The sequence below is a fragment of the Micromonospora sp. NPDC049374 genome (genome assembly GCF_040677165.1).
Classification (GTDB): Bacteria; Actinomycetota; Actinomycetes; order Mycobacteriales; family Micromonosporaceae; genus Micromonospora.
The window spans coordinates 168173-225843 of sequence record NZ_JBFAQH010000001.1; the positions used below are offsets into that span (position 1 = coordinate 168173).

Sequence of the window (57671 nt, forward strand, 5' to 3'; positions counted from 1 at the left end):
CCGATCAGCCCGTCAGGGAGCCCCGCAACAGGCTGTCGCCGGAGTGGGCGGTGTCGTTGTCGAACTCCTCGGCCGAGACGTCGACGATCGAGTACTGCCCCAGGTCGACGTTCGGCGGCAACGGCAGCAACACGTCGGAGTTGTCGCCGAGCACACCTACCGAGAACATCTCCATGTTTCGCGGGTTGATGAGCCAGACCTCGTAGTACCCCGGTACGGCCGGGAGATTCGCCACGTGCAGGTGCAACTCGCCGGTGCCCAGCACCCGGGCGTCGCCCTGGGCCGCCGGTGGGGTCGACCCGTACGCCGCCAGTGGTGCGCTGGCCACCACCGTCGGCTCGGCGGGCGTACCGTCGCGCAGCACGGCGGCGGTGCCGACCACACCGACGGTGGCGGCGGCGACCGCCGTGACCGCCGTCGTGGCGAGCCGTGACCAGCGCCCGCTCCGCGATCGGCGCGGCCCGGGCGGGGCGTCGGTGGTGACCGGGCCGGCCGGGTCCGGCCGCTGCCGGTCGGCGGCGAGCCGGGGCAGTTCCTTCGCCTCCGTGATTTCGGCCATGATGCCCTGCCAGACGTGTTCCGGCGGGTCGGGCAGCTCGCGCAGCTCCTGACTGGCGGCGCCGAGGCCGGCGACGTGGCGCAGGCCCTCCAACTCCGCCTGGCAGTGCGGGCAGGCGTCGAGGTGGGTGCGGTCGGAGGTGTCCGCCTCACTCTCACCGAGCGCCAGAAATACCAGCCGGTCGTGCTCCAGGTGCTGCACCGTCCACCTCCCATCTGCGCTTCAGACTTGCCATGCCCCGTCGGATGTGACTCTTGACCGTGCCGAGCGGCACTCCGGTCACCGTCGCGATCTGCTGGTGGGTCAGGTCGTCGAAGAAGGCCAATTCCAGCATGCGCCGCTGTTCGTCCGGCAGCCGCGCCAGCTCGTCGGCCACCACCAGCCGGTCGACCACGGTGTCCGGGTCGCTGCCGGCGGGTGCCGGCTCAGGAAGTTGGCGTACGGTCTCGACCACCCGGGTTTCCCGGGCGGCGGACCGCAGCCGGTCGATCACCTTGCGCCGGCCGATGCCCAGCAGCCAGCCGACAAGCGAGCCCTTCGCCGGATCGAAGGTCTCCCGGCCGAGCCAGGCGGCGACGAATGTGGCCTGGGTCGCGTCCTCCGCGTCGCTGCGGTTCACAAGCGTGCTGGTGGCCAGATGGAGAACGGCCCGACCGTACCGGTCGTACGCCTCGCGCAGCGCCAGCTCGTCGCCGGCACGGAAGCGGTCGGCCAGCTCGTCCTCAGGTGTGCCCGGTTGCTGCCGGATCCCGGTCACGGGACGGTTCGCCTGGTTGGGGGCATGCCCGACTGTAGCTCGCACCGGTGCCGTCCCCTCTGTCAGCCCAGCGTCTCCTCGGCCTCTCTTCGTCCGTCCGGTGCCTGACGGATGCGGTTGCGACCGGAAAAAGAAAGTCGCACCGGCCCGCATCCGGGCGGCGACGAGCCGGCGTAACTCGGGGTGCACAGCAAGCCTGACGAAATGGCATGAACCACCAGGAGGCAGACATGCAGTTCGCGTACCTTCGCCGCGTCGCCGCGGGTGGCGCGGTCGCCGCGCTGACCTTCGTCGGCGCCGGCCTCGCGACGGCGACCCCGGCTTACGCCGCCGACTCGAAGGTCTCCGTCGTGCACGGCATTCCGGACACCCCGGTCGACGTCTACGTCAACGGGGAGAAGACCCTGGAGAACTTCGAGCCGGGTGACGTGGCCGGGCCGCTGGACCTGCCCGAGGGGCAGTACGACCTGGCCCTGACCAGGCCGGGCGAGCCGATCGGGCAGGCCATCCTCACCGCCGACGACGCCGAGGTCCCCGGCGGGGCGAACATCAGCATCGCCGCCCACCTCGACGCCGACGGCCAGCCCACGATCACCCCCTTCGTCAACGACACCGCGAAGGTCGACGCCGGCAAGGCCCGGCTGATCGTCCGGCACACCGCCGCCGCGCCCGCCGTGGACGTGCGGGCCGGCGGCAGCCCGGTCTTCGAGGGCCTGACCAACCCGAACGAGGCCAAGGGCGACGTGGATGCCGGCAGCGTCTCGGCGGACGTGGTGCTCGCCGGCACCGACACCGTGGTGATCGGGCCGGCCGACCTCAACCTGGCTGAGGGCACGGCGACGATCGTCTACGCCATCGGCTCCGCCGAGGCGGAGAACCTGTCGATCGTGGCGCAGACCATCGACGGCCTGCACTCGGCGCCGTCCGGCGTCCCGAGCGGCACCGGCGGACAGGCCGGCACCGGCCTCGGCACCTGGTGGTACGCCCTGGCGGGTGCCGGGATCCTGCTGCTGGTCGCGGGCGGGGCGCGGGCGGCTGTCGTCCGGTCGGGTCGCCGGTGACCGTCGTCAACCGTGGGGCGCTGGCGGCGGTGGCCGCCGGCGCCGCCGCGCTCGCCGTCGCGGCGGTGGTGGCGGTCGTGTCCAGGCCGGCGGGAGACGTCGGCGCCGAGCAGGCCGCCGCCCTGGCCAACCCCACCCCGTCGACCACCGGCCCCACCGTGGCGGTGGCCCCGGGCGCGCTGCCCGACGACGCCGAACCGGTGCGCCCGGTCCGGCTGCGCATCCCCGCGATCGGGGTCACCGCGCGGGTCGACCCGGTCGGCGTCAACGAGCGAACGCGGGAGTTCGACGTGCCGCCAAGCGTCGACGAGATCGGCTGGTACCGCTACGGTCCCGGGCTGGAGGCCGAGTCCGGCTCGGTGGTCATCGCCGGGCACGTCGACAGCGCCGAACAGGGCAAGGGTGCCTTCTACCGGCTGCGGGAACTGGCACCGGGTGACACCGTGACGGCCACCGGCGACGACGGGACCGAGCGGACCTACCGGGTGGTGGCGCGGGAGGAGTACGACAAGACGAAGATTCCGCTGGAGCGCTACTTCGCCCGCGACGGGCGCCCTCGCCTGACGCTGATCACCTGTGGCGGGCCGTTCGACGCCGACGCCCGCCGTTACCGGGACAACGTTGTGGTGACCGCCGCACCGGTCTGACGTCCCGCCAGGCAATCCGGTCTGCGGTCGACACCGGATTGGTCGTTAGGCTGAACCGTGATGGCTTACCTGGATCATGCCGCGACCACTCCGATGCTCGACGAGGCACTGGAGGCGTACGTCGCGACCGCCCGCGAGGTCGGCAACGCGTCTTCCCTGCACGCGTCCGGCCGGCGCGCCCGTCGCCGGGTGGAGGAGTCGCGGGAGCGGGTGGCCGCCGCACTGGGTGCCCGGCCGTCCGAGGTGATCTTCACTGGTGGTGGCACCGAGAGTGACAACCTCGCGGTGAAGGGCATCTTCTGGGCGCGCCGGGCCGCCGACGCCGGGCGGCGCCGGGTGATCTCCAGCGCCGTCGAACACCACGCCGTCCTCGACGCGGTGGAGTGGCTGGACCGGCACGAGGGCGCCGAGGTGGGCTGGCTGCCCGTCGACGGGGCCGGGCGGTTGCACCCGGACGCGCTCCGCACGGAGCTGGCCGAACACGGCGACCGGGCGGCGCTGGTCACCGCCATGTGGGCCAACAACGAGGTCGGCACCGTCCAGCGGATCGGCGAGCTGGCCGCCGTGGCGGCCGAGTACGGCGTGCCGTTCCACACCGATGCCATCCAGGCGGTCGGTCAGGTGCCTGTCGACTTCGCCGGCAGCGGCGTCGCCGCGCTCACCGTGACCGGTCACAAGCTCGGTGGCCCGGTCGGGGTCGGCGCGTTGCTGCTCGGCCGGGACGTGACGGCGGTACCGCTGCTGCACGGCGGGGGACAGGAGCGGGACGTGCGTTCCGGCACCCTCGACGCGGCCGGCATCGTCGCCTTCGCGGTCGCCGTCGAAGCGGCCGTCAAGGGCCAGCAGGAGTACGCGGCCGGGCTGGCCGCGCTCCGTGACGACCTGGTGCGGCGGGTCCGCCAGGCGGTCCCCGAGGTGGTCTTCAACGGTGACCAGACCGATCGGCTGCCCGGCAACGCGCACTTCTCGTTCCCCGGTTGCGAGGGGGACGCGCTGCTGCTCCTGCTGGACGCCCAGGGCATCGCCTGCTCGACCGGCTCGGCCTGCTCGGCCGGGGTGGCACAGCCCTCCCACGTGCTGCTGGCGATGGGCGCGGACGACGACCGGGCCCGCTCGTCCCTGCGGTTCTCCCTCGGCCACACCAGCACCACCGACGACGTCGACGCGCTCATCGCCGCCCTTCCGGGGGCCGTGGAACGGGCCCGGCGGGCGGCGGGCCCGCGTACGCCCCGCTGAGCCGGTGCCGGGCGGGGATAGGCTCGGTGGGAAGGGAGAGTGGTCCGGGTGAGGGTGTTGGCGGCGATGTCCGGCGGCGTGGATTCCGCCGTGGCGGCGGCGCGGGCGGTGCAGGCCGGGCATGACGTGACCGGCGTGCACCTGGCGTTGGCACGCAACCCGCAGACCTACCGCACCGGAGCCCGGGGGTGCTGCACCCTGGAAGATTCGCGGGACGCCCGGAGGGCCGCCGACGTGCTCGGCATCCCGTTCTACGTCTGGGACATGGCCGACCGCTTCCACGCCGACGTGGTCGACGACTTCGTCGCCGAGTACGCGGCGGGGCGTACCCCCAACCCGTGCCTGCGCTGCAACGAGAAGATCAAGTTCGCCGCGGTGCTGGACCGGGCGGTGGCCCTGGGGTTCGACGCCGTGGTGACCGGGCATCACGCCCGGCTCGGTCCCGATGGCCTGCTGCGCCGCAGCGTCGACGCGGCCAAGGACCAGTCGTACGTGCTGGCCGTGCTCACCCGCGAGCAGTTGGACCGCTCGATCTTCCCGCTGGGGGACTCGACAAAGGCGCAGGTCCGGCAGGAGGCCGCCGAGCGTGGGCTCGCCGTCGCCGACAAGCCGGACTCGCACGACATCTGTTTCATCGCCGACGGTGACACCCGCGGCTTCCTGGCCCAGCGCCTCGGCGAGACGCCCGGCGACGTGGTCGACGCGACCACCGGTGCCGTGGTGGGGCAGCACGCCGGTGCGTACGCGTACACCGTCGGCCAGCGGCGCGGCCTGCACCTGGACCGGCCCGCCCCGGACGGCCGGCCCCGCTACGTGCTCTCGATCACGCCGAAGACGAACACCGTCACCGTCGGCCCCGCCGAGGCGCTTGAGGTCTCCGAGGTCACCGCCACCCGCCCGGTCTGGACCGGCGGGCCGCGACCCGACGGCCCGATCGAGTGCGAGGTGCAACTGCGCGCCCACGGCGTCGTGGTGCCCGCCGCCGTCACCGTCGACGGCGAGACCCTCCACGCCGACCTGCGCCACCCGGTGCGCGGCGTCGCCGCCGGCCAGGCCATCGTCGCCTACCGCCCCGACCCCGCCGGCGACATCGTCCTCGGTTCCGCCACCATCACCGACTGACAGCCCCGCCAACCGCTCGCCCTCCGCCTCGGCCCTCCGCCTCGGCCCACGAGTTGCGGTATGTCGGGCCTTCCCGCCGGCGTGACCGCCCGACATACCGCAAGCCGTGATCTCGCCGAGGGTCGGACTGCGGGAGGTACCCTGCGGCGGTGAGTGATCAGGGGCTGCCGTGGGGAGTGGGCGCGGCGACGGGGCTGGGGTCGTTGCCGGGGACCGACATCGCCGAGGCGCAGCGGATCGTTCTCGGTGAGCTGCCCGACCTGCCTCATCTGCCGGAGCTACCGGCCCGTGGCCCGGGCGCCGACGTGATCGGGCGTACCGGCGGTCTGCTGGTGGAGCTGCCGATCGAGCTGTACGCGGCGCGGTGGCGGGTGGCCCCGCGTCCCGGCCGCGACCTGCGCCGGGCCCGCGACCTGATGGAACGTGACCTGGACCAGCTCGCCGAGCAGGCCGAGGAGTACGCCGGCCCGCTGAAGATCCAGGCAGCCGGCCCGCTGACCCTGGCCGCCTCGATCGAGCTGCCGATCGGCGGTCGGATGCTGCGCGACCCCGGCGCGCTGCGGGACCTGGCCGGCTCGCTGGCCGAGGGGCTGCGCGGCCACGTCGAGGCGGTGACCCGCCGGTTGCCGCGCGCGTCGGTGCTGCTCCAACTGGACGAACCGTCCCTGCCGGCGGTGCTGGCCGGCCGGATCCCCACCGAGAGCGGCCTCGGTGCCTACCGGGCGGTGGAGACGGGCGACGCCCGTGGGTTGCTGGGCACGGTGGTCGAGGCGGTCAGGGTGCCGACCGTGGTGCACTGCTGCGCCCCGGACGTGCCGTTGGACCTGCTCCGCTCCACCGGAGCGATCGGCGTGGCGCTCGACCTGAGCCTGCTCACGGACCTCGACCCGCTCGGCGAGGCGCTCGACGCCGGGTTCGGGCTGCTGGCCGGTGTCGCGCCGACGACGCCGACCGGTCGCGCGCCGACCTCCGCCGACCTCGCCGACCGCGTACGCACGCTCTGGGACCGCCTCGGGTTTCCGCGCCGCCGGCTCGCCGAGCAGGTGGTGGTGACCCCCGCCTGCGGCCTGGCCGGTGCGGACGCGGCGTACGCCCGGGCGGTCCTCGCGGCCTGCCGGGACGCCGGGCGCCGGCTGTCCGAGGAGTGAGGTTTCTGGTCGTACCCACCGGGCACGATGCTCGCCATGATTGGACAGCTGCGTTCGACGGTGATCGACTGCCCCGACCCGCGGGGGCTGGCCGGCTTCTACTCGGAGCTGCTCGGCCTGCCGCTGATCGAGGACAACTCCGACGGTGACGACTGGGTGGTGCTCGGCGGGCCGCCTGGCCACCAGCCACGGCTGGCCTTCCAGCGGGCGCCTGAGCTGCGCCCGCCGGCCTGGCCCGATCCGGAGCGGCCCCAGCAGTTCCACCTCGACGTGACGGTGGACGACATCGAGGCGGCAGAACAGGCGGCCCTGGCCCTGGGCGCCCGGCGGCTACCCGGCGAGGGCGAAGGCTTCCGGGTCTACGCCGACCCGGCCGGCCACCCGTTCTGCCTCTGCTGGGACTGACCGTCGGGCCTGCCCGGCCGTCCAGCGTGTCCGGCCGTCCAGCGTGCTCGGTCGGCCGGTGGGCCTCGCCGGACGGCTGGGCGTCGACGGCTGGCCGCGAAGCGTCGAGAGCCGGCCACCGGCCGAACTCGGGCGGGCCGGCAGCCCGACGGTGGTGGTCCGATCGGACGCTGCGCGGCTTGCGGCCGGCGGGCATCATCGCCTTCATGATCAGTTCCGCTCCTCGGCGCGCCTCCGGTTCGCTCTTCGGTCTGGCTTACGGTGACTCGCTCGGCAAACCCACCGAGTTCCTCACCGTCGCCGAGATCGACCGGCGGTTCGGCCCGACCGGCCCCCGGGAGCTTGTCGGTGATCCGGCGCTTGTCACCGACGACACCCAGATGGCGTTGGCGGTTGGCTGGGCGCTGCACGACGCGCCGACGTACACCGCCGAGGCGGTGGAGCCGCTGCTGCGCCGTCGCTTCCTGGACTGGGCGGCCAGCCCGGACAACAACCGCGCGCCGGGGATGACCTGCCTGCGGGCCTGCGCCGAGCTGTCCCGGGGGTTGCCCTGGCAGCAGGCCACCGAGGCCGGGTCGAAGGGGTGCGGGGCGAACATGCGGGTCACCCCGGTCGGGTTGCTCGATGTCGACCTGGACACCCTCGCCGGGCTGGCCCAACTACAGGCCGGTCTCACCCACGGCCATCCGACCGGCCTGGCGGCGAGCGAGCTGACCGCGTACGCGGTCCGGCTGCTGGCCAGCGACGATGTCATGCTGACCGAACTGCCCGGCTTGCTCACCGCCCGGGCCGACGAGCAACGCACGGTCTACCGGGCCGACTGGCTCGGCGAGCTGTGGCGGCGCTCGGCGGCCGGTACCCCCGAGGAGTTCATCTCCCTGGGCTGGCACGAGTGCCGGCGGGCACTGGCCCGGCTCGACGCGGCACTTGCCGCACCCGACGACGGCGGTGACCCGTGCCGGTTCACCGGTGAGGGCTGGATCGCCGAGGAGGCCCTCGCGGCGGCCCTGTACTGCGCCGTCCGGCACGCCGACAGCCCGGTCGACGCGCTGACCCGAGGCGCCCGGACCGCCGGCGACTCCGACTCGATCGCGGCCCTCGCCGGAGCCTTCGTCGGCGCGGCCCACGGCATGTCCGGCTGGCCGACCGGGTGGGCGGACCGGATCGAGTACGCGGATCAACTCACCGCCCTGGCCGCACCGCACGACTGATCCGCTCCCACACCACCGAGCCCCCGCCGGTCGCGTACGACGGCGGTTGCCGGGCCGGATGCGCCCGCCGCAGCGCTTGCCGGTCGGGCGCACCCGCGCGCCGCAGCGTTTACCGGACCGGGTGCGCTCGTGCGCAGCAGCGGTTGCCGGTCGGGCGCGCCCGTGCGGGACGGGGTTGCCGGGCCCGATCCGTTCGCGCGTCGCCATGGTCGCCCGGATCCGGGCACGTCAGGCCGGGTGGCGGCACCGTTGTCCCACCCGGGGACTACCGTGCGGGGGTAGCACGATCACGGGAGGTCGACAGCGGTGTCCGGAGGCGGCAGGGTGTCCGAGGAAGCGGTTCCCCAGCAGGTCGATGCGGCGCAGGAGGCCGCCGGTCCCGAGCCGACGCCGCAGGCGCGGGAGCGGCACACCACGCTCAGCCAGGAGCTGACCGAACACCAGTACCGCTACTACGTGCTCGACGCGCCGACCATCTCCGACGCCGACTTCGACCGCCAACTGCGCGAGCTGGAGGCGTTGGAGGCGGAGTTCCCGGCGTTGCGCACCCCGGACTCACCTACCCAACGGGTCGGCGGCACGTTCTCCACCGACTTCACTCCGGTCGCCCACGCCGAACGGATGATGTCGCTTGACAATGCCTTCGCCGACGAGGAGTTGGCCGCCTGGGCGGAGCGGGTCGAGCGGGACGCCGGTGGTCCGGCACCTTATCTGTGTGAGCTGAAGGTCGACGGGCTGGCGATCAACCTCACCTACGAGGGCGGCCGGCTGGTTCGGGCGGCCACCCGCGGCGACGGCCGCACCGGCGAGGACGTCACCGCCAACGTGCGCAGCATCCGGGACGTGCCCGGTCGGCTGACCGACTCGGCGGAGTTCGGTCCGCCCCCCGAGTTCATCGAGGTGCGGGGCGAGATCTACTTCCCGGTGGCTGCCTTCGCCGACCTCAACGCCGGCCTGGTGGAGCAGGGCAAGGCACCCTTCGCCAACCCGCGCAACGCCGCGGCCGGCAGCCTGCGGCAGAAGGATCCGCGGATCACCGCCTCCCGCCCGCTGCGCCTGGTGGTGCACGGCATCGGCGCCCGCCGTGGCTTTCAGCCGGCCACCCAGTCCGAGTCGTACGCGGCGTTGACGGCATGGGGGCTGCCCACCAGCGACCGCTGGCGGGTGGTGCCCGACCTGACCGGCGTCCGGGACTACATCGCGCACTACGCGGCGCACCGGCACGACGTCGAGCACGAGATCGACGGTGTGGTGGTGAAGGTCGACCCGGTGCCCATCCAGGGACGGCTGGGCTCCACAAGTCGGGCACCACGCTGGGCGATCGCCTTCAAGTACCCGCCGGAGGAGGTCAACACGACCCTGCTCGACATCGAGGTCGAGGTCGGGCGGACCGGCCGGGTCACGCCCCGGGCGGTGCTCCAGCCGGTCCGGGTGGCCGGCTCCACCGTCGAGTACGCCACCCTGCACAACGCCCGCGAGGTCGAGCGCAAGGGAGTCCTGATCGGCGACACGGTGGTGATCCGTAAGGCCGGTGACGTGATCCCCGAGGTGCTCGGCCCGGTGGTCGACCTGCGTCCGCCGGACGCCCGACCGTTCGTCATGCCGACCACCTGCCCGGCCTGCGGCACCCCCCTCGCCCCCGCGAAGGAGGGCGACGTCGACATCCGGTGCCCCAACTCGCGCAGTTGCCCGGCGCAGTTGCGGGAGCGGGTGTTCCACCTGGCCGGGCGCGGTGCCTTCGACATCGAGGCACTCGGCTACAAGAGCGGCGCCGCGCTGCTCGACGCGCAGATCATCACCGACGAGGGTGACCTGTTCGCGCTCGACGCCGAGCGGCTGGCCCGCGCGCCGTTCTTCGTCAACAAGGACGGCACCCTCGGCAGCAACGCCGTCAAGCTGCTCGACAACCTCGCCACGGCCCGGGAACGTGACCTGTGGCGGGTGCTGGTGGCCCTCTCCATCCGGCACGTCGGGCCGACCGCCGCGCAGGCGTTGGCCCGGCATTTCAGGTCGATCGAGGCGATCGACCAGGCGACCGAGGAGGAACTCTCCTCAGTCGACGGTGTCGGCCCGACCATCGCCGCCAGCATCCGCGAGTGGTTCGCCGTCGACTGGCACCGCGAGGTGGTCCGGAAGTGGGCCGAGGCGGGTGTACGCATGGCGGAGGAGGCGGTGCAGGAGGGGCCACGCCCGCTGGAGGGGGTGACCGTGGTGGTGACCGGGACGCTCGGCGGTTTCTCCCGGGACCAGGCGGCCGAGGCGATCCAGTCCCGGGGTGGCAAGGTCAGCGGCTCGGTGTCGAAGAAGACCGGCTTCGTCGTGGTGGGCGACAACCCCGGCTCCAAAGCGGACAAGGCGGCCAGCCTGAAGGTGCCCGTGCTCGACGAGGAGGGCTTCCAGGTGCTCCTCGACGCCGGCCCCGAGGCGGCCCGGCAGGTGGCCCGCGTCGAGGAGTGACGATCTTTACGGCACTCTGCCGGATACCAACTTAATTACGACTACGACCGATTCGTGACTGTCGCGACGGGAAAGTGGGTGGTGGGGGCGTTTCATTGGGGCACGGCGCGTGAAACCACGGGCCGGTTTCGTGCCGGGAGGTGTGATGGAGTCGCCCGATCCGCGCAACCTCGTCCCGCCCGGGCGGACGGCGCAGTTCTCGGCCTTCGTCGCGGCCGTACTCATGGTGGCCCTGCTCGTCTCGGCGAACGGGCTGGTGTCGTTCGTATCGGCCCTGCCCGACCTGCCGGCGGCGTTCTGGACGATGGCGGTGCTCGCCGTGGCGTGCGACGCCCGGCCCTTCCTACCGCCCGGCCGAGGGCAGTCCTCCTCGGCCGTCTTCCCCTCGACCTGCTTCACCTTCGCGATCCTGCTCGGGTGGGGGCTCGGCCCCGCGGTCGCGGTGCAGGCGGTCGCGGTGGTGGCGTCCGGGGTCCGGATGCGGCACGCGCCCTGGCGGACGGCCTTCAACGCCGGGCAGTACGCCTGCTCGCTGGCCGCGGCGTACGCGATCACCCGGCTCGGACCCGGCGGGATCTACGACGGCGCGGCGCTGGGCTGGACCGACATCACCGCGATCGGCGGCGCCGGGGTCGCCTGGTTCGCGGTCAACTACGGGTTGGTCACCACGGCGGTCCGGCTCCGCTTCGGGGAGCGGTGGTGGCCCAACGCGTGGCACGGCCTGCCCTTCGAACTGCTCTCCACCGGGTCGTTGCTGCTGCTCGCACCGGTGCTGGTCACCGCCGCCAGGGCAAGCGCCGCCCTGGTGCCGCTGGTGCTGGTGCCGCTGTTCGCGGTCTACCGGATGGCCCGGCTCACCGTGGAGCAGCACCAGTTGGCCGCCCTCGACCCGCTCACCGGGCTGCCCAATCGCAAGGCGTTGCTGGCTGAGGTCAACGAGCAGGTGCACCGGCACGCCGAGCGCGCCGCCCGAGGCGAGTCCGGAACCCGCCTCGCCCTCCTCTTGATCGACCTGGACCGGTTCAAGAACGTCAACGACGCGCTCGGCCATGCGGTCGGCGACCGGCTGCTGGTGGAGGTGAGCGCCCGGTTGACCGACGCGGTCGCGCCGCCGCAGATGGTCGCCCGGCTCGGCGGCGACGAGTTCGCGATCGTGATGACCGGGATCACCGATGTCAGCGAGGCCCGTTCGCTGGCCGACCAGGTCGTCGAGGCCCTCGCCGAGCCGGTGCCGCTGGACGGGTTGCCGCTGGATGTCGGCGGTTCCATCGGCATCGCCCTGTTTCCGGATCACGGCGAGGACTTCGCCACCCTGATGCGGCACGCGGACGTGGCGATGTACGACGCGAAGCACCGCAACGACACCGTCGCCGTCTACACCGCCGAGTCCGACCACAACTCCGCCGAGCGGTTGGGGCTGCTGGCCGACCTGCGCCGGGTGCTGGAGGTCGGTGCGTCGGGGCGGGCCGACGGGTCCGGGTCGGCCGAGGCGACCACCGTTCGCGGCGGGGACGGCGCGGTGTTGCCCACCTCGGCACCGCTGGAGGAGCCGGCCGGCATCCGATGGTGGAGTCGGCGGCGACGTCGCCCCCGGCTGCTGCACCACGATGACGAGCTGATCGCCCGGATCATCACCGGCGCGGACCCGACCGTGCGCCGGGCGGCCCGTGACGGGGAACCGGACGCCGCGGCGGTCGGCGGCGCGGTGTGGTCCGGGACGGGTGGCGGTGGCCAGCCGGATCTCGGCGGTGGCGGTGCGGATCCCGCAGCTCCGACCGTCGGCGACCGCCCCGGCGCTGAGCCGGGCACGGACGCGGGCGAGATCATGATGTATTACCAGCCGCAGGTCGCCATCGCCACCGGAGAGGTGGTCGGGGTGGAGGCGCTGCTGCGCTGGCGGCACCCACGCCGGGGGATGGTGGACCCGGAGGAGCTGATCCGGGTCGCCGAGCAGAGTGCGGTGATGCGGCTGCTCACCCGCCGGGTCGTCGACGACGTGGTGGAGCAGCTCGCCAAGTGGACGGCGGCCGGCCTCGGGCTGCGGGCGGCGTTGAACGTCAGCGTGCGGGACCTGCACACCGGCGAGATCGCCGACCAGATCGCCGACCGGCTCACCCGCTACGGCGTGGCACCGGAGCGGCTGCAACTGGAGATCACCGAGGGTGCCCTGATGGCCGACCCGCGCCGGGTGCTGACCACCATCACCCGGCTGCACCGGATCGGGGTGGGCATCGCGCTCGACGATTTCGGTACCGGCTACTCCTCCCTTCAGCACCTGCGCCGACTGCCGCTGTCGGAGGTGAAGGTCGACCGCTCGTTCGTGCTCGGCATGACCGAGGACGCCGACGACGCGGCGATCGTCCGCTCGACGATCGAACTGGCCAAGGCGCTGGGGCTGCGGGTGGTGGCCGAGGGCGTGGAGGACGAACGGACCTGGCGGATGCTGCACGCGGCCGGCTGTGACGCCGCCCAGGGCTGGTTCTACGCCCGGCCGATGCCGGCCGAGGAACTGGTCGCCTGGCTGGCCCGGTACCGTCCGCTCCGCCCGCTCGGCGGCCACGACGAGGCGGAGATCCCCCGCCGGCACGCCCGCTGATCCCGACGAGCCGTGGGCCCGACCCCGTCGGTCCGGCCCGGGACCAGCCAGGTCGGTGCGGAGGGGATCATGGGCGTCGGCGAGGCCGGGACCAGCCAGGTCGGTGCGGAGGGGATCACGGGCGTCGGCGAGGCCGGGACCAGCCACGTCGATAGGGGCCGGGCCACGACGCCGGTCGGGCCGGGACCAGCCGGGTCGGGTGCCCGGGGAGGCGGCAACGGCCGGCCGGGCGGGAAACAATAGACTCGCTGCGGTCACCGCGCGTCGCGTACCCGGCAGCGGTGGGCGCAGGTCAGGCAGACGCAGCACAGCCACGAAGGGGGCACCGATGGCCGCCATCTCCCGCGAGGAGGTCGCGCACCTGGCGCGACTGTCGCGGCTCGCCGTGACGGAGGAGGAGTTGGACACCTTCGCCGGTCAGCTCGACGTGATCCTCCAAGCGGTCGCGCAGGTGGGCGAGGTCGCCGCCGCGGACATCCCGCCGACCTCCCACTCGGTGCCGCTGACGAACGTGCTCCGCGAGGACGTCGTGACGCCGTGCCTGACACCCGAGGAAGCGTTGTCGGGTGCCCCCGACGCGGAGGAGCAGCGGTTCCGCGTACCGCGGATCCTGGACGAGGATGTGGCCTCATGACCGACGTCACCGCAATGACCGCGACGCAGATCGCGGGGCTCGTCGCCACCGGCGCGGCTTCCGCCGTCGAGGTCACCCAGGCCCACCTGGACCGGATCGCCGCCGTCGACGGCCGGGTCAACGCCTTCCTGCACGTCGACACCGAGGGCGCGCTGGCCGCCGCCCGCGACATCGACGCCCGCCGGGCGGCCGGTGCGGAACTGGGGCCGCTGGCCGGTGTGCCGGTCGCGGTCAAGGACGTCCTCACCACGAAGGGTGTGCCGACCACCGTCGGCTCGAAGATCCTTGAGGGCTGGCGTCCGCCGTACGACTCGACGATCGTGGAGCGGCTGCGCGCCGCCGGCACGGTGATGCTCGGCAAGACCAACATGGACGAGTTCGCCATGGGTTCCTCCACGGAATACTCGGCGTACGGGCCGAGCCGCAACCCGTGGGACACCGACCGCATTCCGGGTGGTTCCGGCGGGGGGAGCGCGGCGGCGCTCGCCGCGTACGAGGCTCCGCTGGCGATCGGTTCGGACACCGGCGGCTCGATCCGCCAGCCCGGCGCGGTCACCGGCACCGTCGGCGCGAAGCCGACCTACGGCGGTACCTCCCGGTACGGGCTGGTGGCCTTCTCCTCCTCGCTGGACACTCCCGGCCCGTGCGCCCGTACCGTGCTCGACGCGGCGTTGCTGCACGCGGCGATCGGCGGGCACGACCCGCGTGACTCCACCTCCATCCCGGCACCGGTGCCGGACGTGGTGGCCGCGGCGAAGCTCGGCGCGACCGGCGACCTGAGCGGGGTGCGGCTGGGCATCGTCACCGAGTTCGGCGGCGAGGGCGCGGAGCCGGGCGTGACGGCCGCCTTCAACGAGGCCGTCAACACGCTTAGCAAGCTCGGCGCGGAGATCGTCGAGATCTCCTGCCCGCACTTCCGGTACGCGCTGCCGGCGTACTACCTGATCGCGCCCAGCGAGTGCTCCTCGAACCTGGCCCGCTTCGACGGTGTCCGGTTCGGGTTGCGGACCGGCGACGACGGCAACCACTCGCTGGAGGAGGTCATGTCGCTGACCCGGGAGGCCGGCTTCGGTCCCGAGGTCAAGCGGCGCATCATGCTCGGCACGTACGCGCTCTCCTCGGGCTACTACGACGCCTACTACGGGCAGGCGCAGAAGGTGCGGACGCTTATCACCCGCGACTTCACCGCGGCGTTCGAGCGGGTCGACGCGCTGATCTCGCCGACCACCCCGTTCGTCGCCTTCCCGCTCGGCGCGCGCACCTCCGACCCGTACCAGATGTACCTGGCCGACCTGTTCACCATTCCGAGCAACCTCTACGGCGGGCCCGGCATCTCGGTGCCGTGCGGGCTCTCCGACGGGCTGCCGGTCGGACTTCAGGTGATGGCCCCGACGCTTGCCGACGACCGGATGTACCGGGTCGCCGCCGCGTTGGAGAGCGCCGTCGGCACGTTCACCCCACCGGCACTGTGAGGCAGGAGCACAGATGACCACGACACTGCCCGCGTACGACGAGGTCGTCGCGCGCTACGAGCCGGTGATCGGCCTGGAGACCCACGTCGAGCTGGGCACGAACACCAAGATGTTCTGCGGTTGCCCGACCGACTTCGGTGGTGAGCCGAACACCCGGGTCTGCCCGGTCTGCCTGGGGCTGCCCGGCTCGCTGCCGGTGGCGAACAAGGCGGCGATCGAGGCGACCATTCAGATCGGCTTGGCGCTGAACTGCTCCATCGCGACGTGGTGCCGGTTCGCCCGGAAGAACTACTTCTACCCGGACATGCCGAAGAACTTCCAGATCAGCCAGTACGACGAGCCGCTCTGCGTCGACGGTTACCTGGACGTCGAGGTCAACGGCGAGACGGTGCGGATCGGCATCGAGCGGGTGCACCTGGAGGAGGACACCGGCAAGACGCTGCACGTCGGCGGCGCCACCGGTCGTATCCACGGCGCGACCGAGTCGCTTGTCGACTACAACCGGGCCGGCATTCCGCTTGTGGAGATCGTCACCAAGCCGATCCCGGGTACCGGCGCGTTGGCGCCCGAGGTGGCCCGCGCTTACGTCACCGAGCTGCGGGACGTGATCCGCAGCCTGGGCGTCTCCGACGTACGCATGGAGGAGGGTTCGCTGCGGTGTGACGTGAACACCTCACTGAACCTGCCGGGGCAGGAGTGGGGCACCCGTACCGAGACCAAGAACGTCAACTCGCTGCGGTCGGTCGAGCGGGCGGTCCGCTCGGAGATGCTGCGTCAGGCCGCCGTCCTCGGCGCGGGTGGCCGGATCACCCAGGAGACCCGGCACTTCCACGAGGACACCGGGGACACCACTCCGGGACGGTCCAAGGAGACCGCCACCGACTACCGGTACTTCCCGGAGCCGGACCTGGTGCCCCTGGCCCCGGATCCGGCCTGGGTGGCGGAGCTGAAGGCGGCCCTGCCGGAGCTGCCCCGGCTGCACCGCCGTCGGCTCCAGCAGGCGTGGGGCCTCTCCGACCTCGACATGCAGTCGGTGCTCAACGCCGGTGCGGTCGAGCTGATCGAGGCCACCGTGGCGGCCGGTGCGACACCGGCCGCGGCCCGCAAGTGGTGGCTGGGTGAGCTGTCCCGGCGGGCCAACGAGACGGGCGTGGAGCTGGCCGACATCGGGGCCACCCCGGCCCAGGTCGCCGAGCTTCAGGGCTTGGTCGACGCCGGAAAGCTCAACGACAAGTTGGCCCGCACCGTGCTGGAGGGCGTGGTCGCCGGTGAGGGTTCGCCGACCGAGATCATGACCAACCGCAAGCTGGAGGTCGTCTCCGACACCGGCGCGCTGACCGCCGCTGTCGACGAGGCGATCGCCGCCAACCCAGCCATCGCCGACAAGGTCCGCAGCGGCAAGGTCGCCGCCGCCGGCGCCCTCGTCGGCGCGGTCATGAAGACCACCCGTGGCCAAGCCGACGCCCAAACCGTCCGCACCCTCATCCTCGCCCGCCTCGGCGCTCAAGGCTGACCCCCAACCCCCTCCCACCAACCCGAGTTGATCATGAGGTTAGCGGCAATTGTCGATCTTCAAACTGCCGCCAACCTCATGATCAACCAGCATCACCTCAATGGGCATCAATGGGGATGTCCGAATGGAGTTCCAGCGCGTGGACCGGCACGATCTTGATGTTCTTGACGAGATTCAGCGGCGGGTGTTGTGGCTCGCGACGCGGATCGTGGACGCGGCCAATCATGACCGGGGTGCTGGGGACGGGGTGAAGGTCGGTGGGCATCAGGCGTCCAGCGCCTCGCTTGTCACCGCGATGACCGCACTGTGGTTCGCCCACCTGGGCGCCGAGGACCGGGTCGCCGTCAAGCCGCACGCCTCCCCGGTCTTCCACGCCATCCAGTACCTGCTCGGCAACCTGGACCGGTCGTACCTGCCCCGGCTGCGGGCACGGGGCGGCCTCCAGTCGTACCCGTCGCGGACCAAGGACCCGGACCAGGTGGACTTCTCCACCGGCTCGGTGGGGCTCGGCGCCGCCGCGCCGCTGTTCGCCGCGGTGACCCGTCGCTACGTCGACGCCCACTTCGGTGCGCGGCCGCACTCCCGCTTCGTCGCCCTGATCGGTGACGCGGAACTGGACGAGGGCAACATCTGGGAGGCCGTCGCCGACCCGGCCACCACCGGGCTCGGCAACGTGATGTGGGTGGTCGACTTCAACCGGCAGTCGCTCGACCGGGTCGTTCCCGGGGTACGGATCGACCAGTGGCGCGGCCAGTTCGAGGCCGCCGGCTGGCACGTCGTCGAGGTGAAGTACGGCCGCCGGCTCGCCGAGGCGTACGACCGGCCGGGCGGGGCGGCGTTGCGCGACTGGATCGACGCGATGCCGAACGAGCAGTACCAGTCGCTGTTCGGGCTGACCGGGCCGGCGCTGCGCAAGCAGTTCCTGGACGGTGCTCCCGAGGGCATCGCGGCGTTGATCGCCGACGTCTCCGACGACGACCTCGGTCCGCTCGTCACCGACCTGGGCGGGCACGACCTGGCGGCGCTGCTGGACGCGTACGCCCAGTGTGACGCGGTGACCGACCGCCCGAGCGTGGTGTTCGCGTACACCGTCAAGGGTTGGGGGTTGCCGATCGCCGGTAACCCGCGCAACCACTCCGCCCTGTTGACCACCGAGCAGGTCGACGCGCTGCGCACCGCGCAGGGGTTGACCCGCGACACCGAGTGGGACCGGCTCGATCCGGCGTCGCCGGCCGGGATCCGGGCCGGGCAGCGCCGCGAGGCGCTGTCCCGTGCGCCCCGCGAGCGTGCGCTGGGGGTCACCGTGCCCCAGGCCACGAACGTACGCGCCAACAAGCCGATCTCCACTCAGGAGGTCTTCGGTCGGGTGCTTGTCGACCTGGCCCGTGATCCGCAGGTGGGGCGGTATCTCGTCACCACCGCGCCGGACGTGGCCACCTCCACCAACCTGGCCGGGTTCATCAACAAGACCGGTGTGTTCGCACCGACCGCCCAGCGTTCCTGGTCGGAGGACCGGATGCTGCGCTGGACGGAGAGCCCCGAGGGCCAGCACATCGAGCTGGGCATCTCCGAGATGAACCTGTTCCTGCTGCTCGGCCAGCTCGGCCTGGCGTGGGACCTGTCCGGGCAGCCGCTGCTGCCGGTCGGCACCGTCTACGACCCGTTCGTGCTGCGCGGGCTCGATGCGTTCCTGTACGGCACCTACTCCGGTTCCCGCTTCGTCGTCGCGGGTACCCCGTCCGGTGTCACCCTCGCGCCGGAGGGTGGCGCCCACCAGTCGACAATCACCGCGAGCGTGGGGCTGGAACTGCCCGGGGTGACCTTCGTCGAGCCCGCGTACGCGGCCAGCCTCGACTGGCTGCTCTGCGACGCCTTCGGGCACATGGCCGGGGCGGTTCGGCCGACGACGACGGCGGTGCCGGCCGAGGACGGGGCGTACTACTTCCGGCTCAGCACCCGACCGGTCGACCAGGCGCCGTTCGAGGCGGCCCGGGCCCGGCTCGGTGACGCGGTGCTGCGCCGCCAGGTGCTCGCCGGTGCGTACCGGCTGGTCGACGCCCACCAGGCGTACCCGCACCTGGCCGACGCGCCGACGGTGCAACTTGCCGCCTCCGGGGCGGTACTGCCCGAGGTGCTGGCCGCGGCGGCGGAACTGGCCGACGAGGGTGTCGCCGCCCACGTCGTGGATGTGACCAGCCTGGACCGCCTCTACCGGGCCTGGCAGCGCACCCTGCGTCAGGGCGTACGCACGGCGACCGTGCCGAGCGTGCCGGGCGCGCTGCGGTCCGCCTTCGCCGACCGGGTGCCGGTGGTGACCGTGCACGACGCCGCCTCGCACGCCATGGCCTGGCTCGGCTCGGCCGTGGCCGCGCCGGCGGTCCCGCTCGGCGTCGACGAGTTCGGCCAGTCCGGCAGCGTCCACGACCTCTACGACCTCCACGACCTGCTCCCCGGCAGCATCGTCAACGCCGCCCTCGCCGCCCTCTCCCTCCGCTGACCCACCCCCTTCCCCCCGGGGCCCTCCCGGTCGATCGCTGACCCACCCCCTTTCCCCCCCCGGGCCCTCCCGGTCGATCATGAAGTTGTTGTCCTCGGTAAGCGCTCTCCCGGGCAACTACTCCATGATCGCCGGCTGAGGCGCTGAGGCGCTGAGGCGCTGGGGCGCTGAGGGGGGCTGGGGGGCTGGGCGGGGCTGGGGGCGGGCGTGGGGTCAGCGGGTGGGGGTGGGGGTTGGGGAGATGGTGGGGGTGGGGGTGGGGGTGGCGCCCAGGGGGGTGGTGGGGGGTGGGGCGATGACGGTGCGTTCGAGGTTGACCTGGGCCTGGCCGGTCCCGCCCACGGTGATGTCGTCGTACGCCTGGAGTCGCTTCTCCTGGTCGAAGTAGAGCACCGTCATCGCCAGCGGCGTCGGCTCCTCCTGCTCCAGCCCGCGCAGCCCGGCACCGCCGGTGGAGCCCTGCACCATCAGCGTGGTGGGCTGCTGGCCGGGCACCTCCGGCAGCGTGTTGATCTGCCGGTCGTGGGTGTGCCCGGCGAGCACCAGCGGGCAGGTGCCGGAGAGTGGGCCGGCGGCGGCCGGGTCGTGCACCAGCGCGATGTCGACCGGGCGGGGAGAGCTGCGGATCGTGGCGGCGAGCTTCTCGCCCGTCGTGATCAATTCGTCGGCGGTGGGTTGGCTCAGCCCACCGCTGGCCGGCGAGGTGCTCTTGTCCGGGGTGAAGCGGGGATCACCGATTCCGGCGATGGTCAGCCCGGCGACGGTGGTCGTGGTGTTGTCCAGTACGACCGCGTTGGGTTGGCGGGCCACCGCCGCCGCCGTACGGCCCGAGTCGTGGTTGCCCCGGATGTACACGTACGGCTTCTCGAGCAGGCTGATCGAGCCGACGTACGACGCCTCCGGCTCGCTGCCCCAGTCGGTGATGTCGCCGGTGTCGATCACCACGTCGATGCCGAACTGCTCGGTCACGGTCCGGATGATCTGCCAGGCACTCGGATTGAGGTGCAGGTCGGAGATGTGCAGCACCCGGGTGGTGCCCGGCTCCGGCTCGTACACCGGCAGCGCCGACACCGTCGTGTACAGCTGGGTAACGTTGCCGATGAGCCGCTGGAGCTGCTCGGCGTACCGGGTGTAGTCGTCGGCGATCTTGCGTACGTCGCCGACGATCGCCGGGGCGTTGACCAGCAGGCCCTCGTACCGGGGCTCCTCGATCGACTGGGGCCGGATGGTCGCCGCGGCGGTGCCCAGACTGCCGGCCGTGATCAGCAGCGCCAGCCCACCGGCCCAGGCTGCCCGGCGGGTGTTCCGGAACACCAGCAGCGCCAGCACCAGCGTGGCCAGTACGGAGGAACCGACCGTGCGCAGCCCGAGCCGCATCACCCCCTCCCGGACCTCGTCGACCGCCGACTGGGTGGCCCGGTTGAGGCTCGCCGGATCGTCGATCAGCGCCTCGACCCGGCTCTGGTCCAGCGCGCCCAACTCCACGGTCAGGTGGGTCGGCCCGCCGTGACTGTTCAGCAGCAGCGAGCCCAGCGGTGGGATGTCGACGGTGGTACCGCCGGTGGTCGCGGGCGAGACGGAGAGCCGAGCGTGGAACGGCCCGATGTCGGTGCCCACGTTCCCGCCCGCCACGACACCGGCGAGCACACCGACCAACGTCACGGCCAGGACGGCCACGGCGACGGCGAGGCGGCGCAGACCCCGCTGCCACCCGCCGTCACGCCGCGGTGCGGCGAAGCGCGGCATCGGTGGAAAACGGCGCGGCCGACCAGGGGTCGTGTCCCCGTCCCGATCGCGGCGCGGCTCGTCGTTCTGCTGACCGTCCATGCTGAGATTCTGACCTGCCCGCCGAAGGATCTTGGCAAACCTGGAATGTCGAGTCGGGCGACCGACTCAGCTGCGCCCGGCACCGCCACCGGCGAAGACGAGGCGCAGCAGCCGGTCGTCCTCGGGCGCCGGCCGGCCCCGCCCGTCGTGGTTGGAGGTGCCGACCCAGAGCGAACCGTCCGGCGCGGCGGCGATCCCGCGCAGTCGACCATACCGCTCGGTAAGCAGGGCCTGCGGCTGGCCGAGGACCGTGCCGGTCTCGGTCAGCTCGACCAGCCAGAGCCGTTGACCGCGCAGGCACGCGGTGGCGAGCATCCGTTCCACCGCGGCCAGGCCGGAGCAGGACGCCTCGTCGGTCGACCACTGCACGATCGGGTCGACGTACCGCTCGTCGTCGCCGCGTCCCTCGACCTCGGGCCAACCGTAGTTCTTGCCCTTGGTGATCTGGTTGATCTCGTCCCAGGTGTTCTGGCCGAACTCGACGGCGTACATCCGGTCGCCGGACCAGGCGATGCCCTGCACGTTGCGGTGGCCCAGGGACCAGACCGGGGAGTCCGGGAAGGGATTGCCGGGGGCCGGCTTCCCGTCCGGCGTGATCCGCAGGATCTTGCCGCCGAGCTGCTCGACGTCCTGCGACTGATCGGTGTCCCCGGCGTCGCCGGTGCTGGCGTAGAGCTGCCCGTCGGGACCGAACGCCAGGCCGCCGCCGTTGTGGATGCCCGCCTTGGGGATGCCGGTGAGGATCGGGGTCGGCTTCTCACCGAGTCGCAGCCGGGCCACGCGGTTGTCCCGTTCGGCGGTGTAGTAGACGAAGACCGTCCGGTCCTGGGCGAACTCCGGCGAGACCGCGATGCCCAGCAGGCCACCCTCACCCGAGGCGACCACATCGTCGATGGTCTGCACCTCGGTGATCTTCAAACCGTCGGCGGTCGACTCCGGCCCGACCTGGACGATGCGGCCACTGTCGCGCTCGGTGACCAGGGCGCCGCCGTCGGGCAGGAAGGCGATCCCCCACGGCACCCGCAGCCCCTGGGCGAGCACGGTGGCGACAACCTCCTGGTCGCCGTTGCCCGCGGTGACCGTCGGGCTGGGCAGGTTCGGTGGCTCGCCGGCCGGGTCGGGTTCCGGATCCCCGAGGCTGCAACCACTGGCAACGAGCAGCAGCGTCGCGCAGGACGCCACGAGGGCGGCACGGACCTGACGGGCGCGGAGGTACGGGGGAGCGCTCACCCGCCCCAGAGTAGCCCGCCGGGGCCGGGCCCGTGGAAGGCGAGCCGGTGCCGCCCCCATTGGCTGGTCGGGCCGCGCCGACGCCTATCGTCGGCCGGGTGAAGGTATGGATCCCGCACCAGGCCGGCCACGCCCTGCTCGGCGAGCTGCCGCCGGAGGTCACCGTCGAGACGATGGAGGATCCGGCGAAGCTGCCCTCGCCGATGGCCGGCGTCCGGTTCTGGGTACCGCCCTTCCTGGCCGGCGAGGAAGCCGTGGCCCTCCTGCACGAGCTGCCCGACCTGGCGGTGGTGCAGTTGCTCTCGGCCGGCGCGGACGCCTGGGTGGGGCGGGTACCGGCCGGTGTCACGCTCTGCGACGCCCGTGGGGTGCACGACCCGTCCACCGCCGAATGGGTGGTCGCCGCGATCCTGTCCCAGTTGCGTGCATTCCCGGCGATGGCCCGGGCACAGGCCCGGCGACGGTGGGCGTACGACGAGGTGGCCCCCACCGACGAGCTGACCGGCAAACGGGTGCTGATCGTCGGTGCGGGGTCGATCGGTACCGCGCTACGGGAGCGACTGACGCCGTTCGAGGTGGAGTTCGTGATGGTGGCCCGGACCGCCCGGCCCGAGCAGGGGGTGCACGGGGTCGACGAGCTGCCGCGACTACTGCCGCAGGCGGACGTCGTGGTGCTGCTGGTGCCGCTGACCGAGCAGACCCGGGGGCTGGTCGACGAGACGTTCCTCGCCGCGATGCGGGACGGTGCCCTGCTGGTGAACGCCGCCCGGGGCCCGGTGGCCCGGACCGACGCCCTGGTGGCCGAGCTGGCCACCGGACGGATCTCGGCCGCGCTGGACGTGACCGATCCCGAGCCGCTGCCCGCCGACCATCCGCTCTGGGAGATGCCGAACGTGCTGATCACTCCGCATGTGGCCGGCTCGGTGCGGGGTCTGCTGCCGAGGGCGTACCGCCTGGTCGGTCAGCAGATCCGACGGTTCGTGGCCGGTGAGCCGCCGCGCAACGTGGTGGTGGACGGCTACTGATCCGATCCGGTGAGGTCGCGTCCGGCCGCTGCCACCAGCCTCGGCAGGTCCTCACCACGCACGGCCGGGAGCACGAACCACCGGCCGTCGTCGAGTTGGGCCACCGCCCGCCCGCGCGGGTCGGCCGCCAACTCGACCACCTGGTCCCAGGGGATCCGGCGCTCTCCGGCGAGCGCCCGTACCCGTAACCCACGCACGTCGGCGTCGGTGCCGGCCCGCCAGGCCCAGACGGCCACCGCCAGCGGCACCAGCAGCACCGGCAGCAGATAGGTGCGGGAGCTGGCCAGTGGCAGGGCGCCGATGGTGGCGACGATCGCCCCGACCAGGATGGCCTGGTTGTGCCGGAATCGTGCGGTGTCGGTGCGAGGCATGACCAGATGATCCCACCCGGGCGGAGACGGCCGGCGGTGGGTCGAGGTCGCGAGCGGCACGACCGCCGGGTTGGAGCGTGGGTCGTACGTCTCGACACTCAGTTGCCGTGAGATGACTCACTGTCGATTGGCCGTCACTTCCCGCCGAGCGACTCGTTCATCGATGGTGGGCGGTGGACCATGTCCGTCGTCCGCGTACCGCCCCCGTGCCCCCTCACGAAGGCGACCGTCGTGCCCGTCACGTCTGTGTTCCGTGCCGCCCCGCTGCGGGCCGGCGCACACCGTCCGCTCCTGCCGGAGATCTGCGTGCTCGCGGTCGCCGCCGTGCTGATCGCCCTCGGTGCCGCCGGTCCGGTGCCCGCCCTCGCCGTGGTGGCGCTCGCCGGTGCGGCCGCGTCCACACTGGCCGGGGTACGGCTGTCCCGGCTTACCCTTGCCCCCGAAGCGTTGGCCGGCGGCCCAGCTGCCGGACGGCTGGCCCGCCGTCGGGCGGCGCGTCCGCGTCGGGCGGCCGCCCTGCTGCACGCCGCGGTGGTGACCGCCGGCCTGACCGCGGCGGTGCTACCGCTGGCCTCCGCCGGATACCGCCCGGCGGCCGCCACGGCCGGGCTCGCCGGCACCACCGCACTGCTCGGCGGTGGGCTGTTCAGCCTGCATCGGTCCCGTCCGTCGGTCCGCGGCCGGCTGCGTCGCCTACTCGACCACGCCGTGCCCGGTGTCTGCCTGGTGCTCGCCGCCTGGCTGCTGCTGCCGTACGCCGGTGTGCCGGCGCCGGTGCGGCTGGCGGTCGCGGTGGCCCTGGGGCTGCTGGCCGTCGACGCGTTGGCCGTGCTGACCGGGGCCGACCGTGACGGCGGCGCCGCCCGCTGCCGTGGCGGCGCCGGGTTGACTCTGCTCGCCCTGGTGCTGCTGGCCGCGCTGCCGGCCGGTCCCGCCGCCGGGCGTGCGGCGCTGTTGGCCGTGCCGCCGATGGTGGTCGGCGTGCTGCTGGTCGCCGCCGGGGTCCGACAGGTTGCGCAGGCCGCGCCCGCCCGGCGGACCGCCCTGGTCTGGCCACGGGCGGTGCTCCCACCGGTCGTCGTGGTGCTCGCCGTCGTCCACCAGTTGCAGGCCGGCCTCCTACCCGACCGTACGGCGGTGCTGCTCGCGCTCGCCGTGGTTCCGCCGCTGGTGGCGCGCGAGCTGTTCGGTGTCGCCGCCCCGACGTCGACGGAAGAGTCGGCGGCCATCGCCCCGGCACCCTCGACGGCACCGACACCCGCTGGGCCGGGTGGCCCGGCCGGTCGCGTCGCCCTGCTACGGGCGCTGGCGGCCCGCCCCGAACCGGTCTGCGGCGCTCTGCTCGTGGTCGACCTGCACCTCACCGAGTTGCCCGGCCGGCTGGTGCGCGACGACGTGGCTGCCGAGGCCGTCCGTCGGGCCCGAGCCGTGGCGGCCGACGAGGACGAGGTGTTCGATCTGGCCGGTAGCGGACTCGCGGTGGTAAGCGGGTCCGGTCCGGTGCTGGCGTACGCACTGGGTACCCGGCTGCTCACCGCGCTGAGCCGGCCCTACGAGGTTTCCGGGGCGGTGTTGCGGTCGCGCCCCAGCGTCGGGCTGGCCGAGCTGGGCCGGAGCCGGCCGGAGGATCTGCTCCGCCAGGCGGACCTGGCCCGTCGGCGCGCGGCCCAGCTCGGCCGGGAGCGGGTCGAGTGGTACGACGCCTACCTGGAGGAGCAACTGGTCCGCCGGCTGGACCTGGAGCGGGAGCTGCCCGGCGCGGTTGCCCGGGGCGAGTTGGACCTGGTCTACCAGCCGGTGCTCGGCCTGGCCGATCGGGCTCCGGTCGGTACGGAGGCGCTGCTGCGGTGGCGCAACCCGGTACTGGGCACCGTGTTCCCGGCGGAGTTGCTCCCGGTGGCCGAGGATCTCGACATCATGGGCGAGCTGGGCGTCTGGGTGCTGGACCGGGCCTGTCGACAGTTGGCCGACTGGACCGTGGGTGGCCGACGGCTGTGGATGGCGGTCAACGTGACCACCCGGGAACTCATCTCACCGGACTTCGTGCCCCGGACGGCAGCGGTGCTGGAGGCGTACGGGGTGGGGCCCGACCAGTTGGTGATCGAGGTCGCCGAGCCGAAGGTGGCCGCCGAGTTGCCGACGGTGGTGGCCCGGCTGGCCGGCCTCCGCTCGATGGGCATCCGCACCGCGTTGGACGATTTCCGGGCCGAGCACGCCTCTCTCGCTCAGCTCCGGCGGCTACCGATCGACCTGCTCAAGGTCGGGCCAGAGGTGGCCACGGCAGGCGGTGACCCGCACCGGCCTCTGTTGGACGTGGTGGTCACCGTGGCCGAGCGGTTGGGCCTTGAGGTGGTGGCCGAGGAGCTGGAATCGGCTCACCAGGTCGAGGGGGCGCATCGGGCCGGCTGCCGGTACGGCCAGGGCTTCGAGCTGGCCCGGCCGGCGACCGCCGAGCGGGTCGAGGCGTACTTCGAGGAGTTTCCCTCGACGTCGCGCTGACCGGTGCGGCTTAACCGTTTCACCTGCTGGCGGGGGCAGGGCCGGTGCTGCCGCGTGGGGTCAGGTGCGGGGCCTCGTCCTCCAGCCCGACCGTCGGGGCTCCCTCGATCAGCTGTAGCAACTGGCGCGCCGCGTGCGCCCCGTACGCCGGGATGTCCCGACCCAGCGCGGTGAGCGGCGGATGCACCAGCCGGCACAGCGGGGAGTCGTCCCAGGCCACGATGGACAGGTCGGCGGGAACCGCGAGCCCCATCTCCTGGGCGACCGACAGCCCGGCGATCGCCATCACGTCGTTGTCGTAGATCACCGCGGTCGGGCGGACCCGGGAGCTGAGCAGCCGCCGGGTGGCCCGCGCGCCCTCCTCGCCGGTGTAGTCGGAGGAGGCGGTGACCGCGTCGGCGAGGCCGAGACGCCCGCACACCTCGGCGAACGCCTGGGTGCGGATCGCGGTGTGCTGTAGCTCGGGCAGGCCGCCGACCCGGGCGATCCGCCGGTGACCCAGGGCGTAGAGGTACTCCACCGTCTCCACCAACGCCGCCGCGTCGTTCGACCAGACACTTGGCAACCCGCCGGTGCCGGCGGGACCGCCGATCACCACGGCCGGCAGGCCCAGTTCCTCAAGCACCGGCACCCGCCCGTCGTCGGTCCGCAGGTCGCAGACCAGCACGCCGTCGACCCGCCGCTCGCCCCACCAGCGCCGGTAGACCGCGATCTCGGCGCTCTGGTCGGCGACCACCTGGAGGGTCAGCGCGTACGACCGGGCGGACAATTCCGCCTCGACGCCGCTGATCAGCTCCATGAAGAAGGGCTCGATGCCGAGGGTGCGGGCCGGTCGGGCGAGGATCAGGCCGATGGCGCGGGCGGTCGCGCCGGACAGGGCCCGGGCGGCGCTGCTCGGGCTGAACCCGATCTCGGCGGCGATGGCGAGAATGCGCTGCCGGGTCGCCTCGGAGACGCCCGGCTGGCCGTTCAGCGCGTACGAGACCGCGCCCTTGGAGACTCCCGCCCGCCGGGCGACGTCCGCGATCGTGGGGCGCTTCACCGGCGTACGTCCTCCTGAACCAGCTCGTCCTGCCGGCCGCGTCGATGGCGCGGGCGGCGTGGGACACGCTACCCGTCCGCCTGCCTGTGGCGGCGGTACGGGGCGGCTCGCCGCCGACCGGCACCCGAACTTGTGCGGTTCAGTCTACTGGATCGGCTTGCCGCTACCGTGCCTCGTCGCGGTCGGACTCTCCCGTACCGGTGCGCAGAACTGCTTAATGTCAGGCGATTTCACGCATCCGAGCGGGCGCGAGGTTACGGATCGGGCGCGGTGTTAACCCGTCGTTGACACGCTGAGACCACCCCCGTACGGTGGCCTCACTTATCCGGTTCAGTCAACGTTCCTCGATCTCTGGAGCGTTTCCAATGGTCTCGGAGGATGGGTCATGAGACGGTCTACGCCTCGGTGGCTGCGGGTCGCAGCCGTAGGTCTGACGGTTGGCTCTCTGGTCGTCGCGTGCAGCGGGCGCAGCACCCAGGGCGGCGGCGACAGCGGTGGCGCGGTGACGCTGACGATCAATTTCTGGGGCGACTTCGGGCTCACGGACCTGAAGGCGAAGTACGAGGCGGAGAACCAGAACGTCAAGATCGCCCTCAACTCGGGCGAGTACAACGCCCAGCACGAGGACCTGCAGAAGAAGCTGATCGCCGGCTCGGGCGCGCCCGACATCGCGGCCATCGACGAAGGCTTCATGGTCCAGTTCCGCAGCCAGGCCGACAAGTTCGTAAACCTGCTCGACTCCGGTGCCGGCAAGTACGAGACCAACTACCTGCCGTGGAAGTGGAAGCAGTCCCTGTCGGCCGACGGTGCCACCCAGATCGGTCTCGGCACCGACGTCGGTGGTCTGGCCATGTGCTACCGCACCGATCTGTTCGAGGCCGCTGGCCTGCCCACCGAGCGGGACCAGGTCTCCGCCCTCTGGCCCACCTGGGACAGGTTCCTGGAGGTCGGCCAGCAGTACACCGCCAAGACCAAGAAGAAGTTCCTCGACAACGCGACCAACCTGTTCAACCCGATCCTCGGACAGCAGCAGGTCGGCTTCTACGACGAGAACGAGCAACTGCGGATGGAGGGCGGCCCCAAGGTCGCCTTCGACTACGCGGTCCGGGCCGCCGACGCCGGTCTGTCAGCAAACCTCACCAGCTTCCAGGCCGACTGGGACAAGGGCTTCACCAGCGGCTCCTTCGCCGTACTGGCCTGCCCGGCCTGGATGCTCGGGCACATCCAGAACACCGCCCCCGGCACCAAGGGCAAGTGGGACATCGCCGCGGTGCCCGGCGGTGGCGGCAACTGGGGTGGTTCCTTCCTGACCATCCCCAAACAGGGCAGGAACGTCGACGAGGCGTACAAGTTCGTGGAGTGGTTGATCCAGCCGGAGCAGCAGATCGAGGTCTTCAAGACGGTCGGCAACCTGCCGTCGCAGCCGGCGCTCTACGCCGACCCCGCGATCGCCGACTTCAAGAACGAGTTCTTCAACTCCGCGCCGGTCGGCCAGATCTTCCCCAGGATGGCGGAGGGCCTGACGCCGCAGTACCTGGGCAAGAAGAACGGCCCTACCCGGGTCGCCGTGGAGAACGTCATCAACCGGGTGCAGAACGGCACGCTCACGTCGGACGCCGCCTGGGCCGAGGCGATCAAGGAAGCCGAGAAGGCCAGCAGGTAACGCCATCGAGGTGGTGCGGGCGCGTGGTCGCCCGCGCCATCTCGGTTCCGGTCCGAATTCCCCGTCGCCCCTGGAGTGCCCATGCCCACCACGCGCGCGGCCCCCGAACCGGCCACCCGGCGCCCGCGACCCATTCCCGGCCGGTCGATGACCTGGCGTGACCGGCTGCACCGCTTCGACATGCGGTACGTGCCGTACCTGATGATCGCGCCGTTCTTCCTGCTCTTCCTCGTCTTCGGGCTCTTCCCGATGATCTTCAACGGCGTGGTGGCGCTGCGCCACTGGCGTCTGGACGACCCGGAGCTGACCGGCTGGGCCGGCGTCGAGAACTTCAGCCGACTGTTCACCGACGGCGACTTCGGCAACGCCCTCTACAACACCTTCGGCATCTTCCTGCTCTCCACCGTCCCGCAACTGCTGCTCGCGCTGATCATCGCGTCGCTGCTCAACCGCCGGCTACGAGCCCAGACCTGGTGGCGGGTCGGCGCGCTGCTGCCCTACATCACCCCGATCACCGCCTCCACGCTTGTCTTCAACGTCTTCTTCGCCCGTGACCTCGGCATGGCGAACTGGGCACTGGGCCTGATCGGCATCGGCACCGAGAACCCGATCGACTGGCGGGCCGACAAACTGCACTCCTGGATCGCCATCGCCACGATGGTCAACTGGAAGTGGATCGGCTACAACGCGCTGCTCTACCTGGCGGCGATGCAGTCCATCCCGCGCGACGTGTACGAGGCGTCGGCGCTCGACGGTGCCGGCCCGTGGCGTCAGCTCTGGCGGATCACCGTGCCGATGATCCGGCCGGTGGTCATCTTCACCGTGGTGCTGTCCACAATCGGCGGGCTGCAACTGTTCACCGAACCGATGCTGTTCGACCTCAACGCGCAGGCCGCCACCGGCGGCGCCGGCGGCGAGTGGCAGACCGTCGCGCAGCTGATCTACAAGGTCGGCTGGAAGGACCTCAACCTCGGCTACGCCGCCGCGATGTCCTGGGCACTGTTCCTGATCATCCTCGTGGTCGCGGCCCTGAACACGCTGTTGACCAACCGCATCTCGGGGGGACGCAAATGAGCGAGCGCAGCGAGCGAATCGATCGGCTCAGCGCGACGGTGCCTCATCGCGGCGCCGAGCGAAGCGAGGTGGCGCGATGAGCCTTCTGGAGCGACCCCGGCAGGCGACGCCGGCACCGCGCGGCGGACGCCGGCGGGCCGTGCTGCTGGGCCGGGCTCCGCAGGACACTCCGGCCGGCTTCTGGACCTATCTGCTTCTGGCCCTGAGCACACTGTTCGCGGCGTTCCCGCTGTACTGGATGTTCGTCATCTCCACCAGCACCGACGAGGCGACCTCCCAACTGCCGCCGGTGGTGATCCCGGGGGACCAGTTCCTGGTCAACCTGGACGAGGTCTTCTCTCTCCAGGATGTGTACTTCGCCGCCTCGCTGGTGAACAGCGTGATCGTCTCGACCGTGGTCACCGCGTCGGTGCTGTTCTTCTGCTCGTTGGCCGGCTTCGCCTTCGCCAAGCTGCGGTTCCGGGGCAGCAAGCCGCTGATGCTGTTCGTGATCCTCACCCTGACCGTGCCGAACCAGCTCGGCGTGGTCGCGCTCTACATCGTGATGGGCAAGCTGGGCTGGAACGGCACCCTGCTGGCGGTGATCGTGCCCGGTCTGGTCACCGCCTTCGGGGTGTTCTACATGCGGCAGTTCATCGTCAACACGGTGCCGGACGAGTTGGTCGAGTCGGCCCGGGTGGACGGCGCCACCACCATGCGGGTCTACTGGAACATCGTGTTGCCGGCGGTGCGGCCGGCGCTGGCGGTGCTCGGCCTGCTCACCTTCGTGGCCACCTGGAACGACTTCCAGTGGCCCCTGATCACCCTCAACGGCACCGACTATCCCACCTCGATGGTGGCCATCTCCGACCTGGCCAGCGGCAACTACGTCATCTACCGACGGGTGCTGGCCGGTGCGTTCGTGGCCACCGTCCCATTGTTGATCATGCTCGTCATCGGCGGTCGGCAGATCGTCCGGGGAATCATGGAAGGCGCGGTGAAATCTTGAGCGACGCGCGGGGGACCGGTCCGATCCGGCTGGCACTGCACGACGGGTGGACCATGCGGGCGGTGCCCGGCCAGCAGGTGCCACCCGAGGTCGACGGGGCGACGGTGCCGGCCACCCTGCCGGGCTGTGTGCACACCGACCTGCTGGACGCCGGGCTGATCCCCGACCCGTACCTCGACGACAACGAAACCGCGCTGGCCTGGATCGGCCGCACCGACTGGGCGTACGAGACCACCTTCGACCGGCCGGTCGGCGTGCACGGCCGCCTCGACCTGGTCTGCGCCGGCCTGGACACGGTCGCCACGATCACGCTCAACGACGTCGAGGTCGGCCGTACCGAGAACATGCACCGAGGTCACCGCTTCGACATCGGGTCGCTGCTCCGCGCCGAGGACAACCACCTGGTCGTACGCTTCGACTCCGCCTACCGGTACGCCGAGACCCAGCGTGACCGGCTCGGCGACCGACCCAACGCGTACCCGGAGCCGTTCCAGTTCATCCGCAAGATGGCCTGCAACTTCGGCTGGGACTGGGGACCGACACTGGTCACCGCTGGCATCTGGCAGGAGATCGCCCTGCATGGCTGGTCGGTCGCCCGCCTGGCGGCGGTACGCCCACTTGTCACAGTCGACGGTGAAACCGGCCGGGTGGAGGTGCACGTCGAGGTGGAACGGGCCGTCGACCGGCCGCTCACCGTGCGGGCGCAGGTGGCGGGTCAGCGGGCCGAGGTGACAGTCCCGGCGGGGCAACGCTCCGCGGTGCTGGCTCTCACGGTCCACCGCCCGGAACTCTGGTGGCCCCGGGGCTACGGGGCGGCCCACCGCCACGAGCTGACGGTCACCCTGCACGATTCCGACGGCGGCCCGCTCGACGAATGGCGCCGCCGGATCGGCTTCCGGTCGGTACGCCTGGACACCACTCCCGACGAGCACGGTGCCCCGTTCACGCTGTACGTCAACGAGGTGCCGATCTTCGTCCGGGGCGTCAACTGGATCCCCGACGACGTCTTCCCCAACCGGGTCACCCGCCAGCGCCTGGCCCACCGCTTCGACCAGGCCGAGGCGGCCAACGTCAACCTGCTGCGGGTCTGGGGCGGCGGCCGGTACGAGTCGGCGGACTTCTACGACCTGGCCGACGAACGTGGACTGCTGGTCCAGCAGGACTTCCTCTTCGCCTGCGCCGCGTACCCGGAGGAGGAGCCGTTCGCCACCGAGGTGGCCGCCGAGGCCACCGAACAGGTGACCCGCCTCGCATCGCACCCCTCGCTGGTGCTGTGGACCGGCAACAACGAGAACATCTGGGGTTGGCACGACTGGGACTGGCAGGAACCGCTGGCCGGGCGCAGTTGGGGGCGTGGCTACTACCTGGACCTGCTGCCCCGCATCGTCGCCGAGCTGGACCCGACCCGCCCGTACTGGCCGGGCAGCCCCTGGTCAGGCAGCGAGGAGATCCACCCCAACGACCCGGCGTACGGCACCACGCACATCTGGGACGTGTGGAACACCGACGACTACGTCAAGTACCGGGAGTACCTGCCCCGGTTCGTCGCCGAGTTCGGCTACCAGGGACCACCCGCGTACGCGACGCTGCGCCGGGCCCTCTCCGACGAACCTCTCGCCCACGATTCGCCCGGCGTGGCACACCACCAGAAGGCGGCCGACGGTGACCGGAAGCTGCGCCGAGGGCTGGACGCGCACCTGCCCGAGCCGCGCGACTTCGACGACTGGCACTGGCTGACCCAGCTCAACCAGGCCCGGGCCATCGCCCTCGGGGTGGAACACTTCCGCTCCCACCGGGGCCGGTGCATGGGCACCATCGTCTGGCAGCTCAACGACTGCTGGCCGGTCACCTCGTGGGCCGCCATCGACGGCGACGGCCGCCGCAAACCACTCTGGTACGCGCTACGCCGCGCCTACGCCGACCGGCTGCTCACCGTACAGCCGCGCGACGGTGGACTGGCTCTGGTCGCGGTGAACGACGGCGGGCTGCCGTGGCAGGCGTCGATCACGGTCACCCGGCTCACCCTGGCCGGGGAACCGAAGGCGAAGTCCACCCTGGAGCTGGCGGTGCCCGCGTACGACACGGTGACCCTGACACTGGCGGCGGAGCTGACCCGGCCCGACGACGCCCGGGACGAACTGCTGGTCGCCGACACCGGCGACCCGGCCGACCGGGCGTGGTGGTTCTTCGCCGAGGACCGCGACGTCCGATGGTCGGCGGCGGCCTTCGACGCGACGGTGCAGCCGACCGACGACGGCCAGCAGGTACGCGTCACCGCCCGCACGATCCTGCGCGACGTGACCCTGTTCCCGGACCGCCTCGACCCGTCCGCCGAGGTCGACCCGGCGCTGGTGACCCTGCTCCCGGGTGAGTCGGCGACGTTCACCGTGCGGTCGGCGGCACCTCTCGACCCCACCGCCCTCACCACCCGCCCGGTGCTGCGCTGCGTCAACGACCTGCCAGGAAGGGCCCCCTTCGCACGCCTCCGGTAGCGGAAGGCCCCTTCCTGACGGACACCACCACCAACCGAAGGGGAAGCCGATGAGGAAGAGACTGGCCGGCGTACTGCTGGCCGTGGCTGGCCTGCTGGCCACGGCGAACGCCGGGCCGGCGGTGGCCGCGGCCCCGCGGGCACCGGCCGATGCCGCACCCCCGGCGAATGCCGCACCCCCGGCGCTGCCGGCGGGTGCCGCGATGCCGGCGGGCGCCGAGGTTGCCGGCGGCCGGCACCAGGGGTTCGTGGTCCGCAAGGGCGACCGGCTGTTCGTCGACGGCAGGCCGTTCCGGTTCGCCGGGACGAACAACTACTACCTGATGTACAAGTCCCGGACGATGGTCGACGACGTGTTCGCCGACGCGAAGGCCGCCGGGTTCACCGTGCTGCGGCACTGGGGTTTCCTCGACATCGGCACCCCGGGCGGCTCCGACTCGGTGCACGGCCCCGCCGACGGCGTGTGGTTCCAGTACTGGGACGGCGAGAAGCCCGCGTTCAACGACGGCCCCGGTGGCCTCCAGCGCCTCGACTACGTGCTCTACGCGGCCCGCCAGGCCGGCATCCGCGTGGTCATCCCGCTGACGAACAACTGGCGTGACTTCGGCGGCATCGACCAGTACGTGCGCTGGCGCGGCGCGGAGCATCACGACGACTTCTACACCGACCCGGTGATCCGTGGCTGGTACCGCGACTGGGTGTCACACCTGCTCAACCGGGTCAACCCGCTGACCGGGGTGGCGTACAAGGACGATCCGACAATCCTGGCCTGGGAGCTGGCGAACGAGCCACGCTGCAAGGGCTCCGGGGTCTACCCGGCGTCGCCGCAGTGCTCTACCGCCACCATCACCACCTGGGCCGACGAGATGAGCCGACACATCAAGTCGGTCGACCGTCGGCACCTAATCGGCGTCGGCGACGAGGGCTTCTTCTGTGACGGTCCGGACGCCGGGCACTGGACTGTCAACTGCGGTGAGGGCGTCGACTCGGTCGCGCTGAGCCGGCTGCCCGCCGTCGACGTGCTCGGCTACCACCTGTACCCGGACCACTGGGGCACCGATGCCGACTGGAGTGTGCGCTGGATCGAGCGGCACAACCGGGAGGCGAAGCGGATCGGCAAGCCGGCGGTGCTCGGCGAGTTCGGCTGGCACGACAAGGCCACCCGCAACCCGGTCTACAAGCGCTGGACCGACACGTTCATCCGCACCGGCGGCACCGGCCTGATGCACTGGATCCTCTCCGGCATCCAGGACGACGGCACGCTCTACCCGGACTACGACGGCTACACCGTCTACTGCCCGAGCCCGGTCTGCACCACGCTGAGCAACGCGGGCGAGACGATCAGGCGCGGCTTCCGCCCGCGCCCGCCGGTCGCCGACCACGACACCGCTGTCACCGAGGCCGGCACACCCGTCACCCTCAACCCGACAAGCAACGACATCGCGTACGCGGCAGCGATCCGGCCGTCCACAGTCGATCTCGATCCGGGCGTACGCGGACAGCAGCGCACGGTGTCCGTCTCCGGTGGCGCGTTCGCGCTGGGCGTCGACGGGTCTGTCGAGTTCACCCCGACGGACGGGTTCCAGGGCCGCGCCGTCGCCTCGTACGCGGTCCAGGACACCGCCGGTCGGCGGTCCAACCTGGCCGAGTTGACCGTCACCGTCAAGCCGGCACCCGGTGACCCGATCGTGCTGGCCTCCTGGGAGAGCGGCCTGGAGGGCTGGGCGCCCGGCGACTGGCAGCCCGACGCCGGCACCCTGGCACAGTCCGATGCCTTCGCCACGGCTGGCGCGTACGGCCTGCGGGTCAGTGCGACCGGCGGCGGCTGGTTCGGGGTGACCCTGCCCGAGCCGGTGGACCTGTCGACCAAGGGCGTGCTCCGCTACGACCTGCGTACCTCGGCCTCGGCGGGCACCTCCACCTCGATCGCGGTGCAGACCGGCGAAGGTTGGGCCTGGTGCCAGTCGGCGTTCGGCTGGGTGGGCGAGGGCACCACCACCACCGTGGAGATCGATCTGCTGACCCAGATGTCCTGCGACGCCTCGGCCCTCGCCGACGTCCGCGGCATCCTGATCTGGGTCAGCCCAGGAGTCCACGACCTGGACCACCTGCGCGCTGAGTAGGCCGCGTCGGGGAGCGGTGCCGGGCCGGCGCGTGGTCCCACGACGCGCCGGCCCGGTAGCCCCTACCTGCCGGTCCTGCTCGCACCGCAGGGCCGGCGGCGGCAGGTGTCAGGCGCAGAGCGGGTCGCTTGTGTACGTCGTGCCGGAGGCGGTGGTCACCTTGCCGACCGCGCAGACCGTCATGTTCTGGCCGTAGAGCTGGTCGCCGTAGTACTGGGTGCCCGTACCGCCGTACCAACTGGTGTTGCCGTGCGGGTTCGACCGGTACACCCGGACCTGGACGGTGTTGTGCGGGCTGACCCGGTTGGAGATCCGACCCCAGTTGGTCTGGCAGGTCTCGCTCCAGCGCAGCTCCACGACGGCGAGGGTGGTCGAGCCCTGCATGATGTACTTCGGGTAGGTCGTGGCGTTGCGGGCGTTGGCGGAGCACCCGGTGTCGATCGGATCGGTGCCGTCGCAGCCGTGGCCGCTACAGGTGGCGGCACTGGCGGGCGTCGCGACCAGGAGGCTGGCCGTGATGAGGGCGCCTGCGGCAGCGGCGGCCAACCGCCGGGCGTTCCGGATCATTGTCTCTCCTGACCTCTGATGGGGCTGTGTCGGCCCCGGGGAATCGGCTCCTCATCTCTACCGTCCGTCGACACTGATCTCTACGCTGTGTCGCGTCGGACAATGAATCCCGGTTGTGGTCAATCAATTCGAGGAGCGGCCCATGGCCCGGGCGGAACGCCCCCTGGACCCCACCGCCGACCCGCTTCAGGCGTTCGCCGCCGACCTGAGGACCCTGCGGGACAAGGCGGGCCGCCCGACCTATCAGGCCCTCGCCCGGCGGGCCCACCGGTCCGCGAGTTCGCTGTCCGAGGCGGCCGGTGGCCGGAGGCTGCCGACGTTGGACACGACGCTGGCGTACGTACGGGCGCTCGGCGGCGACGAGGCGGAGTGGACCGAGCGGTGGCGCGTCGTCGCCGGGCACGTCACGGCCAAGCAGGGGCACGTCGACCCGACCGGCGACCACGACGGCGGAAGCGAGACACGACCTGCCACCGTGCCGCCGGCCGCTGCGGGTTCCGGCGCGGCAACGCCTGTGGCTGCGGGTCCGGTCGCCGCGCCGCCCGCCGCGTCGGCGCAGGACGGTCAGGAATCGCTTGGTCCGCCCACCCCGGCAGGTGCCACCGCTTCGTCCCGACCGGTCGGGCGCACCGCCCGGGCGGTTCTCGCCGGGGCGCTGGTGCTGACCGGCCTCGTCGCGGTGCCCTGGCTCGCCGGAGGGTTCGGCGAGCCGGAGGCGGGCAGCACCACCTCACCTGCGGCGGAGCCGACGACCGTGACGGTGGGCGTCCGCGACGGTGCCGACCCGAAGGACGCCGGGTGCGCCGCCGATGCCGAGGTGACCACGCTGGACAGCGCCGCCGTCCTGCTCGACGAAGGGGTGATCGGCACGGTGGAGCTGCGCTACGCGCCGTCCTGCGGTGCGAGTTGGCCGCGATTCGTGCCGGTGCCGGCGGCGGTGGAGGTGCCTCGGCCCGCCCGGATCCAGCTCACCGTGTTCGACGGTGACGATGCCGGCCGGCAGGCCGACTTCGCGATGGATTACGCCGGCATCTCCACCTTCGGCAACCTGCTGACCAGCACACGGACCTGTGTCTGGGCCCAGGTGCAGCTTTCCGGCCAGGGCTGGGCCTCGCCCCCGGCGCGCACCGGCTGCTGGCGAGGCGCCACCCAGGTGAGACCGATCCCCTGAACCGCTCGCCCGGCTCACCGCGGCTCTCACCGAGGTCGCGGCGAACAGGCCGACGTCCTTGACGAACACGAGAGGAGCAGCGGCCATGGCCCTGGCGGATGCGTCGACCAAAGCTCCGACAGACGTCCCGGAGCTTGCCGTGGCCGAGCCGCCGGCCCCGTCGGACCTGCTCCAAGCGGTGGTTGACGCCGTCTTCGGCCCCGGCAGTGTGATCGCCTGGTTCGTCGGTCTGTTGATTCTCGTCGGGCTCTGGCTGAGATTCGGGCTCGACATCTACCGCGGTGCCCGGCAGGCGGGCGAGACGATCCGGGCCGCGGTCCGGATCAGCCTCCAACACCTGAGCCGGCACCCTCGACACCGGATCGTGGCGGCCTTCGTGACGACCCTGGTCGGTCTGGCCCTTCAGGCAGTATGGGTGTTCGCCACCTTCGCGTTCGTGTGTGCCGTCTCGGCGGCCGTGGGTGCAGCCGACACGGCCGACCCCCTGCGATGGGACCGCTTCACCGGCTCGTACACGATGACCTGTGTTCTTCTGCTGGTGGCCGCCTACGTGCTGGCCGTCGCCCGGCAGGACCGTCATCTCTCCTGGCTGGCCGTCCCGCCGGCCGCGCTGCCGATCGTCACGGGGGCGGTCGTCGCTCTGATCGCCCTGGTCGTGACGATCGCCTATCTGCTCTCGTGGTTGTTCGTGCTGGTCACGAGGCTCTTCACCGATCGGGCGGAGGGACCTGACTTCCTTGACGACGCCGTCGGGATGTGGGCGGTGGTGGTGGTTCTCGTTCTGCTGGCCCTCGGTGGATTTCTGGCAATGTGGCTCTCGGCTGTCACGGTGTCTGCCTGGCGGGGGCCGGCGCAGGAGCCGACCGGCGACCTTGAGTAGGCAGTGAGGTGCGGCGGCTCCGACCGGGGTTCGCCGCACCGGGTGCTCCCCGACCTGTCGAGTTGAAGAATTTCGCAAGTGCTAAAGTCGTCAAGGTGCTGTCGGGGTGGCGGCACCCGGAGGGAGGAGCGTGGCGTGTCGGTGCCGCTGTACCAGGCGAAGGCGGAGCTGTTCCGCACCCTCGGGCACCCGGTCCGGATCCGGGTCCTGGAACTGCTCCAGGACGGCCCCAGGCCGGTGCGCGACCTGCTGGCCGCCATCGACGTCGAGGCGTCGAACCTCTCCCAGCAGCTAGCCGTGCTGCGCCGGGCCGGCATGGTCACGTCGCACCGGGACGGCCCCCTGGTGATGTACGCGCTGAGCACGCCCGACGTGGCCGACCTGCTGGCCGCCGGGCGGCGGATCCTCGGCGCGGTGCTCACCGACCGGGACGGGCTGCTCGACGAGTTGCGCGCCGGCGGACCGGACCGGTGACGGCCACCGACACCGGTCCGGCCCGCCCGGCCGGACCCGCCCTGTCCGCCGCCTGGCGACGGGTCCGCGACCTGCTGCCGGGCCGCGCCGACTGGCAGGCGGTACGCCGCTCACCCCGCCGCGACCTGGTCGCCGGGCTCACCGTCGCCGTGGTCGCGTTGCCGTTGGCACTCGCCTTCGGGGTCACCTCCGGGCTCGGCGCGGAGGCCGGGCTGATCACCGCCGTGGTCGCCGGTGCGGTGGCGGCCGTGTTCGGCGGCTCGAACCTCCAGGTGTCCGGCCCGACCGGCGCGATGACAGTGGTGCTGGTGCCGGTCGTGGCGCAGTTCGGGGCGACCGGGGTGCTGATGGTCGGCGCGTTGGCCGGGCTGATCCTGATCGCCCTGGCCCTGGCCCGCCTCGGCCGCTACGTCCGCTACCTGCCGGTGCCGGTGATCGAGGGCTTCACCGCCGGCATCGCCGTGGTCATCGCCCTGCAACAGGTGCCGGCCGCGCTCGGCGTCACCGACGCGCAGGGCGACCGGGTGTGGGCGGTGGCGGCCGACGCGGTCACCCGTTTCGTCGTACACCCTCGGCCGGCCGCCGTCGCGGTGGCCCTCGGTGTCGCGGCGGTGATGCTGCTCGGTGCCCGGTGGCGTCCGGCGTTGCCCTTCTCGCTGCTGGCGGTGGCCGCCGCCACGCTGTTCGCCGAGTTCGTGCCGGTCGACCTGGTCCGGATCGGCGCGTTGCCGCAGGCGTTGCCCGCACCGTCGCTGGACTTTCTCGACCTGTCGGCGGTGGGCGTGCTGCTGCCCGCCGCGTTCGCGGTGGCGGCGCTGGCCGCGTTGGAGAGTCTGCTCTCGGCCACCGTCGCCGACGGGATGACCGTCGGCCAGCGACACGATCCGGACCGCGAACTCTTCGGCCAGGGCCTGGCCAACCTGGCCTCCCCGCTGTTCGGCGGCATCCCGGCCACCGCGGCCATCGCACGTACCGCCGTCAACGTGCGGGCCGGAGCGGCCTCGAAACTGGCGGCGCTGACCCACGCGGTGGCGCTGGCCGGCATCGTGCTGGCCGCCGCACCGCTGGTGGGCCGCATCCCGCTCGCCGCCCTGGCTGGCGTGCTGCTGGCCACCACCGTACGGATGGTCGAGGCCGCTTCGCTGCGGGCACTGGCCCGTTCCACCCGGGGCGACGCGCTCGTGCTGGTGCTGACCTTCGCGGTCACCGTCATCTGGGACCTGGTCACCGCCGTGGCCGTCGGCGTCGGGGTCGCGGTCGTGGTGGCGCTGCGCGCCATCGCCCGCAGCGCCAAGCTCGAACAGGTGCCGCTCGACTCCGGCGAGCACACCGCCGAGGAGCAGGCCCTGCTCGCCGAGCACATCGTGGCCTACCGACTCGACGGCCCGCTGTTCTTCGCCGCCGCGCACACCTTCCTGCTCCGACTCTCCGACGTTGCCGACGTACGGGTGGTCATCCTGCGGATGTCCCGGGTCTCCACCATCGACGCCACCGGCGCCCACGTGCTCGGCGACGCCATCCGCCGACTCCAGGGGCGCGGCATCACCGTGCTGCTCTCCGGCATCGTGCCCGGTCACGACCAGGTGCTCGACGCGCTCGGCGTGGCCGACCAGCTGCGCCGCGACGGACTGGTCTTCCCCGACACACCGGCCGCCATCGCGTACGCCAGGAATCTCGCGCTGGCCCCCGCCGGTGACCGGTACTGGCATCAATGCGGCGAAGGTGAGAGTGTGTCCGCTGCGGTCCTTTGATCATGTCCGGGTCAGGCGTGTGCGCTGAACAAGCAGGAGAGCACCATGTCCCAGAACGGCAACGCTCGGTCACACCTGCGGATAGGTGGCTGGCTTCCGGGGACGGGCAGGCCACCGTCTCGACCGTCGACCAGCAGCGCGCCGCCCACCGTCCCACACCCGGGTGCGTACGCCGGTCGAACCATCGACGCTTACCCGGTAACCGGGAAACCCGCACCCGAGCACCATGGCCGAGACGCCGTGCCCGCCGCCACCACGGCGGGCGACCAGGGTGCAACCATCGGCCGGGTCGCCCCACGGCGTACCCAGGCGCTGGGCGGCGTCGCCCTCGTCGTGGTCACCGCGGTAGTCGGGGTGATGGCGCTGCGCGACGCGACACCCCAGGAGCCGATCCGCAGCGAGTTCGTTGCCGGGATGCCCCTTCCCGACGGTGCCGCGCACGACCCTGCCAACGACTCGCCGCCCGGCACGGACGGCACCGGCTCCCAAGGCGACGGCCTCGCTTCGCAGAACCCGACCACCGACCCTGTCGTCCGTCCCGGCCTCAACCCCCGCACCGACGGCAGCGACGCGGACGACGCCGGCTCGACCAGCCCCGGCCGCCCACCGGCCAACCCGGCCACCAAGAACCCACCACCGGCCCCGAGCGCCCCCGCAACACCTGCCAAACCGGCTGGACCGGTGCTGGCTCCCGGCACCCGGATCGGTCTGGAAGCTGCCGGCGCACCCGGTCACCGGGTACGGCACGCCAACTTCCAGGCCCGAGTCGACCCGGTGGATGCCGCCAGCAGCGCCGGTACGAGAGCCGACGCCGCGTTCATCGTCCGTTCCGGACTCGCCAGCGACAACTGCGTCTCCTTCGAGTCGGTCAACTTCCCCGGCCACTACCTACGACACTCGGAATTCCGGGTGTTCCTGCACCGCGCCGACGGCAGCGCCCTGTTCCGCGCCGACGCCACGTTCTGCCCGGTCACCGGCATCGGCGGCCGGCACACGTCACTGCGGTCGCACAACTTCCCGGATCGGTACCTGAGCCACGACCGCCACGAGCAGATGCGGATCTTCCCGATCGGTGGAGGTGCCGGACCCTCGACGGCCACCTTCCGGATCCGTCCCGCCCTGTAGCCGTCCCCGCAGCCCGGCCCAATGGCCGGTCCAGTTGGCCGGCTCGCAGCGGTCCGGTCGGAGCGTCCCGGCGATCCGTTCCGGGATCAACTGCCCGCTTGTCGTGTGCTGACTGGATACCTACTGGAGGTGCGAGCCATTCGCGTGGTTGCATGACCGTCATGGTGTCTCCCGATCGGCTGCTCGCCTTCGCGGCCATGTCGTTCCTGCTGATCCTGATCCCTGGGCCCAGCGTGCTGTTCGTGATCGGGCGGGCGCTGGCGCACGGTCGTCGTGTCGCACTGACCACGGTGGTGGGGAACACGCTCGGCGCATCCGTACTCGTCGTGGCCGTGGCCCTGGGGATCGGGTCCGTCGTGGAACGATCGATCGTCGTCTTCACGGTGCTCAAGCTGGCGGGCGCCGCCTACCTGGTCTATCTCGGGATCAAGGCGTGGCAGGAACGTGATTCGTTGCAGGGCGCCGTGACCACCACCGAAACGGTGCGCAGCGGCCGGCGGACCTTCTGGGAAGGGTTCACCGTCGGTGTGTCGAACCCCAAGACCATCGTGTTCTTCGCCGCCGTGCTGCCGCAGTTCGTGGACCGTGGTCAGGGAAATGTCGCGGTGCAGATGCTTGTGCTCGGTCTGGTCTTCAACGCCATCGCCGTCGTATCCGACAGCACCTGGGGGCTGCTCGCGGCCACCGCCCGGCAATGGGTCGCCCGCTCACCCCGACGACTCTCCCTGATCGGCGGGGCCGGTGGGCTCACCCTGATCGGGCTCGGCGTCACCGTGGCCGTCACCGGACGCAAGGATTGAACGGCTTTCCCCTGGCGATTCGGGCTGCCGTCGTTCGTCATCTCGGTACGGGCACCATGGCCCACACTGGGAGCGAAGGAGACGACCATGCGTTATGCGCTGCTGATTCACTACCGCGAGCCGGGCGAGGGTGAGCTGTCCGACGAGGTCGTCGCCGAGGCGAAGGCGGCCTTCGCCGCGTACGGTCGGGCGCTGGTGTCGGCGGGGGTGCTGCTGGCGGCCGACGTGTTGCAGCCGACCGCGGCGACGACGACCGTCACCCGTCGGGACGGTGACGTGCGCGTGCAGGACGGCCCGTTCGCGGAAACCAGGGAGGCGCTGGCCGGGGTGTTCCTCCTCGACGTACCGGACCTCGACGCCGCGATCGGTTGGGCGGAGAAGTGCCCGGCCGCGCAGTGGGGCGTGGTGGAGGTACGCCCCAGCGCGACGGCGATCGTCGACGGGGTATGGACGAGCTGACCGTCGGCGACGAAGGGTGGGCAGCTGCGACTGTCGCGGCCCGCGACAGTTACGGGCGGCTGCTCGCCCTGTTGTCCGCATCGACAAGTGACCTCGCCGCCGCCGAGGACGCCCTGGCCGACGCCTTCGAGCGGGCCCTGCGGACCTGGCCCGACCAGGGCGTGCCGGAGACGCCCGACGGGTGGCTGTTGACGGTTGCGCGTAACCGGCTGCGGGACCTGTGGCGGTCGGCGTACCGGCAGCGCACCGGGCCGCTCGACGTGGAGCGGGACGCCCCCGTACACCTCGACGACCTCGACCTCGACGCCATCCCGGACCGGCGGCTGGAGCTGATGCTGGTGTGCGCACACCCGGCGATCGAGCGGGCCGTGCACACCCCGCTCATGCTCAACACGGTGCTCGGTTTCACGGCCGCCCAGGTCGGCCGGGCCTTCTCGGTGCCAGCGTCGACGATGGCGACCCGCCTGGTGCGGGCGAAGCGGCGCATCAAGGCCACGCGGATCCCGTTCCGCATCCCCGACCGCGGCGATCTGCCGGAACGGATGGCGGCGGTGCTGGAGGCGGTCTACGGGGCATACGTCATCGACTGGGCGACCACCGGTCCGGAAGCGCGGCAGTTCCCCACCGAGGCCCTGCACCTGGCCGAGGTGCTGACGACGCTGGTGCCCGACGACCCGGAGGCGCACGGCCTCGCCGCCCTCGTCCAGCTCTCGTCCGCGCGCCTGCCCGCCCGCCTCGACGGGCACGGGCGGTTCGTGCCGCTGGCCGAGCAGGACCCGTCGCGCTGGGACGATCACCTGATCCAGCGGGCGTACGCACACCTGCGCGCCGGGCACGCGCGCGGGCAGGTCGGCCGCTTCCAGCTTGAGGCCGCCGTCCAGGCCGTGCACTGTGCCCGGCGCGAGACCGGCGCCACCGACTGGCCGGTGCTGCTGGACCTGCACCGTGCCCTCCACGCGGTCGCGCCGTCGCTCGGCGGCGCGGTCGCCTACGCGGTCGCCACCGCCGAGGTCGAGGGCCCGGTGGCCGGGCTGACCCGGCTCGACGAGCTGCTGGGCGACCGGGCCCGACGGTTCCAGCCGGCCCGGGTCGCCCGTGCCCACCTGCTCGAACGGCTCGGCCAGCATGGGGAGGCAGCCGCCGCCTACGCCAGCGCGATCGACCTCACCCACGACCCCGCCGAGCGGGATCACCTCCGGCAGCGCCGGGAGCGGACCCGCTCGCTCCTGCCCGGCTGAGCAGTTCCGCTGGCGGTCCCGGACGGCCTGAGCGGTCAGCTGCGGGGCAGTCGGTGCTCAAGGGCGGGCGGCCAGGTTGACGGCCTCCGCGAGGACGGCGTTCAGCTCGTCGTCCGACAGGTTCTCCTCGGTGAGGATCTTCTGCACGGTGGCCGCCTGAATGCGGCCGATCATCTCCTGGCTCATCGAGTAGTCGAGTGACGGGTCGATTATGGACATGATGAGCTGCTCGGCGGCCTCGGCGCTGATCTCGGGACCACCGGTGGCGAGCCCGGCGCGTAGCTCACCGACGAGGGCGATGACCTCGGCGCGGCTGGCGGTCTCGCCGAAGCGGCGGTCGACGGCGAGGAAGAAGACTGCGGCGAGGTAGCGCGGAAGGCCGTCCCAGCCCTCGGCGTCAAGCTTGGCCTCGACCGCGTCGTTGGCGGCGTAATCGCCGCGAACCATCGTGCGGATGTACTCGGGCAGTTCAGGCTTGATCATTGTTGTCCCGCTTCCTCGCTCGTCGGGCTTTGCCATGGTTCCATATCGCCTTCACGGTCACCGCCAACGCGCCAGCCGCCATCACCGCAGCGGTCACCGGGTTGTCGACATGTGGTCGATCCTGTCCCGGCGTAGGCCCAGGGCTCGTCGTCCCACTCGTGGTTCCGCCTTGGTCGTCGCCATTTTGCTTGAAGAACTTGAACACTTCTCGGGCGCTGGTCTCGGCGTTCTTCAGGCTGTCCTCGGTGTCGTCGGCCTTCTGGACCTGCTTGCGCCAGGCGATGTCGGCGCGCCGTCCGCGTCGCTCAGCCTCGGTCACCACACGTTCGCCGGACGGCAAGGCGTCGTCTCCGGCAGGCTCGGTGGGCGCGGCACCGGGGGCGATTGTGTTGACGTACGTGGTGATGTGGCGGGCAGCCTCAGCCAAGAGGCGGGCGTACCGGCCGGCTTTGTCTCGGGCCACCTCGGCGTCCGTGACGGCGGCGCGTAGCCGCTGGTCGCTGCTTCCCCGCTGAACCTCGGCCAGCCGCGCCAAGGCCACCTCGGCGTCCGTCCGGGCGCGCAGCGCGGTGACAGCTGCGGCATCAAGCTTTGCGCGTACGCCGAGGAGTTGTGCGACCAGTTCGGCGATGCCGCCGCTCATCCGAGTCGGGTGAGGTAGTCGCTCGCGTTGTCGGCGATGCGGTCGAAGCGGCGGCGAGTCGGTTCGACTTCCGCCTTGGCGGCGGCGAGTGCCTGATGGATGGCGGTCACATGCTCGTGTTTGCTGCCGTGCAGGACGGCGTTTGCCGTTGCGGTCGCCGCGCTGGCTTCGGAAACGGCCTGGTCGAACACCCGCCGTCCCTGGCGAGCGGCTTCGACGGCGGCGCGGAGGGTCGCCTTGACCTCGCTGACGCTCATGGTGACGGGTGCTCAGCCGAGAATGCCGACGTAGCGGCGGGCGGCCTCCGAACTGCCCTGCACGAGCGTCATGGCCTCGGCCAGGCGTTGCTTGCTCTGCTCACCGCGGGCGATGGCTTCGGCGATCGCCGGATGACCGGTGCCGGCGGCGACGGCACGTAGCCGGGCCAGCATCTGCTCGGTGTTCTCGGCGGCGGCGCGGATCTGGTTGATCGTGACGTTGCCCTGCTCGGCTGCCTGCATCAGTGCCGCCTTGACCTCTTCGATGCTGGCCATGCCGCCCTCCGTCGTCTGTGAATCAGGATCACATCTGCGTAGTCGGACGGACACTATCGGACACCAAGGCGGCTTGCAGCCCCGTGACTACAGGTGTTCGGCTGCGGTGCGCTCCACGTCGGCGATGAATTCTTCAAGCTGCGCTTCGTCGTGGTCGCGGTCCTGTAGCAACTTGCCGAGGAAGACGATCTGCATCTGGAGGGCGGTCTCGGGGTTGAGGTTCTCGATCAGGTCGACCTCGCCGAGCGCCGCTCGGACGAGTCCTTCCATCTCCAGCGCGGGAAGCGACTGCGCGTCGGGGAACTGCGACCGCGTTTCGGCTACGAAGCGAGCGACGTCGGTGGGAGAGTGGCCAGCGGCGAAGCGCTCGTTGACCCCGATGGCGAAGGCCGCACCGATCATCTGGCTGCCACCGCGCCAACCGGTTGTCTCCAAGCCGTCCAGGATCTGGTCTACCGTGCCCCAGTCACGACGCGCCATCGCGCGGATCAGGTCGCTGAACTCGGTCCGTACGCTCACGATTTCGTAACCTCGCCATTCCTTTGCGGATCGAAACGACGGAGCGGTGGACGGCGATGCCCGCCACCAGCCCGACCACGACCAGATGCCCTGCGGTGTCCGGTGCCTCGTTGGCGAGACGCTGGCCCAGCGTCGGGCTGGCGCTCGGTGTAGTGGTGCCGGTGTGCGTTCCTGCCGGGCCTTGTGGGCCTCGGATGAAGTTGAAGGCTTCCCGCGCTGCGGTCACGGTCTTCTGGGTGTTGTCCTGAAGGTCTTCGACTTTTCGGGTCATCGTACCCAGGAAGGACCCGACGTTCCGTCGGCTGGATTCGCGTTCGACGCTTTCGGCCAGCAGCCGCTCGCCAGAAGGCACGGCGGACTCCGTGGGGTCGGCCTTGGGGGCGGAGCCGGGAACTATGGCGTTCGAGTAGGCGGCAACACTGTCGGCCGCCTTGCTGATCAGATTGGCGAAGCGGCCAGCCTTCGCGCCGGCTGCCTTGCTTTCTTGCACGGCGCTGGTCAAGTTGGCGTGGCTGCTGCCGCGTGCTGCCTCGCTGTAGTGAGCGGCGGCCTGCTGCGCGTCCGACTGTGCCCGCTGAGCGACGACGGCAGCCTTCCGCAGAGTGTCGATGACGTGGCGCAGTTGCGCGACGACCGCGTCCAAGCCCTCACTCATCCGATGGTGCCGAGGTAAGCCTCTGCATGGTCCTGGGCGGCGTTGATCCGACGTAACGTCAGCTCGACCTCGTCGGCGGCAGCGAGCAGCGTCTTTCTGGCCTCTTCTGCCTCGGCGCGTCGGCTGTCGTGAAGAGTGGCGAGTGCCAGGGTCGAGGCGTCGTGCAACTGGGCGCTGGCCATCTCGATGCTCTTCTCGGCATCGTCGAGAGACTGGTTGCCGAGCCGGATCGTAGCTTTGACGTCACCGATCGTCACGTCCCCGACGCTATCCGAAATGGAACTCCGCTCGCAGCCCGGGAACAGGGTCAGGTCGAGGACCGTCGGCTACACAGCAGGGGTGCTCGACCGTCAATCTTGGACAGAACTCGTTCGCGAGAAACGGGAACTGTCCAAGATCTCGGCGCACTGCGGGCGGAGCGATCAGTGGCCGTTGCGGGTGGTGGTGAGGAAGGTGGTCCAGGCGGTGGGGGTGAAGGTGAGGGCGGGGCCGTGCGGGTCTTTGCTGTCGCGTACGGCGACGACGCCGGGCAGATTGTCGGCGACCTCGACGCAGTCGCCGCCGTTGCTGCCGCTACGGGTGCTCTTGCGCCAGCGAGCGCCGGTCAGATCAGCCATGGTGGACCTCTCCGATGATCTTGTTGATGAGGTGCCTCGATTGTCCTCCATCGAAGGCGAGCTGATCCAGGCTCCTCCACACCTTCTCGTAGGCAGCGAACTCTTCCGGCCGATCGAGATAGAGCGCGCCAGTCCACGACTCGCTGTAGATCACAGAGGGTTCTGGCGTAGCCCGGTTACCAAGCGGAAACTCCAGCATCACGAAGGTGCCAGCCTCGACACCCCTGTGCAGACCTGCTGACAACGGCAGAACCCGAATGTGCACGTTTTCCCGCTCGCCGACGGCGAGCAGGTGCCGTAGCTGCTCGGCCATCGTCGGCCGGTCGCCGACGATCCGTAGCAGCGCGCCCTCCGAGATGACGACGTCCATCTCGGGTGCTGGCGGCAGGCGACGTCAGCAGTGATTGTCGCTGGAGCCGCACCTGAACCAGGCGCTCACGCTCGTCATCCGTCACCTCTGCGCGATGTTGGTAGACGGCCAGCGCATAGCTGCGGGTCTGTAACAGCCCTGGGATCAGGGCTTCGTCATACCGACGAATTCGGCATGCGGCGGATTCGAGGCCGACGTACAGCTCGAACCAGTCGGGGATGGCGTCGCCGTAGGCGTGCCACCAGCCTTTCGCCTTTGTTTCACCGGCCAGGGCGGTAAGCGCCCGGATCAATTCGCTGCGTGCGCCGTACAGCTCGCACATGGCCCGGACGTCGACGCCGCGCACCGAGCCGAGGCCGCTCTCGATGCGCCACACCTTCTGCCGGCTGCACTCCAGGGCCTCGGCGGCGGCGTCGAGGGTCACCCCGGCCTCGGTGCGCAGGTCACGCATTGCCCGGCCCAGTTGGCGGCGGGGCACCGTCGACCCCATGTCATCGGCCACCCGGCTCTCCCTCCGGTCGAATTTTGCAACATCCCGGCGGCCGTTCTGCAACGTGAAAACGTTGCCCACGAATAGCGGAACAGTTTGACGGGACATTCATTGCCATGGTGTCTCCGACCCTACAAGATGGAGCCGACAAACGCGATGAGCGTGGAATTCCCGTCGCCCGTGAATTGTCGAGACAATCTGTCACAGAGCAAAGGTGGGGGTGCTGTCGTGCGTGCGTTTCTTCGGCATTGTCGGGGCGAGCCTGCCCAGCCGGCGGCGTACCGGGCGGGCAACTACGTGCCGTTGCGGCCCTGGCAGGTCCGTGAACGCCGGTTCACCCGGCGGGGCCGGCGCGGCGTGGACGCCGTCGAGGTCGCCGAGTTCCTCGACCGGGTCGCCGACGACCTGGCCGCGGTCTACGCGGCCCTGGGCAGCAGCCAGCACGAGACCCAGCGGATCAAGGACGCGTTGAAGAGCTGGCAGTCGAAGCTGGCCCGCGAGGCGCAGGCGGTCCGCCGGTGACCCGCCGCTGGGTGGCGCACCTACCGTTCACCGCCGCCGACCTGCCCGCCGCCCGGCAGTTCGCCGGCACCCTGGCCCGCTCGCTGAGCTTCCTGTCCGAGGTGGACGCCGGTGAGACCACCGTCTCCGCCGAGGACGAGCAGGGCGTACGCCATCGGGTCTTCTGCGACCTGGCGTTGCCGCACGGCCGGCGGTGCGGACGCCGGGCCGGCCACGACGGGGCCTGCGCCTGGCGGGCCCCACGGTGACCGCGGCGACCAGCATCGTCTGCCCCGACTGCGACGGCACGACGTTCACGTTGCTGCCGTGCCGGTGCACCAGCTTCGGTGACCGGTTCCTCGCCGACGAGGAAGCGACGCTCGTCCAGCGTGAGGCGTACCGCGACTGTGAGCAGTGCCGGGGGACGGGCAGTGTCGCGTACCCCTGTCATCGCTGCCGACGGCGCGGGCGGCGGCGGGCGCAGCTGGTGCTCAGCGTGGCCAACCTGGACACCGGCGCGGTCGCCTCCCACAGCATGGTGCCCGGCGGCCTGGACCCGCAGCCGGAGCCGTCCGGCGGCTGGGTGGTCCGGCTGGCCGACCGGGTACGCGAGCTGGCCGCCGTCGTCGGCGCGGCCGTCACCGGCGACGAGCCGCCGCTGGGGCTGCCGCCGCAGTGGCGGCCCGACCTGCCGGCCGTGCGGCGACACGAGCTGGAGGCCCAGGCGATCGTGGGCCTGGACCACCTGCCCTGGCGGCTGATCGTCGGCCGGTCGGAGGCGGCGTCGCCGGTCGAGCCGGCCGCCCGGCTGGGGCGGCTCTGCGCGCTGGCCGACCTGCTCCTGCTCGACCTGGTGATCGAGGCCCGCCGGCAGGGCGCGCGGGTCGACTGGGACGTTCGCTACGAGGTGCCCGGCTCGCCGGTGCCGAAGATCTGGCTCGGGCACCGTGACCTGCCGGCCGCGCTGGCCGGCACCGACGTCGCCGACGCGCTCACCGGTCTCATCGAGCGTGGCCGCAGCGCCCCCGCCCGAATGCTGCGCCTCGACGGACCGCGCCCACCCGCCGTGCCGGCCGTCGACGTGGACCAGCTCGAACGCCGCATCCTCGCCGACTGCGTCGACCCGAAGACCGGCGACGAGCTGCCCGGCGCACAGGCGCTCTGGCGCGACGGTCGCTTGTGGCACACCAGCCTGCGGGGCGGCGAACCGGTCGAACACCTGGTGGAGCAGCCCACCGGCCAGGTCGTCCGCCGGGTGCGGGTTCCGCTGCGGCGAGGCTGCCCGCCACCCGACCCGCCGTGGCTCGGCGAGCCGATCGGGTGGCGGCGCTGCCCCGACTGCGTTCCCGGCAGCCGGCTGCGCAGCTGCGACTGCCGCCTCGGTGACCGACCCGCCGACGCCGACTGCGCACACTGCGGCGGCGTCGGGATGCGGCCGTCCGCGCTTACCTGCCCCACCTGTTTTGGCACCCACCGGCTGCCCGAGACGGTGCTGGTCACCCTGACCGACCTGCGGCACCGGGTGGTGCACCTGGCCTGGCAATCCGGCGTGCCGGAGGAGGCCACGCTGGTCGCCACGCAGCCCGGCGGCAAGCCGGTGGTCCAGCTCCCCGACCGCTACCGGCTCGGATCGTGGGCACCCATCCTCGGCGTACGACCGGAGGACCTCGCCGAGGCCGACGGCGGCCACGAGATCGACTACGACCTGCGCGGCGGTTACGTCACCCTGCCATGGGCCAGGGCCGATCCGATTGTTGAACACGTACGGGCCGCCGGGCGGGGCCAGCCGGGGGCGCGGCTGATCGTGACGGCGGTACGCCCCGACGCCCCGCCGCTGACCGAGCTGATCCGGCTCGCGCTCGGCCTCGACCTGGCGCTTGAGGTAAGCGTCTGCGACCTGCGGCACCACGCCGGTGACCCGCTGCGCCTGGCCGGGCTGCGCTGGTCGGTCCGCCCGCGCAGCCGCGACGCCGCGGTCCGCCCCGACGAGTGGCCGCACCGGCCGACCCTCGAAGCGGCGCTCGCCTGGTGCGTCGAGTGCCTGGACGACAGCGTCGCCGACGCTGTTCCGGCCGACCCGGTGGTGCCGATCCGGGTGCCCGCCGCCGCGCCGGACGAACTGCTCGCCGACCCGGTGCCGGCGCTGCTGCGGCTGGCCGCCCGGCACGCCGGGCAGACCCTGACCGTGCGCTTCACCCGCGCCGGCTGTGCCGTCCACCTCCACGACGACGGCGGCGTACGCCTGCTCGCCGAAGCCACCGACCTGCACGACCTCCGATTGAGGTGACCTACCGAAACCGGTCCGCTTCGTCGAGGTGGTCGGCTGACCGGCGCGCACCGTCGACGGTCGGCAGGCCTGCTGGTCCGGCGACGACCGGTGTGGCACCGTGGGCGGGGAGGTGGCGGTGAGCAGGGCGGTCGAGGAGACGAACCGGGCGATGTTGCGGGCCCGGGACGCGATGGACCGGGCGTACGCGCGACCGCTCGACATCCCGACCCTGGCGAAGATCGCGCACGTCTCCGAGGCGCATTTCATCCGCACCTTCCGGGCCACCTTCGGCGAGACCCCGCACCGCTACCTGCAACGGCGTCGGGTGGAGCGGGCCATGTACCTGCTCCTGCACACCGAGCAGGACGTGACCGAGGTCTGCTACGCGGTCGGTTTCGGCAGCCTCGGCACGTTCAGTCGTACCTTCCGGCAGATCGTCGGTGAGTCGCCCACCGACTACCGCAAGCGGCGGACGGCGCCCGCCGCGCCGGTGCCGAGTTGCTTCACGAAGGCGTGGACCAGACCGAGCAGTTTTGGATAAGCAGCAGGTCAGGGCGTTGCACTAGCGTTTCGGGCATGACGATGAACGCGATCAGCCGCTCCCAGATCTACGTCCTCGACCAGGACGAGGCGCTCGACTTCTACATCGGCAAGCTCGGTCTGGAGCTGAACACGGATCAGGATCTCGGCTTCATGCGCTGGCTCACGGTGAACATCCCCGGCGATCGGCAGCGGGAGATCCTGCTGGAGAAGCCCGGCCCGCCGAACCTCGACCCGGCCACCGCCGAGCAGGTCCGCGAACTGCTCACCAAGGGCGCCGCGGGCGGCTTCCTCTTCATGACCACCGACGACGCCCACAAGACGTACGAGGAGTTGGTCGCCAAGGGTGTCGACATCACCGACGAGCCGATGGAACGGCCGTACGGCATCGACTTCGGCATCCGCGACCCGTTCGGCAACCGGATCCGTATCGGGCAGATGTTCGACCGGAAGGCCGACCACTGCTGAAGTCCTGCAAGCGTCATGTCTGGGTGACATGACGCTTGCAGATTTGTCTGGCCCGGTGCCGGTCACCGACGCCGGGGCAGGCGACACCTCAGCGCCGCAGGTCGAGCCATACCAGCCGGTGGTCGGAGGTGGGGAAGCCGCCCGGCAGGGCCGGGTCGTAGTCGCCGACCAGCCGGAACAGCGGGTCACCCGGTACCGGCCAGAAGACTCCGGTGGCGCGGACCGGCAGGCCCCGGCTCGGCAGCAGATAGTCGACCCGCAGGTTGCCGGGGCTGGTGTCGGCGAAGTCGGCGGTGTCGAAACGCGGATCGCTGCGGTGGCCGAGGTTGGCGCCGCCCTGCCGCCGGGCCGCCGCGGTGCCGCCCGCGCTGGCCGGCACGACCCGGTCGTTGACCCGGGGGTGGTCGAGCAGCTGCTGCGTCGCGCCGGGCAGGCTGTCACCGTCGTACGGGTCGGAGTTGAGGTCCCCGGCGATCACGAAGGCCGCACCCGGCCGCAGCCCGCCGCGCCGCCCGGCGTCGTCGTAGATGTAGCCGGCCCGCCCCGGCGAGACGTAGTCGGCCCAGAAGCGGATCTCGTCGTGGTTGCGGCGGCCGTTGCGGTCCTCCGGCCCGTCGAAGACCGGCGGCGTGGGGTGGCTGGCCAGCAGATGCACGGTACGGCCGGGCAGCCGGATCGGCAGGTCCCAGTGGCTCTTCGAGGACAGCCGCACGTCGGCCAGCTCCTGGGGGGAGTACCAGTCGGCTGGCGCGGGGGTGGCCGGGTCGTCGGGCAGCAGCGCGCCGGGCATGTCCCGCCAGCGGAACGTCTGGAAGGTGCGCACTCTGGCCAGGTCGATCGGGTAGGCCGAGTAGACCGCCATGCCGTACTGGCCGGGGAAGAGCCCGAAACCGTACGCGTCGTCGGGCCCGCCGACGGTCCCGTCGTTGTTGAGATCGTGTCCGGTGGGGACACCGGTGTTCGACGGGGCCGTGTAGCGGTACGGGTAGCGGATCGCCCTGGTGCCGTTGCGCGGCACGGAGAGGTAGTTGTCCTGGAAGAGCGCCAACGCCCGCCCTGCCGGGTCATGGTCGAACTCGTTGATCAGCAGCACGTCGGGGCGTACCCGCTGGATCACCTCGGCGACGTTGCCGGCCTGCGCGTTGTCTCGGCGGGACAGGTCGGCGATCAGCCCGCCGGCGGCACCCCGGTTCAGTGAGGCGTTGAAGGTCGCCACCCGCAGCGCGCCCGGTTGCCCCCTACCCGCACTCGCCGGTGACGCCACCACGACCGCCGCCGTCGCGGCGAGCAGCGCCGCCGTGATCGCGGCACTGACCTTTCGCTTCGCACCCATCGACACCCTCCCGATCCACGATCGACGATCGCCACGCTACCGGGAGCGGCATGACGCCAGGGTGAACCGTGATCGACGATCCGCCGCGTCCCGCACGGCGGTGTTCAGGCTGGACGGAGCGGGTGCAGCGCGGCGGCGACGGCGCGGGCCCGGGCCGCCGCGCTGAGCACGTCGGTGCTGTCCACGAACTGGTCGACACCGCCGACGTGTGGCGGCAGCGCCGATACCTGCGGATCCGTGACCGACCGGCGGGTGGCGTCGGCGAACCGGTCCGCGGCCAGGACGCGGAACGGCCGGTCGTGGAACGGGCGCACGGTGGGCTCGACCGGCTCGCTCAGCCCGAGGTCGTTGTGGGCGCGGGCGAGATGTTCGTACGCGGCGCAGAGCGCGTCCTCGCGGCGCGGCCAGTCGGCGGCAGCGAGGGCGTCGGCGAGCAGCGGTTGCAGCGTCGGGGCGCAGCGCAGTTGTGCGAACGCGGTACCCAGCCACTTGCTGTAGGGCGGGTATCGACGCTCGATCAGCGACGCCAGGCGCATCAGATCCCGGACCAGTCGGGCGGTGACCAGCCGGGAACCCAGGTCGTCGCCATTCTCCGCGCAGCGGCCGGGGAAGGCTTCCTCCTGGGCGATGCGTCGCCACTGGCAGGCCAGCAGATAGCGCCAGACGTCGTCGGGATACCAGGCCAGCGCGGCGCGGATGGGCCCGAGCTGGCCGAGCCCGTCGTGGAAGACCGCCCCGGCGGTGACCTCAAGCAGCAGTTGGGTCGGGATGGCCAGCCAGTCGCGGGCGTGCATGTCGTTGCGCGGGTCGACGCCGACGCGGGAGGCCAGCCAGGTGTCGAGATCGAGCAGTTCGACGCGGTGCGCGACCGGGCCGTCGCCCGCGGGTTGCAGCGTGCGCGAGCGGCCGGGCTCGGGTGCGCTGAAGTTCGTGCTCCAGCCGTGCACCGAGGCGGGCATCCGCTCGGCGAGCACGCGGCTGAGATCACGGGCGTGCTGACGGGCGTCGGCGGGCCGGAGGAACAGCTGTAGACGTGGACCCCAGTCGTGATCGGTCGAACGAGCGGTGTCGAAGCCGAGCACCTCGGAGCCGGGGCCCAGTAGCGCCGCCGAATGCGCCAGCCCTGGGAAGGCGGTATCGAGGATCGGCCGTACCGCCTCGTGGTACGTGCTGGCGGCCAGCGACAGGCCGGGTACGAATGTCGCCTTCAGGTGACCCGCTGTCCGCATGGGCTCCGCGGCGCTCACAGCGGCCCCAGGACGTCGTGCGGGTCCGCGTCCAGGGCGAGCGTGTCGAGTACCGCCAGTAGCTGGCGTTCCTCGTAACGGAAGTGGCTCTCCATGATGGCGGCGATCCCCTCGACGTGGCGGTCGAGTTCGGCCGGGGAGGCGGCCCGGTCCACGGCGGCCTGCAGTCCCGCGAGCAGATGCGCGATCATCGAGTGGTCCTGCTTGAGATGTCGCAGGGTGTCGCGCAGCTCCGGATGGGCGGCGGCGATCGCGGGAAAGAGTTCGCGATCCTCGCCCTCGTGGTGCCCGGTCAGCGCGGCACAGAAGCCGTGGCAGAACAGCAGCAGGTCACGGGTGGCTGGGCCGGCCGCGTCGCCGTGATCCAGTGCGCTGCGGGTCAGGCGTAAGGCTTCGCGCAGCCGATCGTGCACGCTGCGCAGCTCGTGGCTCCAGGCGACGAGCCTGGTCTTCTCGCCCTCAGTCACAGGAGGGCGAAGGCAACGACAATGTCATCGTCGTGGTCCTTCGTATCCGACGCCTCCATGCCTGACACGGTCTGCCACCGGCACGCGACGCTGAGACGAGGCTACCGGACGAGTCCGGTGGCTGTGGCCCCGGACGGCCCGGCAGCAGCGGCCGGGCCGTCCGGCCGGTCACTCCGGGACGCGGCGGTAGGCGCCGTCGCTGGCCGAGGTGGCCATCGAGGCGTACGCGCGCAGCGCCGCCGACACCGGGCGTTGCCGGTCGACCGGGGTGTACGGGCGGTCCCGCTTCTCCTGGGCGACCCGGCGGGCGTCCAGCACGTCGGCCGGCACGTTCAGCTCGATCGAGCGCGCCGGAATGTCGATGACGATCTCGTCGCCCGGCTCGACCAGCGCGATCAGCCCACCGGAGGCGGCCTCGGGGGAGGCGTGCCCGATGGAGAGACCGGAGGTGCCGCCGGAGAAGCGGCCGTCGGTGAGCAGCGCGCAGGCGCGGCCCAGCCCTCGGCCCTTGAGGAACGAGGTGGGGTAGAGCATCTCCTGCATGCCGGGGCCGCCCTTGGGCCCCTCGTAGCGGATCACCACGACGTCCCCGGCGACGATCTCCTTGGCCAGGATTGCGGTCACCGCGTCGTCCTGCGACTCGTAGACCTTCGCCGGGCCGCGGAAGGTCAGGCACTCCTCGGGCACCCCGGCGGTCTTCACCACGCAGCCCTCCGGTGCGAGGTTGCCGTAGAGGATGGCCAGCCCGCCGTCGGCGGTGTACGCGTGCTCGCGGTCCCGGATGCAGCCGCCAGCCGCGTCGGTGTCAAGCGACGACCAACGGTTGGTGGTGGAGAACGGCTCGGTGGTGCGCACCCCTCCCGGTGCGGCGTGGAACAGCTCGGTCGCCTCGGGGCTGGCGGTACCGGCGCGCACGTCCCAGTCGGCCAGCCAGCGCTCGAGGGTGGGGGAGTGCACCGCGTGCACGTCCCGGCGCAGCAGGCCGGCGCGGTCGAGTTCGCCGAGGATGGCCGGGATTCCACCGGCGCGGTGCACGTCCTCCATGTGGTACTGCGGCGAGTTCGGGGCGACCTTGGCCAGGCACGGCACCCGGCGGGAGATCGCGTCGATGTCGGCCACGGAGAAGTCCAGCTCGGCCTCGCGGGCGGCGGCCAGCAGGTGCAGGATCGTGTTCGTCGATCCGCCCATCGCCACGTCCAGGGCGACGGCGTTCTCGAACGCGGCCCGGGAGGCCACCTCGCGGGGCAGCACCGAGGCGTCGTCGCCGTCGTACCACCGCTTGGCGATCTCCACGGCGGTGCGGCCGGCCTCGACGAAGAGCGACCGACGCGCGGCGTGGGTGGCAAGCGTCGAGCCGTTGCCCGGCAGCGCCAGCCCGATCGCCTCGGTGAGGCAGTTCATCGAGTTCGCGGTGAACATGCCGGAGCAGGAGCCGCAGGTGGGGCAGGCGGACCGCTCGATCTCGCCGAGCTGCTCGTCGGTGACGGCCTCGTTCGAGGAGGCGATCATCGCGTCGATCAGGTCGATCTTGCTGTGCACGATCCCCTCGATCGCCACCGTCTTACCGGCCTCCATCGGGCCGCCGGAGACGAACACGGTGGGGATGTTCAGCCGCAGCGCGGCCAGCAGCATGCCCGGGGTGATCTTGTCGCAGTTGGAGATGCAGACCAGGGCGTCCGCGCAGTGCGCGTTGACCATGTACTCGACCGCGTCGGCGATCAACTCCCGGCTGGGCAGGGAGTAGAGCATGCCACCGTGGCCCATGGCGATGCCGTCGTCCACCGCGATGGTGTTGAACTCCCGGCCCACCCCGCCGGCCTCGGCCACCGCGTCGGCGACCAGGCCACCCATGTCCTTGAGGTGTACGTGGCCCGGCACGAACTGGGTGAAACTGTTCGCGATGGCGACGATCGGCTTGCCGAAATCGTCGTCGGTCATCCCGGTGGCCCGCCAGAGGGCCCGGGCGCCGGCCATCGTCCGACCGTGCGTGGAGGTCTTCGACCGCAGCTCAGGCATGTGTACCAGTCTGACACCGGTGGCACGGTCCGGACACGGGCGTCGCGCCGTGTCCCAACAGATGCACACCCGATCCCCACGGCGGGCATCGATCCGGCAGAGTTGAGGTCGTGCACACACCCCCGGCCATGATCGGCGCTGCGGTGCTGAGCGCGCTGATCGCCCTGACGGCCGGCGTGTTGCTCGCCGCCGCCGTCCGGCGCCGGGCCGCGCCCCACCGTCCGGCGTATGCGGTGCTGGCCGTCGGCGGCGCGTTCGCGGTGGTGACCATGCTGGTCGGGGTGGCCGTGGCGGTGACCACGAGCGAGCACTGGGCGCACGAGCAGCAGCAGCGCATCACCTGGGCCAATCTGGTGGCGCTCGGCACGGCCACCGGCGGCCTGCTGTTCTGCTTCGGTCTGCTCCGC

The 57671-nt window shown here is 71.7% G+C and carries 53 protein-coding genes and 1 pseudogene (1 of these 54 cut by a window edge); 34 read left to right on the forward strand and 20 right to left on the reverse strand.

All coding sequences use genetic code 11. From position 1 onward, the window contains the following. Nucleotides 1-4 precede the first annotated feature (4 nt). Together AB0J93_RS00825 and AB0J93_RS00830 are read right to left on the reverse strand one after the other, a co-directional pair. A complete protein-coding gene (locus AB0J93_RS00825; protein ID WP_363916790.1) occupies nt 5-760 on the reverse strand; it encodes an anti-sigma factor in 756 nt (251 codons plus the stop codon). After that, nucleotides 714-1316, reverse strand: coding sequence for an RNA polymerase sigma factor (locus AB0J93_RS00830; protein ID WP_363917656.1), 603 nt, complete (start codon nt 1314-1316; stop codon nt 714-716). Before AB0J93_RS00830 ends, AB0J93_RS00825 begins: the two co-directional genes overlap by 47 nt. Before the next feature lie 230 nt (nt 1317-1546). Between AB0J93_RS00830 and AB0J93_RS00835 the strand changes: the two genes are divergently transcribed. The 13 genes from AB0J93_RS00835 to AB0J93_RS00895 all read left to right on the forward strand — a co-directional run bounded on the left by AB0J93_RS00835 (nt 1547) and on the right by AB0J93_RS00895 (nt 19315). After that, nucleotides 1547-2377 (forward strand): DUF4397 domain-containing protein, encoded by an 831-nt coding sequence (locus tag AB0J93_RS00835; protein WP_363916792.1) that lies wholly within the window; start codon nt 1547-1549, stop codon nt 2375-2377. Beyond that, nucleotides 2374-3024 carry a class F sortase gene (locus AB0J93_RS00840; protein WP_363916794.1) on the forward strand — a complete coding sequence of 217 codons (651 nt, stop codon included), beginning with the start codon at nt 2374-2376 and terminating at the stop codon, nt 3022-3024. The genes AB0J93_RS00835 and AB0J93_RS00840 overlap by 4 nt, the downstream gene beginning before the upstream one ends. 60 nt (nt 3025-3084) lie before the next feature. After that, the gene (locus AB0J93_RS00845; protein WP_363916796.1) at nt 3085-4260 is read left to right on the forward strand and encodes a cysteine desulfurase family protein; all 1176 of its coding nucleotides are present in this window, start codon (nt 3085-3087) and stop codon (nt 4258-4260) included. A gap of 48 nt (nt 4261-4308) precedes the next feature. Continuing rightward, nucleotides 4309-5382 carry a tRNA 2-thiouridine(34) synthase MnmA gene (mnmA, locus tag AB0J93_RS00850; RefSeq protein ID WP_363916798.1) on the forward strand — a complete coding sequence of 358 codons (1074 nt, stop codon included), beginning with the start codon at nt 4309-4311 and terminating at the stop codon, nt 5380-5382. 149 nt (nt 5383-5531) lie between these two features. After that, entirely contained in the window at nt 5532-6530 is a 999-nt protein-coding gene (locus tag AB0J93_RS00855) for a methionine synthase (RefSeq protein WP_363916800.1), read from the forward strand. Nucleotides 6531-6566: 36 nt separating this feature from the next. Then, nucleotides 6567-6935: a VOC family protein gene (locus AB0J93_RS00860; RefSeq protein WP_363916802.1), complete on the forward strand. Its 369-nt coding sequence runs from the start codon at nt 6567-6569 to the stop codon at nt 6933-6935. 206 nt (nt 6936-7141) lie between these two features. Further along, nucleotides 7142-8146, forward strand: a complete 1005-nt coding sequence (locus AB0J93_RS00865; protein ID WP_363916804.1) for an ADP-ribosylglycohydrolase family protein — start codon at nt 7142-7144, stop codon at nt 8144-8146. Between the two features lie 324 nt (nt 8147-8470). After that, complete coding sequence (gene ligA, locus AB0J93_RS00870; protein ID WP_363916806.1) at nt 8471-10603, forward strand: NAD-dependent DNA ligase LigA; 2133 nt, start codon at nt 8471-8473, stop codon at nt 10601-10603. 145 nt (nt 10604-10748) lie between these two features. Next, nucleotides 10749-13199, forward strand: a complete 2451-nt coding sequence (locus tag AB0J93_RS00875; RefSeq protein ID WP_363916808.1) for an EAL domain-containing protein — start codon at nt 10749-10751, stop codon at nt 13197-13199. Nucleotides 13200-13527: 328 nt separating this feature from the next. After that, a complete protein-coding gene (gatC, locus tag AB0J93_RS00880) occupies nt 13528-13833 on the forward strand; it encodes an Asp-tRNA(Asn)/Glu-tRNA(Gln) amidotransferase subunit GatC (protein WP_088995614.1) in 306 nt (101 codons plus the stop codon). Further along, the gene (gene gatA / locus AB0J93_RS00885) at nt 13830-15305 is read left to right on the forward strand and encodes an Asp-tRNA(Asn)/Glu-tRNA(Gln) amidotransferase subunit GatA (RefSeq protein WP_363916810.1); all 1476 of its coding nucleotides are present in this window, start codon (nt 13830-13832) and stop codon (nt 15303-15305) included. The genes gatC and gatA overlap by 4 nt, the downstream gene beginning before the upstream one ends. 13 nt (nt 15306-15318) lie before the next feature. Beyond that, nucleotides 15319-16818 (forward strand): Asp-tRNA(Asn)/Glu-tRNA(Gln) amidotransferase subunit GatB, encoded by a 1500-nt coding sequence (gatB, locus tag AB0J93_RS00890; protein WP_363916812.1) that lies wholly within the window; start codon nt 15319-15321, stop codon nt 16816-16818. A 139-nt stretch (nt 16819-16957) separates the two neighbouring features. Beyond that, nucleotides 16958-19315, forward strand: coding sequence for a pyruvate dehydrogenase (locus AB0J93_RS00895; protein ID WP_363917658.1), 2358 nt, complete (start codon nt 16958-16960; stop codon nt 19313-19315). Between the two features lie 213 nt (nt 19316-19528). Here AB0J93_RS00895 and AB0J93_RS00900 read toward each other — a convergent pair whose 3' ends face one another. Both AB0J93_RS00900 and AB0J93_RS00905 read right to left on the reverse strand, forming a co-directional pair. Then, nucleotides 19529-21142 carry a metallophosphoesterase gene (locus tag AB0J93_RS00900; protein ID WP_363916814.1) on the reverse strand — a complete coding sequence of 538 codons (1614 nt, stop codon included), beginning with the start codon at nt 21140-21142 and terminating at the stop codon, nt 19529-19531. A 66-nt stretch (nt 21143-21208) separates the two neighbouring features. Beyond that, nucleotides 21209-22432, reverse strand: a complete 1224-nt coding sequence (locus AB0J93_RS00905) for a PQQ-dependent sugar dehydrogenase (RefSeq protein WP_363916816.1) — start codon at nt 22430-22432, stop codon at nt 21209-21211. Nucleotides 22433-22470: 38 nt separating this feature from the next. On the opposite strand from AB0J93_RS00905, the gene AB0J93_RS00910 reads away from it, so the two are divergent. Beyond that, the gene (locus AB0J93_RS00910) at nt 22471-23397 is read left to right on the forward strand and encodes a 2-hydroxyacid dehydrogenase (protein WP_363916818.1); all 927 of its coding nucleotides are present in this window, start codon (nt 22471-22473) and stop codon (nt 23395-23397) included. On the opposite strand, the gene AB0J93_RS00915 is transcribed toward AB0J93_RS00910, so the two are convergent. Further along, nucleotides 23391-23768, reverse strand: a complete 378-nt coding sequence (locus AB0J93_RS00915) for a PH domain-containing protein (protein ID WP_363916820.1) — start codon at nt 23766-23768, stop codon at nt 23391-23393. The genes AB0J93_RS00910 and AB0J93_RS00915 overlap by 7 nt on opposite strands. 231 nt (nt 23769-23999) lie before the next feature. Here AB0J93_RS00915 and AB0J93_RS00920 point away from each other — a divergent pair, with 231 nt between their 5' ends. After that, nucleotides 24000-26267, forward strand: a complete 2268-nt coding sequence (locus AB0J93_RS00920; RefSeq protein WP_363916822.1) for a GGDEF domain-containing phosphodiesterase — start codon at nt 24000-24002, stop codon at nt 26265-26267. Between the two features lie 19 nt (nt 26268-26286). Here the strand turns inward: AB0J93_RS00920 and AB0J93_RS00925 are convergent, their stop codons facing one another. Further along, entirely contained in the window at nt 26287-27309 is a 1023-nt protein-coding gene (locus AB0J93_RS00925; RefSeq protein WP_363916824.1) for a LacI family DNA-binding transcriptional regulator, read from the reverse strand. 502 nt (nt 27310-27811) lie between these two features. On the opposite strand from AB0J93_RS00925, the gene AB0J93_RS00930 reads away from it, so the two are divergent. The 5 genes from AB0J93_RS00930 to AB0J93_RS00950 all read left to right on the forward strand — a co-directional run bounded on the left by AB0J93_RS00930 (nt 27812) and on the right by AB0J93_RS00950 (nt 35648). Then, nucleotides 27812-28972: an extracellular solute-binding protein gene (locus AB0J93_RS00930; protein WP_363916826.1), complete on the forward strand. Its 1161-nt coding sequence runs from the start codon at nt 27812-27814 to the stop codon at nt 28970-28972. A gap of 81 nt (nt 28973-29053) precedes the next feature. Next, nucleotides 29054-30046 (forward strand): sugar ABC transporter permease, encoded by a 993-nt coding sequence (locus tag AB0J93_RS00935; RefSeq protein WP_363916828.1) that lies wholly within the window; start codon nt 29054-29056, stop codon nt 30044-30046. A 76-nt stretch (nt 30047-30122) separates the two neighbouring features. Beyond that, nucleotides 30123-31034, forward strand: a complete 912-nt coding sequence (locus tag AB0J93_RS00940; RefSeq protein WP_363916830.1) for a carbohydrate ABC transporter permease — start codon at nt 30123-30125, stop codon at nt 31032-31034. Nucleotides 31035-31087: 53 nt separating this feature from the next. Further along, complete coding sequence (locus AB0J93_RS00945; RefSeq protein WP_363917660.1) at nt 31088-33526, forward strand: glycoside hydrolase family 2 protein; 2439 nt, start codon at nt 31088-31090, stop codon at nt 33524-33526. A 49-nt stretch (nt 33527-33575) separates the two neighbouring features. After that, complete coding sequence (locus AB0J93_RS00950) at nt 33576-35648, forward strand: cellulase family glycosylhydrolase (protein ID WP_363916832.1); 2073 nt, start codon at nt 33576-33578, stop codon at nt 35646-35648. A 108-nt stretch (nt 35649-35756) separates the two neighbouring features. On the opposite strand, the gene AB0J93_RS00955 is transcribed toward AB0J93_RS00950, so the two are convergent. Continuing rightward, a complete protein-coding gene (locus tag AB0J93_RS00955; RefSeq protein WP_363916834.1) occupies nt 35757-36215 on the reverse strand; it encodes a DUF2690 domain-containing protein in 459 nt (152 codons plus the stop codon). A 142-nt stretch (nt 36216-36357) separates the two neighbouring features. Between AB0J93_RS00955 and AB0J93_RS00960 the strand changes: the two genes are divergently transcribed. The 8 genes from AB0J93_RS00960 to AB0J93_RS00995 all read left to right on the forward strand — a co-directional run bounded on the left by AB0J93_RS00960 (nt 36358) and on the right by AB0J93_RS00995 (nt 44113). Beyond that, nucleotides 36358-37386, forward strand: coding sequence for a helix-turn-helix domain-containing protein (locus tag AB0J93_RS00960; RefSeq protein ID WP_363916836.1), 1029 nt, complete (start codon nt 36358-36360; stop codon nt 37384-37386). Nucleotides 37387-37525: 139 nt separating this feature from the next. Beyond that, nucleotides 37526-38266 carry a hypothetical protein gene (locus tag AB0J93_RS00965; protein ID WP_363916838.1) on the forward strand — a complete coding sequence of 247 codons (741 nt, stop codon included), beginning with the start codon at nt 37526-37528 and terminating at the stop codon, nt 38264-38266. Nucleotides 38267-38401: 135 nt separating this feature from the next. Further along, complete coding sequence (locus tag AB0J93_RS00970; RefSeq protein WP_093401775.1) at nt 38402-38740, forward strand: metalloregulator ArsR/SmtB family transcription factor; 339 nt, start codon at nt 38402-38404, stop codon at nt 38738-38740. Nucleotides 38741-38781: 41 nt separating this feature from the next. Continuing rightward, nucleotides 38782-40491, forward strand: a complete 1710-nt coding sequence (locus AB0J93_RS00975; protein WP_363917662.1) for a SulP family inorganic anion transporter — start codon at nt 38782-38784, stop codon at nt 40489-40491. A 240-nt stretch (nt 40492-40731) separates the two neighbouring features. Further along, nucleotides 40732-41616 carry an AbfB domain-containing protein gene (locus AB0J93_RS00980; protein ID WP_363916840.1) on the forward strand — a complete coding sequence of 295 codons (885 nt, stop codon included), beginning with the start codon at nt 40732-40734 and terminating at the stop codon, nt 41614-41616. A 152-nt stretch (nt 41617-41768) separates the two neighbouring features. After that, complete coding sequence (locus tag AB0J93_RS00985) at nt 41769-42416, forward strand: LysE family translocator (protein WP_363916842.1); 648 nt, start codon at nt 41769-41771, stop codon at nt 42414-42416. A gap of 87 nt (nt 42417-42503) precedes the next feature. After that, the gene (locus AB0J93_RS00990; RefSeq protein WP_363916844.1) at nt 42504-42875 is read left to right on the forward strand and encodes a YciI family protein; all 372 of its coding nucleotides are present in this window, start codon (nt 42504-42506) and stop codon (nt 42873-42875) included. Further along, nucleotides 42863-44113, forward strand: a complete 1251-nt coding sequence (locus AB0J93_RS00995; protein WP_363916846.1) for a DUF6596 domain-containing protein — start codon at nt 42863-42865, stop codon at nt 44111-44113. Before AB0J93_RS00990 ends, AB0J93_RS00995 begins: the two co-directional genes overlap by 13 nt. A gap of 57 nt (nt 44114-44170) precedes the next feature. Here the strand turns inward: AB0J93_RS00995 and AB0J93_RS01000 are convergent, their stop codons facing one another. The 9 genes and pseudogenes from AB0J93_RS01000 to AB0J93_RS01040 all read right to left on the reverse strand — a co-directional run bounded on the left by AB0J93_RS01000 (nt 44171) and on the right by AB0J93_RS01040 (nt 48435). Beyond that, entirely contained in the window at nt 44171-44596 is a 426-nt protein-coding gene (locus AB0J93_RS01000) for a hypothetical protein (protein ID WP_363916848.1), read from the reverse strand. Beyond that, the gene (locus AB0J93_RS01005) at nt 44583-45239 is read right to left on the reverse strand and encodes a hypothetical protein (protein ID WP_363916849.1); all 657 of its coding nucleotides are present in this window, start codon (nt 45237-45239) and stop codon (nt 44583-44585) included. Before AB0J93_RS01005 ends, AB0J93_RS01000 begins: the two co-directional genes overlap by 14 nt. Further along, a complete protein-coding gene (locus AB0J93_RS01010) occupies nt 45236-45496 on the reverse strand; it encodes a hypothetical protein (protein ID WP_363916851.1) in 261 nt (86 codons plus the stop codon). The genes AB0J93_RS01005 and AB0J93_RS01010 overlap by 4 nt, the downstream gene beginning before the upstream one ends. 12 nt (nt 45497-45508) lie before the next feature. After that, complete coding sequence (locus AB0J93_RS01015) at nt 45509-45772, reverse strand: hypothetical protein (RefSeq protein ID WP_203998166.1); 264 nt, start codon at nt 45770-45772, stop codon at nt 45509-45511. Nucleotides 45773-45859: 87 nt separating this feature from the next. Continuing rightward, entirely contained in the window at nt 45860-46291 is a 432-nt protein-coding gene (locus AB0J93_RS01020; protein WP_363916853.1) for a hypothetical protein, read from the reverse strand. Beyond that, a complete protein-coding gene (locus AB0J93_RS01025; protein ID WP_363916855.1) occupies nt 46239-46934 on the reverse strand; it encodes a hypothetical protein in 696 nt (231 codons plus the stop codon). Before AB0J93_RS01025 ends, AB0J93_RS01020 begins: the two co-directional genes overlap by 53 nt. 8 nt (nt 46935-46942) lie before the next feature. After that, nucleotides 46943-47203 carry a hypothetical protein gene (locus AB0J93_RS01030; RefSeq protein ID WP_363916857.1) on the reverse strand — a complete coding sequence of 87 codons (261 nt, stop codon included), beginning with the start codon at nt 47201-47203 and terminating at the stop codon, nt 46943-46945. Nucleotides 47204-47368: 165 nt separating this feature from the next. After that, nucleotides 47369-47563 (reverse strand): DUF397 domain-containing protein, encoded by a 195-nt coding sequence (locus AB0J93_RS01035; RefSeq protein ID WP_363916859.1) that lies wholly within the window; start codon nt 47561-47563, stop codon nt 47369-47371. Beyond that, nucleotides 47556-48435: pseudogene (locus tag AB0J93_RS01040) on the reverse strand (helix-turn-helix transcriptional regulator). Before AB0J93_RS01040 ends, AB0J93_RS01035 begins: the two are co-directional and overlap by 8 nt. A 216-nt stretch (nt 48436-48651) precedes the next feature. Between AB0J93_RS01040 and AB0J93_RS01045 the strand changes: the two are divergent. The 5 genes from AB0J93_RS01045 (at nt 48652) to AB0J93_RS01065 (ending at nt 52201) form a co-directional block, all read left to right on the forward strand. Next, complete coding sequence (locus AB0J93_RS01045; protein WP_363916861.1) at nt 48652-48945, forward strand: DivIVA domain-containing protein; 294 nt, start codon at nt 48652-48654, stop codon at nt 48943-48945. After that, complete coding sequence (locus AB0J93_RS01050; protein WP_363916863.1) at nt 48942-49193, forward strand: hypothetical protein; 252 nt, start codon at nt 48942-48944, stop codon at nt 49191-49193. The genes AB0J93_RS01045 and AB0J93_RS01050 overlap by 4 nt, the downstream gene beginning before the upstream one ends. After that, nucleotides 49190-51211: a hypothetical protein gene (locus tag AB0J93_RS01055; RefSeq protein ID WP_363916864.1), complete on the forward strand. Its 2022-nt coding sequence runs from the start codon at nt 49190-49192 to the stop codon at nt 51209-51211. The genes AB0J93_RS01050 and AB0J93_RS01055 overlap by 4 nt, the downstream gene beginning before the upstream one ends. A 118-nt stretch (nt 51212-51329) precedes the next feature. Continuing rightward, entirely contained in the window at nt 51330-51734 is a 405-nt protein-coding gene (locus AB0J93_RS01060; protein WP_363916866.1) for an AraC family transcriptional regulator, read from the forward strand. Nucleotides 51735-51769: 35 nt separating this feature from the next. Next, nucleotides 51770-52201 carry a VOC family protein gene (locus AB0J93_RS01065; protein WP_363916868.1) on the forward strand — a complete coding sequence of 144 codons (432 nt, stop codon included), beginning with the start codon at nt 51770-51772 and terminating at the stop codon, nt 52199-52201. 88 nt (nt 52202-52289) lie between these two features. Here the strand turns inward: AB0J93_RS01065 and AB0J93_RS01070 are convergent, their stop codons facing one another. From AB0J93_RS01070 to ilvD, 4 genes are all read right to left on the reverse strand, one after another. Beyond that, a complete protein-coding gene (locus tag AB0J93_RS01070; protein ID WP_363916870.1) occupies nt 52290-53534 on the reverse strand; it encodes an endonuclease/exonuclease/phosphatase family protein in 1245 nt (414 codons plus the stop codon). A gap of 104 nt (nt 53535-53638) precedes the next feature. After that, nucleotides 53639-54763, reverse strand: coding sequence for a DUF4037 domain-containing protein (locus tag AB0J93_RS01075; protein WP_363916872.1), 1125 nt, complete (start codon nt 54761-54763; stop codon nt 53639-53641). Between the two features lie 14 nt (nt 54764-54777). Then, nucleotides 54778-55248: a hemerythrin domain-containing protein gene (locus tag AB0J93_RS01080; protein WP_363916874.1), complete on the reverse strand. Its 471-nt coding sequence runs from the start codon at nt 55246-55248 to the stop codon at nt 54778-54780. Nucleotides 55249-55416: 168 nt separating this feature from the next. Continuing rightward, nucleotides 55417-57264 (reverse strand): dihydroxy-acid dehydratase, encoded by a 1848-nt coding sequence (gene ilvD / locus AB0J93_RS01085; RefSeq protein ID WP_363916876.1) that lies wholly within the window; start codon nt 57262-57264, stop codon nt 55417-55419. 110 nt (nt 57265-57374) lie between these two features. Between ilvD and AB0J93_RS01090 the strand changes: the two genes are divergently transcribed. Continuing rightward, on the forward strand, nt 57375-57671 hold the start of the coding sequence (locus AB0J93_RS01090; protein ID WP_363916878.1) for a bifunctional diguanylate cyclase/phosphodiesterase. 2115 nt of this gene lie beyond the right edge of the window; 297 of the gene's 2412 nt are visible here — the first part of the coding sequence; it begins with the start codon at nt 57375-57377; its stop codon lies beyond the right edge, outside the window.

Excerpts from the sequence above, each read along its gene's own strand:
- AB0J93_RS00915 (WP_363916820.1), bottom strand. The coding sequence starts at position 23,768 with ATGCCTCGCACCGACACCGCACGATTCCGGCACAACCAGGCCATCCTG.
- AB0J93_RS00945 (WP_363917660.1), top strand. The coding sequence starts at position 31,088 with ATGCGGGCGGTGCCCGGCCAGCAGGTGCCACCCGAGGTCGACGGGGCG.
- AB0J93_RS01010 (WP_363916851.1), bottom strand. The coding sequence starts at position 45,496 with ATGAGCGTCAGCGAGGTCAAGGCGACCCTCCGCGCCGCCGTCGAAGCC.
- AB0J93_RS01070 (WP_363916870.1), bottom strand. The coding sequence starts at position 53,534 with ATGGGTGCGAAGCGAAAGGTCAGTGCCGCGATCACGGCGGCGCTGCTC.
- AB0J93_RS01075 (WP_363916872.1), bottom strand. The coding sequence starts at position 54,763 with ATGCGGACAGCGGGTCACCTGAAGGCGACATTCGTACCCGGCCTGTCG.
- AB0J93_RS00940 (WP_363916830.1), top strand. The coding sequence starts at position 30,123 with ATGAGCCTTCTGGAGCGACCCCGGCAGGCGACGCCGGCACCGCGCGGC.
- AB0J93_RS00860 (WP_363916802.1), top strand. The coding sequence starts at position 6,567 with ATGATTGGACAGCTGCGTTCGACGGTGATCGACTGCCCCGACCCGCGG.
- AB0J93_RS00990 (WP_363916844.1), top strand. The coding sequence starts at position 42,504 with ATGCGTTATGCGCTGCTGATTCACTACCGCGAGCCGGGCGAGGGTGAG.
- AB0J93_RS00950 (WP_363916832.1), top strand. The coding sequence starts at position 33,576 with ATGAGGAAGAGACTGGCCGGCGTACTGCTGGCCGTGGCTGGCCTGCTG.
- AB0J93_RS01015 (WP_203998166.1), bottom strand. The coding sequence starts at position 45,772 with ATGGCCAGCATCGAAGAGGTCAAGGCGGCACTGATGCAGGCAGCCGAG.
- AB0J93_RS00955 (WP_363916834.1), bottom strand. The coding sequence starts at position 36,215 with ATGATCCGGAACGCCCGGCGGTTGGCCGCCGCTGCCGCAGGCGCCCTC.
- AB0J93_RS00935 (WP_363916828.1), top strand. The coding sequence starts at position 29,054 with ATGCCCACCACGCGCGCGGCCCCCGAACCGGCCACCCGGCGCCCGCGA.
- gatB (WP_363916812.1), top strand. The coding sequence starts at position 15,319 with ATGACCACGACACTGCCCGCGTACGACGAGGTCGTCGCGCGCTACGAG.
- gatA (WP_363916810.1), top strand. The coding sequence starts at position 13,830 with ATGACCGACGTCACCGCAATGACCGCGACGCAGATCGCGGGGCTCGTC.
- AB0J93_RS00835 (WP_363916792.1), top strand. The coding sequence starts at position 1,547 with ATGCAGTTCGCGTACCTTCGCCGCGTCGCCGCGGGTGGCGCGGTCGCC.
- AB0J93_RS01065 (WP_363916868.1), top strand. The coding sequence starts at position 51,770 with ATGACGATGAACGCGATCAGCCGCTCCCAGATCTACGTCCTCGACCAG.
- AB0J93_RS01005 (WP_363916849.1), bottom strand. The coding sequence starts at position 45,239 with ATGAGCGGCGGCATCGCCGAACTGGTCGCACAACTCCTCGGCGTACGC.
- ilvD (WP_363916876.1), bottom strand. The coding sequence starts at position 57,264 with ATGCCTGAGCTGCGGTCGAAGACCTCCACGCACGGTCGGACGATGGCC.
- AB0J93_RS00960 (WP_363916836.1), top strand. The coding sequence starts at position 36,358 with ATGGCCCGGGCGGAACGCCCCCTGGACCCCACCGCCGACCCGCTTCAG.
- AB0J93_RS01035 (WP_363916859.1), bottom strand. The coding sequence starts at position 47,563 with ATGGCTGATCTGACCGGCGCTCGCTGGCGCAAGAGCACCCGTAGCGGC.
- gatC (WP_088995614.1), top strand. The coding sequence starts at position 13,528 with ATGGCCGCCATCTCCCGCGAGGAGGTCGCGCACCTGGCGCGACTGTCG.
- AB0J93_RS00845 (WP_363916796.1), top strand. The coding sequence starts at position 3,085 with ATGGCTTACCTGGATCATGCCGCGACCACTCCGATGCTCGACGAGGCA.
- AB0J93_RS00900 (WP_363916814.1), bottom strand. The coding sequence starts at position 21,142 with ATGGACGGTCAGCAGAACGACGAGCCGCGCCGCGATCGGGACGGGGAC.
- AB0J93_RS00865 (WP_363916804.1), top strand. The coding sequence starts at position 7,142 with ATGATCAGTTCCGCTCCTCGGCGCGCCTCCGGTTCGCTCTTCGGTCTG.
- AB0J93_RS00995 (WP_363916846.1), top strand. The coding sequence starts at position 42,863 with ATGGACGAGCTGACCGTCGGCGACGAAGGGTGGGCAGCTGCGACTGTC.
- AB0J93_RS01000 (WP_363916848.1), bottom strand. The coding sequence starts at position 44,596 with ATGATCAAGCCTGAACTGCCCGAGTACATCCGCACGATGGTTCGCGGC.
- AB0J93_RS00985 (WP_363916842.1), top strand. The coding sequence starts at position 41,769 with ATGACCGTCATGGTGTCTCCCGATCGGCTGCTCGCCTTCGCGGCCATG.
- AB0J93_RS00905 (WP_363916816.1), bottom strand. The coding sequence starts at position 22,432 with ATGGGGGCGGCACCGGCTCGCCTTCCACGGGCCCGGCCCCGGCGGGCT.
- AB0J93_RS00875 (WP_363916808.1), top strand. The coding sequence starts at position 10,749 with ATGGAGTCGCCCGATCCGCGCAACCTCGTCCCGCCCGGGCGGACGGCG.